Below are 57,671 nucleotides of genomic sequence, written 5' to 3' on the forward strand. Positions count from 1 at the left end.
CAGCCGGTCACGACCGGCCGGGTGATCGCGGTGACGTCGATCCGCGGCGGAGTGGGCAAGTCCACCATCGCCGCGCTGCTCGGCCGTACGTTCAACCACTACCGGCACGATCCGGTGCTCACCCTGGAGGCGGACGCCGCGCTGGGCACGCTGCCGGTGCGGATGGGCGCCGAGTCGGTGCGCTGGTCGTGCGCCGATCTCGCCCGGATCCTCACTCCCGCCATGCAACTGACGGACGTCACCGGCTACTTGGTGCCCGTGACCGATGGCGGCTGGCTGCTGCCGGCGAGCCAGGGACGGGTCGGCGCTCCCCTGGACGTACGGACGTACCGCACCGTGACGCTGGCGCTGCGGCGATACTTCGCGGTGACGGTAGTGGACTGCGAGACCCTGCCGGGCGATGTGGCCCGTACGGCCATGGACACCGCCCACGCCCGGGTCGTGGTCGCGCCAATGACCGCCGAGGGCGTCGACGGTACCCGCCAAGTCCTCGACTGGCTCGCCCAGTTGCCGCATGGCGCGCTGGCCACCACCGTGGTCGCGCTCAGTGCCGCCTCCCCCGACGCCACGCTGGATGCGAAGGCTGCCACCGCGCATCTTCGCGAACCCGGCGTGCCCGTCGTCCTGCTTCCCTACGACCGTCATCTCGCCCAAGGAGGCCCCATCCACACCGCCATGCTGGGCCAGGACACCCGGGCTGCGGCCGTCCGCCTGGCCGCCGAGGTGATGCACCGGGCGGTGAGGGTGCGATGACCCAACAGCTCGTGCACCGCCCGGCCCGCAGCACCCCGCCTCTCGACCCCGCCGAGCCGCGCACCGTCGAGGCCCCGCCGAACCTTCCCGAGGGCAGGGTCGGCAATGCCGCCACCGCGTTGCTGCCGATGGCCGGAGTGATCAGCTCGGTCGTGATGATGACGATCATCCGCAACAGCCAGTTCGCCGCGCTCGGCGCGATCGTGCTGGTCGTTGCGCTGGCCGGTGCTGTGGTGCTGTTCCTCTCTCAGCGCGGCAAGGCCCAGCGCACCAGGCGCACCCAGCGCGAGCGGTATCTCGAGTATCTGGAGGAACTGCGCGAGGAGTTGGGAGAAGCCGAACGGGAACGTCGGCAGCGCTCCCACCTGCTGAATCCGCCGCCCCAGGCGCTCTACGACGTCGTACGCGATCCGGCGCGGCTGTGGGAACGCCGCCGCCAGAGCGCCGACTTCCTGCGGGTGCGGGCGGGCACCGGCGATGTACCGGTCCAGGAACTGGTGATCGCGCAGAACAGCACTGGTGGGGTGCTGACACCGCCCGATCCGTTCATGCTCAACGAGATCCGCGCTCTGCAGAGCCGGTTCAGCACGGCCTCGGACTTCCCGCTCACCGTCCCCCTGGACCGGGCCGGGAACGTCAGCATCGTCGGCGCCCGCGAGGGCGTTCTGCGCGTCGCCCGCGCCCTACTGGTCCAGGCGGCCGTCGCCCATGCGCCGGACGACGCCGCTCTCGCCCTCGGTATCGGCGACGAAGCCGACTGGCAGTGGGCCAAGTGGCTGCCTCACATACTCGACCCGCAGACGTACGACGGCCCGGTCGCGGCCCGCCGGATCGCACCGGACCTGGCACAGCTGGCCCAGCACTGCGCACCTGACCTGCGGCGGCGCGCCGCATACGCGGCCGAAGTGCGCCGCGGCCTGTCCGGCCGGGACGCCCTGCAACTGGCCGACCGCCTGCTGGTGGTCAGCGACGTCTACGGCAACACCGCGACGGAACTCCCGCGCCCCGACTCGGCGATCGACCTGACGGAGATGGGGGTGACCGTGCTGCACCTGCTGGAGGAGCAGGTGCACGAGCCGGATCAGGTGAGCGTGCGCATCACCGTCGACGGCGACCGCATCACCGTAGAGGACTTGCGCGACGGCTCTGTCGCCCGTGGCTCCTGCGACAACGTGACCGCCGCGGGCGCCGAGGGCATCGCCCGCATGCTGGCCCCACTACGCCTGTCCGCGGAATCGGCCGCCGAGGGCACCCCGGTCGCAGGCCCGGTCGACTTCCCGGGCCTGCTCGGCATCGACGACCCGGCCGGCCTCGACCTGGCCCGGCTGTGGGCGCCCCGCACCGAACGGGACTTCCTGCGCGTCCCCATCGGGCTGACGGACCGTCACGAACCGGTCCTGCTCGACCTGAAGGAGTCCTCGCAACTCGGCATGGGCCCGCACGGACTGTGCGTGGGCGCCACCGGCTCCGGCAAGAGCGAACTGCTGCGCACCCTCGTCCTGGCCCTGACCGCCACCCACTCTCCGGAGGACCTCGCCCTGGTCCTCGTCGACTACAAGGGCGGCGCCACCTTCGCTCCCTTCGCCGAACTCCCGCACGTCGCCGGGGTGATCACCAACCTGGAGAACCAGGCCGGGCTCGTCGAACGCGTCCACACCAGCCTGGCCGGGGAGGTCAAGCGCCGCCAGCAGGTCCTCAAGGACGCCGGGAATGTCGCCGACATCGGGCACTACGCCGCCCTGCGCGCCACGACCCGCCCCGACCTGGAGCCCCTCCCCCACCTGTTCGTGGTCATCGACGAGTTCGGCGAACTCATCACCGCCAAGCCGGACTTCATCGACCTGTTCCTGTCCATCGGCCGCATCGGCCGCTCCATCGGCGTCCACCTGCTGCTTTCCAGCCAGCGCATCGAGGGCAGCAAGCTCAAGGGCCTGGACACCTATCTGTCGTACCGGCTGGGCCTGCGCACCTTCTCCGCCGACGAGTCCCGCACGGTCCTGGACACCACCGACGCCTTCCACCTGCCGCCGCTGCCGGGCTTCGGCTATCTGAAGGTCGACACCTCCACCTACGAGCGCTTCAAGGCCGGGTACGTCTCCGGCGCCTACCACGGCCCGACCCTGCGCAAGGAGCAGGACGACGAGCTGCTCGTCCTGCCCTATCCGACGTACAACACTCCGCAGGAAGCCGAGCAGTCGACGAAGGAGCCCGCCGCCACCAAGCGCGAGACCGGGCCCACCGTCCTGTCCGCCATGGTTGGCCAACTCGCCACCGCCGCCCCGCCGGTACGGCGCATCTGGCTGCCGCCACTGCCTGAGGCCACCACGCTGGACATCGCCGCGGGCCCCCTCCAGGCCGCCACCGACGGCCTCCGCCTCGCCCACGGCGACGGCCCGATGCGCATCCCGCTCGGCATCCTCGACGACCCCGCCCGCCAGCGCCAGCAGCCCTGGCTGCTGGACCTGACCGTGGCCGGCGGGCACGCGGTCGTCATCGGCGGACCGCAGTCCGGCAAGACGACGCTCCTGCGTACCCTCGCCCTCTCTCTGGCCCTCACCCACACCCCGGACGAGGTCGCCGTCTACGGTCTCGACCTGGCCGGCGGCGGCCTCGCCGCGCTGGCCGGGCTGCCGCACGTCGGCGGCATTGCAGGCCGCGCCGACCACGAGCGCGCCGCCCGCACGGTGGCCGAGGTGCGCGCCATGCTCACCCAGCGCGAGGAGCTGTTCCGCGAGCACGGCATCGACTCCGTCGACCAGCTGCGCCACCTGCGCGCCCAGGGCCGACTCGCCGAGCTGGGCGCCACCGACGTCGTCCTGCTCATCGACGGATTCGGCGCCCTGCGCGACGAGTTCGCCGACCTCGACGACCCGGTCGCCGACCTCCTCAAACGCGGCAGCGGCTACGGCATCCACGTCGTCGCCGGCATGCTGCGCTGGAACGATGTCCGCATCGCCACCCAGTCCATGTTCGGTACCCGTGTCGAACTCCGGCTCAACGACCCGGCGGACTCGTCCATCGACCGCAAGCTGTCCGAGACACTCGCGCCGGACACTCCGGGCCGGGTGCTGACCGACGCCAAACTCTTCGCCCAGGTGGCGCTCCCCCGTATCGACAACCGTCCCAGCGCGGGCGACCTGGTCCCCACCCTGAAGCGGACCGCCCGCACCATCCGGGCCTCCTGGCACGGCGAACTCGCCCCGCCGGTGCGGGTGCTGCCGACACTGCTGCCCGCCGCCAGACTCCCCACCCCGGCCGCCGAACCGACGAAGGTTCCCCTCGGCGTCGACCAGGACACCCTCACCCCGGTCCTCCTCGACCTCTTCGACACCGACCAGCACCTGCTGATCCTCGGTGACAACGAATGCGGCAAGACGAACCTGCTCAAACTCATCGCCACCAGCCTGGTCGACCGCTACACGGACAAGGAACTCGTCTTCGGCGTCTACGACCCCCGCCGCGGTCTGCGCGGCGTGATCCCCGAGCCCTACCGCGGCGGCTACGCCCACAACGCCAAACTCGCCGCCGCCCTGTCCACCGGAATCGCCGCCGAACTGGAAAAGCGCCTGCCGGAAACGGCCGACCCGGACACCATCGGCGACGAGCCCGCCTTCACCGGCCCACGGATCGTCATCCTCATCGACGACTACGACATCCTCACCACTGCCGGCCAGCAGCCGCTGTCCCCCTTCCTGCCCTACCTCTCCTCCGCCCAGGACATCGGCCTGCACTTCGTCCTGGCCCGCCGCACCGCCGGCGCCTCCCGCGCCCTGTACGAACCCCTGCTGACCACCCTGCGGGAGACCGGCACCACCGCTCTGGTCATGACCGGTGACCGCACCGAGGGCCAGCTCTTCCCCGGCCTGTACGCCTCCCAGCAGCCGCCCGGCCGCGGGACGCTGGTCCGCCGCGGCCGACCCCACCTCCTGATCCAGACCGCCCTCACCACCGAAGCCGACGAAAGCGCCGAAGAAGCCCTGTGACCAAGGACGTCATCGCCCTCACCCCCAAGATGCCCGAGCTGCGCACCCTGCTGGCGGGCCTCTACTCAGGTGGCCCCGACCTCGCTGTGGGCACCCGGGCCGACGGTGCCGTCGTACAGCTCTGCGCCCCCGACGGCCGCCCGCTCGTCTCCGTCGAGGCGCCCATCCTCATCCAGGTGCCCGGAGAGACCACACGCCTACTGGACCACGCGGTCGACGACGAACCGGTGTGGTGGACCGAGGCCCGCGCCTCCACCGCCATCGCCGAGGCGGCCCGGCTCGCGGGATCCTTCGCCGGGCGGCTGGCCACCGTGCTGGGTGGCACGGTCTGGCCGCCCGAGGCCGCCACCACAGACGTCATACCCCTCACAACCGACGTCTCGGCGATCTCGGTCCCGGCCACCTCCACCCCCGCCGTGGACGTCCTCACCAACTCGACGGCCGTGGTCATCCAGGACCGCCCCCTGGTCGCCATGACCAGCTGGCTCTCCGACGCCCTGAGCGACGCGGTCGCCGCCGACCGCGCCCTGCAGATCGTCACCCCACCCACCGCCCGCCTCACCCTGCCAACCCGCACGGCCCTGCGCGGCCTGCCCAACCGCTGGGTCGTCCAACACCCCGAGCACGGCTACTACGACGGCCTGTCCGGCGCCGTACTCCACTGGAAGAACGGCACCTTCACCCCCGTACGCGACGAGAACGGCGCCGCCCAAGTCGCCGACGCCTTCACTCTCAACACCACCGACAGCAATGACCGCCAACTGCTGCTCACCCTGCGCACCCGGCACCCCGCATCCGAGGACCTCGTACTCGGCGGCGCCCTGGAAGCTGCCTTCCGCCACCTGACCGGTGCTCCACCCGCCGGATGGAGCACCGCCGAACCGATCAACCTGCCATGGAACACACGCGAGTTGACTGAGCTGGCCCGCGCACGCGCGCCCCGCCCCACCTGGCTGACCGCCGTCGGAAACCCCGAACGTCCCGCCCTCGCGACCGTCCGCGTGCTGCGCACGCCGGGAGGCGTCGAGGAAGACATCACCCTGGCCCTCGGATACGGCGACGACGAGACACTCCCTCTGCACGCCTTGGAGGATCTCGCCGCCGAACTCGCCGCCGAACACGGGCTCGTCACCCTGCTCACCGCACTCCGGGCCGCACGCCGTGACCTCACCGTGTCGGCGCACCTCGAACACCCCCCGATACCCGTCGCCTTCACACTCGGCAACACCGAGGCGCGACACATCGGCCCTGCACTTGCCGAAAACCCACCCCAGGGTCCCCTGCCAGTGCGGCTCGGGCCGACAGCGGAACCCGCCCTTCACTACCGCCTGGGCGACGGAACCGACCCTCACGCCTGGGCAGCGTTCCAGCGCCTCGCCCAGCATCTGAGGCAGGCATAACCGCCCGACGCGCAGGAACAACCCCCGAACACCCGTGCAGAGCACGGCACTTGAACCCGACACCGACCGCCCGGCGTCCGCAAACCTACGTAGCGCCCAGTGCTGCTCCAGACCGGGAGAAACCCATGGACACTACCCACGGAGGTGACTCGCAGGTACGACGCGGGCAGCAGGCGCATCACCGCGAAGAGAGCTCTTCCCGGTACGCACCGGCCAGTCGACCGACACGTCACCCCAGGCCAGAAGCGTCTGACGGGCGCGAGATCAAGTCCTCGGCCCGCCTTGCGTCATGGCGGTGCGAGGCTATCCACGGCCCGCGGCGTGCACGTACCGTAGCCATGCGTTGGCAGGCGCGCAGGGGGTGGGGGCATGGATCCGGCGGGCTTGGCGAGCACGGCGGCGGTGACGCTCGTGTCGACGCTCACCACGGAGGGCTGGGAACGTGCCAAGGCAGCGGTGGAGCGCTGGTGGGGGCAACGGCATCCGCAGGAACCGGACAGCGTCGGCAACCAGTTGGAGCTGGTACGCCGGGCCGTCCTGAGGGCGCGGCTGGAGAACGACGACGAGGCTCAAGTCACCCTGGCCGTCCAGTGGCAGCGCGAACTGGGGCGGTTACTGCGGGGCCGGTCGGAACTGGTCGACGAGTTCCGGCAGTTGGTCGAGCACGAGCTGCGTCCGGTCCTCAGCGCAGAGGAACAGCGGTACGTGAACGAGCTGACCGAGCTGCTCCTCAAGCCGCCCGCGGTCTCCCACTGGGCCTCGCGTCACTACCTGGGCCCCACCGCGGTGACGATCACGAACACCCTGCCCCGCCGCAACCCGTTCTTCACCGGCCGCGAGGAGGAACTGCACGGCCTCGCGGAGTCGATCGGCCGGACCATCGAGCAGGGATCCTCCGCCGTCCACACGATCGACGGCATGGCTGGTGTCGGCAAGACCAGCCTCGCGGTACGCCTCGCCCATGACCTCGCGCACCGTTTCCCCGACGGGCAGCTACTGGTGTCGCTGCACGGGCACACGCCCGGCCGGCTCCCCGCCCGGCCCTTCGCCGTCCTGGGTGACCAGTTGAGCCGTCTCGGCGTGCCCACCCAGCAATTGCCTCCGGACCAGGACGGCCGGTCGGAGCTGTGGCGTCATCTGCTGCGCAGCAAGCGCATGTTGATCATCCTCGACGACGCCACCGGGCACGGCCAGGTACGGCCCCTGCTGCCGGGAGACGGCCGGTGCCTGGTCCTGGTCACCAGTCGACGTCGCCTAACTGCACTCGCGGAGACGGAGTGCCTGTCGCTCGAGACGCTGCCGCACGAAGAGGCGTGCCAGTTGTTCGTCCGGCTCATGTCGCGTCCGCTGCGGCCGGAGGAAGAGGGCGCCGTCGGTGAACTGGCTCGACTGTGCGGCTGTCTGCCGCTGGCCATCGGCCTGCTCGCCGGAAAGCTCCGGCACCATCCGGCCTGGGACATCACGGACCTGGTCAGCAGCCTGGCCTCGGCGCAGCACCGGCTCGCCGAGTTCCAGGCGGAGGACGTACGGATCGGGGCGGCGTTCGACCTGTCGTACCGCAATCTTCCGCCCGGCCGGCAGCGCCTGTTCCTCCGGCTGGGGCTGCACATCGGCAATGACATGGACGTGCACGCGGCGGCGGCCCTGGGAGACATTTCCTTAGCCGAGGCCCGTGAGCACCTGGAAGCCCTGTACACGGACCACCTCCTGGACGAGCCGGTCCGCGGCCGCTACCGCATGCACGACCTGCTGAAGGACCACGCACGCAATCACGCGGCCCAGGACCCGCCCACGGAGACCAGGCAGGCCATCGAACGCCTGCTGGACTACTACGAGACAACCGCCGAAGCGGCCGACCGTCACCTGTCCCCGCAGTCCTGGCCGCCGGATCCGGCGGCACCTCCGCCACCAACTCCCATGCCCCGCCTGCCCGGCAGAAGGGCCGCACTGGAGTGGATGCGCAGCGAACACGCCAATCTGCTCGCCTGTGCGGCCCGGGCCTCCGCCCAGGCCCAGCACCCCCGCGTCATCCGCCTGGCCTTCGCCATGCACGCCTTCCTCCACCAGGCGGGCCCCTGGGAGCAGGCCCTGGCCCTGCACCGGGCGGCGGTGGCCGCGGCCCAGCTCATGGGGGCAAGGCCGGAGGAGGCCCACGCCCTGCGGAACCTCGGCGTCATGCTGTACCTGACCGACAACTACGCCCAGGCCGACGAGGTGTTGAGTCGAGCGCTCATCCTCTACGAGCGCCTCGACGATCCGCACGGCCAGGCGGGCGCCCTCACGGATCTGGGCGGAGTACACGCCCTCACCGACCGCTACGGCCGCGCGCTCGAGCTGCTGGGGCAGGCCTGTACGACGTATCGGCATCTCGGTGATCCACTGGGCGAGGCACGGGCGTTGGGCCAACTCGCGCGCGTGCAACGCCTCACCGACGACTACTCCCGGGCCCTAGGGACGCTTGAGCAAGCCCTCGCCGTGCACCGCGCATTCGGCAACAGGTTCGGCGAGGCCGGAGCGCTCGCCCAGATCGGAGGAGTCCTGCGGCTGCGCGGCCTGCACGAGCGGGCCACCGCCGTACTGGAACCGGCCCGTGACCTGTGCCAAGAGGTGGGTGACCGGTTCGGCGAGGCGGCGGCCCTCAAGGAGCTGGGGGTGGTGCACCGGCTCACCGACAACCTCACCGCGTCGGTGCACCTGCTCAGGCAGGCACTGGCCGTCTACCGCGGCCTCGGCGACCGCTTCGGCGAGGCCGGCACGCTCGTCCATCTCGGCGCCGGTCAAGGGCTGATGGGCAAGCGCGAAGAGGCGATCGGCCTGCTGCGCGAGGCCCTGGCCATTCACATGGAACTCGGCAGCCGCCACGGCGAAGCCGTCACACGGAACAAGTGGGGGGTCGTACTGCGGAACTTCGGTGACCCGTCCGGGGCAAGCCGCCAGCACGCACGAGCCCTGCGACTCGCCCGCGCGGTCCCGAGCCCGCTGGAGGAGGCACGCGCGCTCGAAGGCATCGGCCGCTGCGACCTGCGCCCACGCGGACAGAGCCAGGCCGAGGCACACCTGCGCGAGGCCCTGGCCATCTACCGGCGCATCGGGGCGGGCGAGGCACTCGTGTTTGCCGACGGACCGTGCTGAGCAGCGACGTCACTGATGCGGCCGACGAACGGGGCGACTGCCCCTCGTCTCTGGAGGCGTACGACGCAGCGTAAGGGACTCACACCACACCCAAGCCCTGCTCCGCCTCGCCAGACGCAGGGCCGACGTCCTTTTCGCGATGCTCCGCGACGGAACCTTCTACGGACCGCAGCCGTCGGCCTCAGTTACCTGACCTGCGGGTCTGCGAGGAGAACGACTCGATCAGCCTCGGCGTCGAAGCCGAGCACCGGATGGCCGTAGTCGCCCTCCGGGTCCATCAGCACCGGCTTGCCCAACCGCCGCCCGATCTCCCGAAGGAAACCGCAGAGCACATCAAGTCGCTCCTGGCCCTGCAACTCCCGCAGGTCGACGTCGAAGTCGACCTCATCGTCGGCATGGAAACGGAAGATCGCCAACACATCGGCAGACGGCCAGACCCGCAGCTCCGGACACTCGGCATCCGCCGGGCGGGACAGCACGCCCTCCGCCCGCGGCACCGGAAGCACCGTCTCTCCCTCGGAGTACTGGCACTTCCAACCCTTCTCCGCGACAAGATCGAGAACCGCCTGCCAGTCCTCCACCGAGGCATCTGGGACACGCACGTCCGGCAGCGACCCCATCGAGTCCGGATCGAAGAAAGAGCTCACGTCATCCCACAGCAGATCAGCCATACCGACATGCTGTCCGGCTCCCAAACCCAACGCACCCCGTTTCCCTTGACCAAGGACATAAGGGCACCCCCCGGAACCATCCCCCTTGGCACGGACGGCCGTCCGAAACTGTCCCCACTTCGACCAGCCCGTCACGAACGTCGCCCTGCTCGCCACCCAGGAAGCCGCCCGCCCCATGATCACCGACCGCGTCACCGACGTCTCCCCGCTCAGACGCCTCCAGTGAGCTTCAACTGACCGTCACCGATCGCCGGTTCCGCCGAAACCTGCCGGTCGGCGGGCCCACAACGCGGCTTCGTTCACGAGTTCGACCGCGTTGGGTTCCGTCTAGCAGTGCCTGTCACGTTGGGGCTCTGCGGTCGTCGAGCAGGAGCTCAAGCGGACGGCGTGACCGGGGACCGCAAGCCGAGCCACTGCTCGGCGTCCCACGCTTGGAACCGCTCTACCTCGGTGAACCCCAGCTTTGCCGCGAGGCGCATCGAGCCGACGTTGGCGGTCTGGGTGGTGAGCACCACCGGCTCGCCGGGAAGGACGCCGTCGAACCAATCGAGTGCTGCCGCGCACGCCTCGGCGGCATACCCGAATCCCCACGCCTGCGGCAGGAACAGGTAGCCGAGATCGACCTTCCCGGCCGCAGCTGGACGATGGTGCTCCGGTTCCCTCCTGAGCAGGATCTGGCCGATCATCGCCCCGTCGAGCTCGACGACGAAACTCCCGGGCCGCCGCCCGGGGACCTCAGGCATCTCGCGCTCAAGCTCGTCACGCGGCCGGGGGCCGCCGAGGTAGGTGTGCACCCCCGGCGAGGCGTGCAACTCGATGAACGCCGCACGGTCCCGGGCCTCGGCCTCTCGGAGCACGAGCCGCTCGGTCTTGATCGGGGCAGGCGGCCAGGAGACGGGGCCGAGTTCAGTCATGCCGACCAACTAATCAGCAGGCTCAGCAAACGATCAAGGCTGGCGGACCGATCAAGCCAACGGCCCGGGTCCCACAGTCACCACCGGGGCCGTGCAGACCCGATCCCGATCCACCCAGCAGTCACCAGGCATGGTCGCTTCTCCTTCAGCCACAACCCGATCGCTGCCCCAAGCTCGGACCAGCTGGCACCACGACGACGACGCATCCGACACGCAGTCAGTAGCTCGTTCCGGGCAGGGCCATGGCCCCCTCGTCCGATCGGCTGTCAGCTCGTATGCACTTTGAGCCAACTTGACGGAATCTGAGATTCGGTCGCCAGCAGAAGGGTTGTTGTGTTCACGACGAACTCGTTTACTGCGGGCAGCAGCTGAGACTCACGGAGGTACACCAGCCTCATGATCAAGCAAATGGCCGCGCTGGCGGCACTTGTCCCGGTCATGCTGAGCACTACGGCCGGCGTCGCATCGGCGCACTCCGCGCCGCACGCGCCCCCGGCTGTGGTCACCCTGACCTACGACGCCAGCGATGCCGGTCAGTGGGCGGGCCCGATCAAGCAGGCCGTACAGAACTGGAACGACGCGTTGCACAACGTGCGCCTGGAGCCGGCGAGCACCCCCGGCTCGGCCGACTACGTCTACCAGGCGACCAGTGGCTGGCCGCAGACCACGAAGGGGCCGATCTTCCCCGGCGGCAACGGTGACGTGCAGTTGGGCCAGCAGGCGGTGGACGAGGGCTTCGATGCGACCCGGATCGCGGCGCACGAAACCGGGCACATCCTCGGGCTGCCGGACGACTACAGCGGCCCGTGCTCGGAGATCATGTCCGGCCACGGCCCCGGCACGTCCTGCACAAACGCCAAGCCGGATGCGGCCGAGGCGGCGCAGGTCGACAAGAACTACGCCGCCGACAGGGCGGCGGTGCGCTCGCATCACCGCCAGGTGGTGATCGACGTCTGGTCCGGCCGGGTTCTTGCCAGCGCACGCTGACCGGCGAGCAGCACGCCTGCCGCAGGGACCAGCGGCTGCGGTCGGCGGCAGCGGCAGGCGACACCTTGACGGCGGCTGCAACAGCTGGACCAAAATCCTCGCGTGCCTGCGTTCGTCCCGAAGGCTTGAGGCAAGGCGGCGGAAGCACTCGCCAAGGGCCGGCGAGCGCCGCCACCGCTTCAGCGGCCGTCACCTTTCCGGCACCCCGGCCGCGCCCGCTACGGGTGACCGCCGCATCCGCACCCCGTCACGGCCGCGGCTCCCTCCTGCGGCGGCTCGGCTTCCGAAGCCGCCTTCTGGACGGCGGCCAGCAACGCTTCCCGCTCCGTGGCGTCGATCCAGCGGCCGTTCACCACGACGCCGTGGATCCTGCGGGTGTTGCGGATGTCGCGCAGCGGGTCGGCGTCGAGTACCAGGAGGTCGGCGGCCTTGCCCTTGGCCACGGTGCCGACCGCATCCAGGCCGAGCAGGCGGGCCGCCTCCTGCGTGGCCGACCTCAACACCTGCATGGGGGTGAGGCCTGCCTCGACGAGCAACGCCAGTTCGTCGTGCAGGGCGAACCCCGGCACCTTGTAACCGGTCCCGGTGTCCGTGCCCGCGGGAAGCCGCACACCCGCCTCGTGCAACTCCCTGACCAGCCGCTCCCGGTGGGCGTAGATCTCCCGGATCCGGCGGGCCTGTTCGGGGGTTCGCCCGCCGGTCAGGGCCTGCAACTGGTCGGGCCAGGACTCCACCTGCCAGGCCGGCAGGTACTTCCAGTCCTCGGCCCGGTCCGGCACCTCGTCGGGCAGTTCCAGCGTGTGGTGCACGCTCAGCGTGGGGACGACCGCCGTCCCGCCCGCCGCCAGCCGCTTAAACACGGAGTCCGCCTTGCGCGGGTCGTAGCCGCGAACGGCCTGCCACTCGAGCGGATGCACCTGCTGGAACCAGCTGTGGTAGCGGGACAGGCTGCTGGGATCGTCCGGATCAATGCGTACGGCGGCCAGACCGCGCCTAACCTCCGCCTCGTGCGCCGAGGTGGACAGCAGCAGGGCGTGCAGGTGCTCGATGCTGCGCTGGCCGGCGTCAGCGGCCTCGGTGATGCGGACGAGGTCGGGGCAGTGACCGAGGTGGGGGATGTTCTGGCGCCGGGCCTCCTGCGCGATGGCCCAGTACGCCTCCCGGGACAGCCGCGAGTAGACCTTGACGAAGTCGGCCCCTTCCTGCTTGACCCGGCGTACGACGCGCCGTGCCTCGGCCGCGTCCCGCACGGAGATGTGGTTGGGGACGTCCTGCGCCCACAGCGACGGCGCTCCGTCGATGATCGGGCTGCCGATGAGCCAGCGCGGCCCCAGCAACGTCCCGCTTCGGATCTGCCGCCGCCATCGGTGATGGACGGGGGCGCCCTGCATCTCGCGCACGGTGGTCACCCCGGCCAGCGGGTACAGCGGCGGGACCACCGCGTCCGGGCCGTCGCTGTGGGTGTGCGCCTCGATCAGGCCCGGAATCAGGTACTTGCCGGTCAGGTCGACGGTCCGGACACCCGGCCGGAGCCGCGTGCGCGCGCTGGGCGCGAGTGCGGTGATCTGGCCGGCCTCGACGACGACCGTCATGTCGTGCGCCGGAGCGGCCCCTGATCCCTCGATGACGGTGACGTGGGTGAAGGCGAGGGCGGTGTCGGTGTCGGTGTCGCCGGCTTTGCTAGCGCCTTGGGCCACCGCGCGGGCGCCGGGTGTGGCGCTTGCCGTGCCGGTCAACGCCGCCCCGGCCACCACGGCCGCTCCGGCGATGAAACCCCGCCGCCCCAGGCCCGGTTCGTCCTGCTTGCCAGTCTGCTCGGACATGTCCTGTACCCCCTGGTGGTCGTGTGTGCTTCGCCCTTTCGGCGTGCGTCCACAACTCTGTAGCGGGCGGGGCGGTGGCACAGTGGGCCGAGGTGGTGGACCGGGGGGTGGTGCTGACACCACCCCCGGGCGGGCAGAGCTCTGCGTGAAGCTCAGGCCACGGTTGCCGCCGCGAGGTGTCCGTCGGGGAGAATGCCCAACGATGACGTCGACGCCTTCCGGACCGGCACGGGCCGGGTATGCGCCCTTCGCTCACCTCACCGTGCCCAACGCAGTCCTGTATCGCCGGGTGATGGGCGCGTTCCTGGCCGCCAAGGAGCGCTTCGCGGTTCATCTGCGGCCCGAGGACGTGTTCGCGGCGCTGGCGCCGGAGCATCGGCCCGCCGAGCTGGATGCGGTGGTCAAGGCGCTGGACAGCCTGGTCGAGTGGGGCAATCTGCGGGCGGATCCGGACACTTCGCGGGTCACCGCGGTCGAGGACTTCTACCGCAAGCGCTTCATCTACCAGCTCACGCAGGCCGGCGAGGCTGCCGAGCTGGCGTTGGCGGCGTATGACGAGGCGCTGGGGCGGCGTGGTGCGCTGCAGGCGGTGGCCCTGCACGACATCGTCACCCAGCTGCGGGCCCTGCTGGTGATCGCCGCCGGGCAGGAGGAGGGCGAGCCGGACGCGGCCAAGGCGCATCTGGCGCTGTCCGCGCTGACGAGCCGGTTCGAGGCGCTGGCGGAGAACGCGCGGGCGTTCATGGGCTCCCTGCAACGCACCATCGACCTGCACGATGTGGAGGTCGAGGTGTTCCTCGCCTACAAGGACCGCCTGATCCAGTATCTGGAGCGGTTCATCCAGGACTTGATCACCCTGGGTGGGCGGATCGCCCTGCTCATCGGGGAGTTGGAGGAGCAGGGGCGGGTCGGGGTGCTGCTGCGGTTGGCGGCGGCCCGGGAGGCGGCCGACGCCGCGCCGGATGAGGCCGAGAGCGCCGAGGTGCGGGCGTATGAGCGGTGGGCGGGCAGGTGGTCGGGGCTGGCCGCCTGGTTCGTGTCGGCGGACGGACGTGAGTCGCAGGCCCGGCTGCTGCGCGGGCGCGCTCTCGGGGCGATTCCGCAACTGCTGGCGGTCGTACGGCAGTTGAACGAGCGGCGGGCTGGGCGCTCGGACCGCTCGGCGGACTTTCGCACCCTGGCCCGCTGGTTCGCCGAGGCCCCCGACGACGCGGCGCGGCACCGGCTGTGGCGTGCCGCGTTCGGGCTGTATCCGGCACGTCACCTCACCGTCGATGCCGACACCCTCGAGCGGCGCGCCGCCCACCCGGTGGCCGCTGCCACCCCGTGGGCCGAGGCCGAGCCGCTGCGCATCAGCCCGCAGCTGCGCCGCACCGGCAGCTACGAGCGGCGCGGCAGGACCCGCCGGGTGCAGGACCGCTCCGAGCAGCGCAGGCGCCTGGCCGAGATCGCCGCCCAGCAGGCGCAGGAGATCGCGGCCGCCCGCGCGCGCCTGGCGACGGACGGCACCACGCGGCTGTCCGCGCTCGGCGAGCTCGACCCGCTCGCCTTCGGCCTGTTCCTGCAGCTGCTCGGCGACGCCCTGGCCACCTGGCGGCCCGGCATGACGACGACCGTGGCGACCAGCAACGACGGCACGATGGAGGTCCGGCTGACCGCCCTGGCGGACGGGACGACGGCCGCGATCCGCACCCCCGGCGGCACCTTCCGCGGCCCCGAGCACCTGGTCGAGATCACCGATCTCACCCGAACCGGCCAGGTGCACGCCGACGGCACTCCCGAGGGAGGGGAGCGATGACCACGCCCCTGAGCGAGGTGCTGGACAGCCGGCGCGCCGCCGAGTTCCACAAGGCCGCCCGCGCCTTGCTGAAGGAGCCTCTGCTGCTTGCGCACGGCCCGCACGCCGACGAGTTCCGCCTGGTGCGCCAGCACGCCGGCGAGCTGCGCGACTGGTTCGACCGCAACACCGGCTGGCCGCTGCGGGTGGACGCGGAGGCGGCTCGGCTGGGCCGGACGCCCGGCACCCTGGCCGATGCCACCCATCCGGCCCGCGAGGCCTCCCGCGCCCGGGCGCCGTTCACCCGCCGCCGCTACGTGCTGCTGTGCCTGGCGCTGGCCGCGCTGGAGCGCGGCGAGGCGCAGATCGCACTCGGCCGGCTCGCCGAGCAGGTGGTCCTGGACGCCGCCGATCCCCATCTGGCCGCCGCCGGGATCGAGTTCACGCTGGAGCGGCGCGAGGAGCGGCTGGATCTGGCGGCGGTGGTACGCCTGCTCATGCGCTACGGAGTGCTGCGCCGGGTGGCCGGGGACGAGGAGGCCTACGTCAGCGGGGCGGGCGATGTGCTCTACGACGTCCAGCGCCGCGTCCTGGCCGGACTGCTCGCCGCCCGCCGCGGCCCGTCGATGATCACCGCCGGCGGATTCGAGGACCGGCTGGCCGAGCTGACCGCCGAAACCGCCCTGGACAGCGACGAACTGCGCTTCCGCGCCATCCGACAGCGGCTGACCCGGCGCCTGCTGGACGATCCGGTGCTGTACTACGCCGAACTGAGCGACGAGGAGCTCGCCTACCTCACCCGCCAGCGCGCCTTCATCACCGCACGAATCACCGAACTGACCGGCCTGGTCACGGAGGTGCGGGCCGAGGGCATCGCCATGGTCGACCCCCTGGACGATCTGACCGATGTACGGATGCCCGAGCAGGGCACCCACGGACACGTCACCCTGCTGCTCGCCGAACACCTCGCCGACGCGGGCGGCGCGGTCGGCCGCGACGAGTTGGAGCGCAAGGTGCGCGAACTGGCCGTCGAGCACGGCGGTTTCTGGTCCAAGAGCGCCAAACAGCCAGGCGCGGAGGGCGAGTTGGTCGATCAGGCGCTGGTCAAGCTGACCGCGCTGGGCCTGGTCACCGCCGTACCCGGCGGCGTCGCCCCGCTGCCGGCACTGGCCCGGTACGCCGTCGGCGAGATGGTCGTACGGGAACCGGGCGTCCCCCACCCCCGCAGCTCTCAGCGAAAGGCGTGATGGCCGTGACCGCCCTGCCCACCCCCGCGCCCGGCCGGTGGCGGCCGCTGCGCGTCGGCCTGGTGGACCTCTTCTACTACGACGCCGAGGAGTTCTGGTTCCGGGACGGACGGCTGCTGCTGCGCGGCAACAACGGCACCGGCAAGTCCAAGGTCCTCGCCCTGACCCTGCCCTTCCTCCTGGACGGCGACCTGTCCGCGCGGCGCGTGGAGCCCGACGCCGACCCGGGCAAGCGCATGGAGTGGAACCTGCTGCTGGGCGGGCAGCACCCGCACCCCGAGCGGCTGGGCTACACCTGGATCGAGTTCGGCCGCCATGACGAGGCCACCGGAATGGACCGCTTCCTCACCCTGGTCTGCGGGCTGAAGGCGGTGGCGGGCCGCGGCATCGCCCGTCACTGGTACGCCGTCACCGACCAGCGCATCGGAGCCGAGCTCAGCCTGCTGGATGCCACCGGCACCGCCCTGTCGCGGGACCGGCTCGCGGAGGCCCTGGCCGGGCGGGGCATGGTGTACGACACCGCTACCGCCTATCGCAGGGCGGTGGATGAGGCGCTGTTCGGGCTGGGTGAGCGGCGGTATGCGGCCCTGGTGGACCTGCTCATCCAGCTGCGCCAGCCGCAGCTGTCGAAGCGGCCCAACGAGGCGGCGCTGTCGCGGGCGCTGACCGAGGCGCTGCCGCCCATGGACCAGGCCGTGATCGCCGATGTGGCCGAGGCGTTCCGGTCGTTGGACGAGGAGAAGGAGGAGTTGCGGGCGGCCACCGAGGCCGAGCGGGCCGCCTCCGCCTTCTTGGACCACTACCGCCGTTACACCCGTGTCGCCACCCGCCGCCGCGCCCGGCTGCCCCGCCACGAGCACGCCCGCTACGAGCAGTTGGGCCGCGACCTCGCGCAGGCCCAGAGCGAACGCTCGCAGGCCGAGGAGGAGCGGGAGCGGATCGCCGAACGGCTCGCGGAGCTGGAGGAGAGTGCCGCACGGCTGAAGGCACAGGAGGCCGCGCTGCGCGAGGGCCCGGAGATGCGCAGCGCACGGGAGTTGGAGCAGGCGGCGGCCGACGCCCGCCGTACGGCATCGGAGGTGGCCCGCGCCGAGGCGGACCGGGACCAGGCCACCCAGGCGCACACCCGTGCCCTGGGCCGCCTGGAGAGTGCGGGCCGGCGGCTTGCGGCGGCCCAGGAGCAGGTCGCGGACACGCTCACGCGTGAGCGGGAGGCGGCGAAGGCCGCCCGCCTCGACGGCGAGATGCGCACCGAGGGCGCGCCGGAGGCCGAACTGCGCCGCGCGGCCGAGGAGTCGGTGGCCCGCAGGCGACGCACCCTCGACCACGTGGAGGAGCTGGCGGTGCGCGCCGAGGAGGCCGCCGCCGAACGGCGCGCCGCCGCCCGCCGCCTGGACGAGGCCCAGACCGAGGCCGGGCACACCGCCGAACGGCAGGCCCGGGCGGAGGCCGCCGCCACCGGGGCGGGAGCGGAACTGGTCGCCGCCGTACGCGAACACCTCGCCATGTGTGAGGAGTTGCGGCCCCAGGACCCGGTGGGCCTGCTGGACGGCTTGCAGGACTGGGTCACGCACCTGCAGGGCCCCTCTCCCGCGCGCGTGCACACGGCCGACGCCCACCGCGCCCGCGCCGCGCAGCTGGCCGACCAGACGGCTGCCCTCGGTCAGCGGCTGGGCGACCTGACCGCCCGGCGCGCCGAGACCGAGCGGGAGTTGACCGATCTGGAGGCGGGCGGCCAGCGCGGCCCCACGGCACCCCACACGCGGACTCCCGGCGTGCGCGAGCAGGCGCCCGGAGCGCCGCTGTGGCGTCTGGTCGACTTCCACGACCATGTCGGCGCCGGTGAACGCGCGGGCCTGGAGGCGGCGTTGGAGGCCTCCGGTCTGCTGGACGCCTGGGTGTATCCGGACGGCAGCGCCGTGGCCGCCGACGGACACGACGTCCTGCTGTCGCCGGGCGCCCCGCTCACCGGGCCGGTGCTCGCCGAGGTGCTGCGCCCGGCCGTGGACCACGGTGACACGCGGGCCGTGGCGGTGGGCGAGCGGACGGTGGCCCGCCTGCTGGCGGCGGTGGGACTGGGTTCCGGCGAGTCCGGCGACTGCGGCGGCACGTGGGTGGCGGCGGACGGCCGCTTTCGTGTGGGGGCGCTGACCGGCAGCTGGTCGAAGGAAGCCGCCGCGTACGTGGGTGAGGGCGCCCGCGAGGAGGCGCGCCGGGCCCGGATCGCCGTCCTGCACGACGAACTCGACAGTTTGGCAGGCGAGGTGGCGCAGCTGGAGGTCGAGCGGGCCACGGTGGCCCGGCGCCGCCGCACCCTGGACGCCGAACTGGCCGCCGTCCCCGACGACGCCGCCCTGCGCCACGCGCACGCGCTGGCCGCGGCCGCCGCGGACGCCGCCCACCGGGCCCGCGCCCGCCAGGACGAACGCTCCGCCGAACTGGCCGCGGCGGCCCGGCAGGAGGCCGAGGCCGCCACCGAACTCACCGACACGGCCGCCGCCGTGCACCTGCCCGCCGACCGGGCGGGCCTCACGTCCGTCCGCCAGGCGCTGGGCGACTACACCGCCGTCCTGGCCGCCCTGTGGCCCGCACTGCGCGAGCGCACCGACGCCATGCGGACGGTGGCCGACGAGCGCGCGGAAGCCGAGCAGGCCGGCACCCGGGTGGCCGAACTGGCCCTGCGCGCCGAGGAGTCGGCCCGCCTGGCGGCCGCAACCGACGCACGCCACACCACCCTGCGCTCCACCGTCGGCGCCGCCGTCGCGGAACTGGAGCGGCGCCTGGCCGCCACCGCCGAGGCCCTGGCGGCCTGCGACCGCGACCAGCGCCGCTTGCGTGAGGAGCAGGCGGCCGCCGGCCGGCGCGTCGGCCATGCGGAGGGCCGCATCGAGCAGTTGGAAAAGGACGTACGAGAGGCGGCGGCCTCCCGCGCCGAGGCGATCGCCGCGCTCCAGCGGTTCGCGGCCACCGGCCTGCTGAGTGTCGCCCTGCCCGAGGTGGCCGTACCCCCGCTGGACGAGGGACCGTGGGCGGCCACCCCGGCCGTCGCGCTCGCCCGCACCATCGAAGCTCAGCTCTCGGGCCCGTCCGGCACCGACGACTCCGACGGCGCCTGGGAACGCGTACAGAAACGGCTCAGCGAGGAGTACAAGAAACTCCAGGACGCCCTCTCCCGCGGCGGCCACACCGCCACCGCCCGCATGGTCGAGGACGGCATGGTCGTCGACATCGTCTACCAGGGCCGCCGGCGGACCGTACCCGAACTGGCCGCGGCCCTCACCACCGAGACGGCCGAGCTGGCGCGCATCCTGTCCGCGCACGAACGCGAGATCCTCGAAACCCACCTGCTCACCGAGGTCGCCGGCACCCTGCAGGAACTGATCGCCGCCGCCGAACGACAAGTGCGGGCGATGAACGCCGAACTCCAGGAGCGCCCCACCTCCACCGGCATGAAACTGCGCTTGGTCTGGCGCCCCTCACGCAAGGCGCCGACCGGACTGGCCCAGGCCCGCGAACGCCTGCGCCAGTCCGCCGATGCCTGGGCACCCGAGGACCGGACGGCGGTCGGCGAGTTCCTGCAGGCCGAGATCGCCCGCCGGCAGTCCGACGACGCGGCGGGCAGCTGGCTGGAGGTGCTCACCGCGGCACTGGACTACCGCTCCTGGCACGAGTTCGGCATCGAACGCCACCAGCACGGCACCTGGGTCCCGGCCACCGGCCCCGCCTCCGGCGGCGAACGCGTCCTGGCCGTGTCCGTGCCTCTGTTCGCCGCCGCCTCCTCGCACTACGCCACGGCCGCCCCCGACGCCCCGCGCCTGGTCACCCTGGACGAGGCGTTCGCGGGCGTGGACGACGACTCGCGCGCCAAGTGCCTGGGCCTGCTGCACGCCTTCGACCTGGACGTGGTGATGACCAGCGAACGCGAATGGGCCTGCTACCCGCAGGTTCCGGGCATCGCCATCGCTCAGCTCTCGCGCGTCGACGAGATCGCGGCGGTGCTGGTGACGCGGTGGGAATGGGACGGGAGCGAGCGTGCACGGGGCACGGAACCCGACCACGGTCTGGCGGTGCTTTCCGCGCAGGCGACGTCCTCGGCTGCCGGGGTCGGCGCGGCGGCACCCGGGCCCGCCGAGGACACCGATGCGGGACAGGACGGGCTGTGGTCATGAGTTGCCCGCTGCCCCTTAAGACCCCGGCATGCGCGGACAGCGCAGCTTGCCTGGACAGCTCGCTATGCTTGGCCGACCCACGATGACCGGGCAGCCACGCACCCCCGCGGAAGCCGGGCCGCCGCGCATCGACCTCGACCGCCTCGGCCGCCTGCTGGGCGACCCCGGTCTCGCCTGGCTGGTCGAGCGCGTCCGGCGCCGCATGGAACGCGACGAGCCCCTCACCGGCCCGGTCACGCTGGCCGACCCGACCCCCGCCGAACGCGCCGCCGCCGAACGCCTGCTGGGCCGCGCCCCACGCGCCGGACGCTCCCTCAGCGTGCGCCTGGACGTGGTGGACGCCGTACTGCGCCGCTCCGGCATCAGCACCGAGGGCCTCGCCCCGGCCATCACGGCCCTGACCGGCCCCGTCGCCCGCCTCGCCGACGTCCGCGAACAAGAGGCGAACGCCTGGCAGGACGCCTACCTCCCCCTCACCGCACTCGCCGCGCTACGGCCCGAACTGTCCGCGTGGGCCGACCAACTGCGCCACGACGGTCTCGTACGCCGTCTCGCCCGCACCCCGCACGTGGCGAAGATCCTGCTCACCGACGCCGCATCGGCCCTGCGCACGCTTCCCGCCGACCCGGCTGTATCCCTGCCCACCTTCGCGAACCGGACGCTCGGCGACGCCCACGCCCTCGACGACGGCACCGCGCTCGCCACCCTCGTCCTGTCCGGCGTGCGCGCCCTGACCGGCTTCCCGGACGGCAACGGAGCCGAATGGCGCCGCGAGGCCTGGGCCTCGGCCGGCCTGCTCAGGGATGCCCTGTCCTCCACCGTCCTGACCTTGGGCCTGCGCGGCACCCCCGCACTGGACTGGCTGACAGACGAGGGCGAACCAGCTGTCCTGACGCTGCGCCAGCTCACCCGCAACTTGCCGGGTCGGGCACCCACGGTCGTGTACGTGTGCGAGAACCCGACCGTCCTGGCCACCGCGGCCGACACCCACGGCCCCGCCTGCCCGCCTCTGGTCTGCCTCCAGGGCCAGCCCTCGGCCGCCGCCCTCACTCTACTGCGCCACCTGCACGTCCATGGCTGCACGCTCCGCTACCACGGGGACTTCGACTGGGGTGGTCTGCGCATCGCCGACGCCCTGCTGCGCCGCGTGCCCTGGCGGCCCTGGCGCTACACGGCCGCCGACTACCGCACCGCGGCCGCTACTACGCCCCTGGCGCCGCCTTTGACCGGCACACCCGCCACCGCCGCGTGGGACCCCGACCTGGCCGCTGCCCTGGCTGAACTCGGCGTGCGCATAGAGGAAGAGACCGTCCTGGACACTCTTCTCGCCGACCTCGCGCACTGAGGCCGTGGCGCAGGCAGATGTGGACGGCGACCGGGGCTGCTTCAAACAGCACGCGGCAGGCGCAGGGCGCCATGACTCTGTTCGCGGTTGCCTCGTACGCCAACAGCAGCGCACAACTCCGACCTGCCGAGATCGCCCACGCGCCGTAAGGTCAGCCGCTGAGCCGGGGGGATACGGCCTGAAAGGCGGAAGGTGGCCGGTTCGGAATCCAAACACCTCATCAAGTACTCAGCCTTCTATGGGCTGTTGGGTGGCGTTGCGCGCACCGGCTGGACGACTGGCCAGAGGACTGCGCGGTCAGAGTTGCGGACGGTGTCGGCGTACCTTCGCGCGGATCAACGCAATTGGACTGCGCAGACTCGCAAGGCATGCTGCGCAGGGTCCAATGCCTGGATTCACCGCTGCACAGACGAACCTCTCGTCTTGCTCAGGAAACCCGCCGAGAGCTGGCAGGCCACTCGGATGCGCTGACATGATCTCGTCAGCTGCGGATGAGCAGCTGATCCGACTGCGCCACCCTCCCCTGACCAAGGAGAACTTTTCATGCGCATGCCCAGGCGGGCCTTGCTCGCCCCTACCGTCGCCCTGGCCGTTCTGGCCGGCGCCGGCCCTGCTCTGGCGGACGACCCGACTCCGTCGCCGACCGAGACCATCGCGACGGCCCCGCCTGACCAGCCGGAGGAAACGGACCTCACCGAGGGCGCCTCCGAGACCGAAGCCTCCGCGCCATCCGACGCAGTCAACCACACGGGCAACTCGCCCGACGCCCGCGGCTGCGAACAGGGCTGGTACTACCACGCCACGAAAAAGGCCAAGGATTACCACAAGGGCGTAGGCGCCGAGCAGGCCAACTGGAACGGCACCTCGCGCACCGCCAAGTCCACGTTCACCTCGGAGGTGACGGGCACCGTTGGCATCGCCTTTACGGGCGAGCTGCAGGTGAAGGGCAGCGCGGCTGTCGTTGAGATCCAGGGCAAGTTCGGCGTGTCCGTGTCCGCATCGCTCACTGCGAAGATGGGCAACAGCTTCACCGTGGACACGCCGCCACACAAGACAACGTACGCCCGCTATGGCGTCTACCGCCTGAAGAGCTACGGTTACAGTCAGTACACGTACGTCAACTGCGGCAAGGGCAGCAAGCACGACGTCACTATCTACACGCCGCACCGCATCGGCTGGGCGATCTGGGAGAAGTGACATGTCGCGCCGCACCCTCGCTGGGCTGAGCATCGCGTGTACCGCTGTGCTCTTCCCGGTCGCTGCCTGCACGTCGGACCCCTCCGACGCCCAGCAGCCCACATCAGCCACCAGCTCCGCCGAGTCAGGCCCGGCGACTGTCACCGCCACTCCCAGCAGCACGCAGCCCCCGGTCCAGGAGCCGCCCGAGTTGGACCCCGACGAGACACTGGCCGGCCGCCAGAAGGCCACCACGGGGAACGCCAGCATCGAGTTCGGCCAGGCCAAGAAGGGCGACGCGCTCATCGTCGCGGTGCGCTGTCAGGGGAAGGGCACTATCAAGGTGGCGGTGCAGTCCGTGCACGTCTCCTTCCCGCTGAAATGCCTGGCCAACGAGGTCAGCACCACCTACAACCAGGTGGCCGTGTCGGGCGTGGATCGGAGCGGAGTCGTCTCAGTCGCGGCGCCGTCCGTGGTGCGCTGGTCGCTGACAGTCGGGCGCGGCGCACCGGCACAGGAGGAATCACCCGGAGTCGGCTGAAGGTCCACAGACTGCCCGAAGCGCCGGAAGCTTAAGGGGCCATGATCACTCACGCCAAAGCAGCTTCCGGCCAAAGTCGCTACGCCGACCTCGTGAATCAAGCCTCCCGCCACGGCGGAGGTCACCGCCAACCTTCACTGCGCTCTTGTCAGAGCTCCCATACTTGATCCGGGTCGTCCAGTGCCGCCCGGACCTGAGAGAGGTCTCCGATATCTGCGAGCGGCGAGCTCTTGGCGATGTCGACGATCCCCCGCACGACGGTGTGCAGCACTTCGCCGTTGCCCTCGTCGAGTGCCCTGTCCAACCGGGCGAACATCTCCTCGTAGATGTTGCGTCGTTCCGCGAATGCCTGTGCGAAGTAGTCTTTGAGGACGGCTTCAGCGGCCCGGATCCGAGCGACCTCCGTGGCCTCGTAGGTCTCCATCCGGGCTCTCTTGGTGCTCTCCACCTCGTGGATGTGGATGCATTCACGGGCGGCTTCGACAATCTGGTTCAGCGCAGCGAAGCCGTCCATCGCCCAAACGGGGCCCTTGGCCGCGTTGACGACCTTGCCTACATGCACCTTGGGTTGGTCAGGCATCGTGAGTCTCCTCGATCAAGGGTCTGTACCGGATGGTGAGGTTTGCGCTGTGCTCGTCCAACGTGCCTTCGGTGTCGACAATCGGAGTCGCCGCCACGTCGCGGACCGCCATGACCAGTGCCATGGCCCGCTGGAAGCGCGCGGCGTGCCTCGGCGGATCGAACGGCTCGGACTCCAGGAGCTCCAGCGCCTCAAGCGCTCGGAAGGTGAGGTCCCGGAGAAGCTCGCGCAACTCAGCGGCACGGGCGTCGACGCCCTTCAACCGGGCGTCCGTCTCGTCAAGCTCAGCGATCGCCACGGCGACCTTCGCCTCGAACTCCCTCGCCCGGGTCATCGCCTTCGCGCCCTGGCCCTTGATGACCAGGCCACCGACGAGCAGCGCGGGACCGACGGTGAAGAAGTTGAGGGCCGTAGCTCCCAGGGCCATCCCGCCGCCACCCGATGCAAGCGACCCACCGCCCAGGAAGGCGAGGGTCGCGCTCTCGGCCGCGGCGCCCGTCAAGCCGGAGATCGCCGCTCCGGTGCTCGCGACTCCGAAGCTGCTCACTGCCGCCGTGATCCCAGCCCCTGCGCCCGCTCCGGCCGCCGCGGATCCGAGAGCCCCGCCGATCCATGTCGCCGCGTCGACGTCGAGGCCGCGAAGCCCGGGGATCTGGGTCATGGTGGCGTCGATGCCCTCCACCAGCAGCCGCTCGCTCTCGCGCACCTGTCGCTCGTGGCGACGCAGGAAGGCGCCCATGCGTGCGACGACATCGACGAGCGCCTGCCTCTGCTGCTCCCCCAGTGCCTCGAGGGCGGTGTTCGTCGCTGCCAGTGCGTCCTCGGCCTGGGCCATGCGTCGTTCGTAGCCCTGGCCCGCCTCCTTGACCCGATCCTTCGATTGCTTGAGGTCGTGGGCGCCTTTGCCGCCGAGGGCAACGCCGCTACCGCCGGTTGCCGCACCAACACCGATGAGAATGACTGGTATGAAGAACGGCACGAGTTCCCCCTTGGTGCCCCATGACCCTGCGCGAACCAGCAGGCCCAACCGTTCACATTGTGCCCTTGGTCAACGATCGACAGAAAGATCGCGAACAACACCCAGGCGGCTTTGAGGGTCTCATTCACCCGCTTGAATTCGGCGGGGTGGCGGGGTGCACGGGGGGTACCAGCTGCCGATGTCCGTGAGAACCTCGCCTCAGCCCCTTGCCGCGCCACAAGTCGTCCCGTGCGTGGTCTCTGCAAAGGCTCATCGAGAGCCGCGGGTGGCGGGTCGCTCGGTGGTGGCCTAGTGGCGGGCACAGCCGTCCTGGTCGAGGTGAACGAATCCACTGCCCGTGCCCCTGGTGACGTTTGCTGCCGTGCGCTCTTCTCGCGGAGCACGAGCGCGGAGGCAGCCACCGACGCACAAACATGGGCAACGGCAGCCCCGATCCCCCTACGGCACGCGCCGTCCGCTTCGCCCGCTGTCCCCTTCACCTTCCTCCTTCTCAGAGGCAAGCGCAGGGGGGAACAGAGGGGGACGTCGGGCCGGCGACCAAGCCGAGGAGCCCGTGGTGACCTGCGGCGCGCAGACAGCTGTCGGCAGGGACGTCGGCCTGGTCGGGCGGTGTTGTCGCAGTGTTGTCGCATCGTGACCGTGGTCGGGCCCGCGTGGTCGTACGCGTGGTCGGGGGTGGCTGCTGCTGTGACCGGTATGCGCGGTCGCGGCTCCCGACTCGGCAACCGACCGGCCGTTGTTCGGGTCGGCCGGTCGGGTCGACGAATGATTGCGGGCCGATCGCGCCTTGTCGAGGTCGACCACCTCGCCGCCGGAGTTGGCCACCAAGTCGACTTCGAGGCGGCGGAAGAGTTCATTCTCGTCGCCGGGGTGCTTCACTGAAGGTTCCTTCCAATGGGAGGCAGAGCGGAGTCCGGCCGTCGCTGTAGGAGATGAGCGGACGGACCCCGCACGGCGGTGCTACGGGGGTGGCATGGGGAAAACTGAGGTCAAGACGCGGCAGTGCGAGTGGTGCGGTGAGCCGGTGCAGCAGCCAGAAAGCCGCTGGCGAAGGCGGCGTTACTGCAGCAAGGCACACCGCCGCAGGAACCGAATCATGGAGACTGTCTGGGAATTCCTGGACATCTGGTAGGTCACGCAGCGCGCTGTTCCTCGGGATACGTTCAGTGCGCGCACGTGCCGAGTGAGGTGCTGGTGGCTCGCTCACTTGTGCGTCTGTGGTCACCTGCCGACAGCGGCACACGTGTCGGCGGGGCATGCCGGCACAGCGGCCGTGCCTGCGGGGCAGGTTGGAATAGGCTCAATCTCGAACGTGCCGGGGCCCGTTCGTCGCGAGGGTGAGAAACCCGGCAGTGGGCCGCTCGGTGTGCAACTCTTCGGCCATCGGCTGGCCAGAGCGCTCTCCGACACGCGAAACCCCTGATCGAATGTCCGAACATTGCCTTCAGCAGGAGGTAGTTGTGTCCCTGCCCCGGCACACATATCAGGTCCTGCCCACCAGACGGATGCAGGGGACCGATGTGCCCTGGCCGCATGACGTGCACATCGCGCTCCCCCCGTCGTACGAGCACGGTGACCGCAGCTACCCCGTCCTCTGGGTGACAGACGCGTCCCTCAGCTTCCCCCTCGCCGTCGGTCTGACGAACTGGCTCCACACCGTGCAGGAGATCGCCGAGCTCATCGTGATCGGTGTCGGCGCTTCCGACGAGAGCGATCTCGCCGAGTTCGGCGCGCGTCGAACACACGACTTCTATCCGATGCCGAGATGGGTCAATGCAGGGCCCGGCGGCGCGCGCATGGAAGAACTGTCCAGCGAAATGCCGACGGGCGGCGGCGCCGATGCACTGTTGTCGTTCCTGGTCGACGAGTTGCGCCCGCGGTTGGCGGCCGAGTTCCGGTTCAACGACGACCACGGTCTCGTGGGGTTCTCCGGCGGCGGGCACTTCGTCGGCTTCGCCCTGTTCTCCCGGCCGGCGGCCTTCGGCCGCTATTTGGCCAGTAGCCCTGCCCTCAGCGGGTGTGAGGATCTGCTGTTCACGCTGGAGGCCGACTACGCCACGACCCACGACGACCTTGCGGCGAAGGTGTTCCTCGGCGCGGGCGAGGCGGAGCTCGCCGATCCCTACCTGGCTGCCGCCGACATCGTCGGATCGATGACCCGCATGTCGCAACTGCTGCGGCTGCGCAACTACCCGTCCCTGGAGCTCACCTCTCGCCTGTACCCCAGGCAGACCCACGGGTCGGCGTTGTCGTACGCGTTGAACGAGGGCCTGCGCACGCTGTACCCCTTCACCACCCCCAGCGTCGGATGAGCAGATCCACAGCAGCAGCGCGAGACGAGTCGTCCGCAGCTGCTTTTCACACCTTCCGTGCGCATACAAAGCCGAGCGGGCATGGACCGCGTGCGGGAGGTGCGGCGCACGCTGGCACCGCACCAGCACGAGCGGTGCGAACGGGAACTCGACGACCGGTTGTATGCCTGGTCGACGACGGTCAGCGCGCTGAGCCGTTGAAGTCCGTGATCAGCCCGGACAGTTCCTGGAGGCTCTCGATGCGGAAGGTCGGGAGCTTCTCCGCCTGCTCGGTGCGCCACTGGATCGTCGCCCACGGGCCGCGGTGCACCAGGGCGGTGTGCATGCCCGCGCCGACGGCCGGCCGCAGGTCGTTGTCGATGCGGTCGCCGACGTAAAGGATCTCGTGGTTGGCAAACGGAACGGCCTCGGCCACACGCCGGAAGAACGCGGAATCAGGCTTGCTGGCGCCCCAGTCGTCCGACGTTCCGATCAGGTCGACATCGTCCGAGAACAACTCCCGAAGTAGCTTGCCGGCCCTGATCGTCTGGTTGCCCGCGATACCGAGCCACAGCCCCTCCGCCCGCAGCCGCGCCAGCATCGGGCGAACGTCCGCATACAGGTCTTCTTCGCTGAACGTCTCCGGTTGCCCGGCGGCCGCCCGCTCCTCGCGCTCCTCATACAAGTCGAAGCCAGGCCGGAACTCCTGGAACACCTCCCGGTAGTCGCGGCGCTGCGCGATCACGGCGCCGAACATCGCATGAAACGTGTGCCGCGGTACGCCAAGCCAGTCGGCCCAGGTGCCGTACTCCCGGGTCTCGTCCACCAAGCACTCACCGACGTCGAACACCACTGCACGAATCATGGCGGCAGCGTATCCGGCACGCCTAGAGCGCCCTTCCCTCCGGGGCGGGGCCTGGGGCACTGCACGCACCGCTCTGTTCGGGCTGCCCAACACCCTCTTCCTGAGCGGCCAGGAAGAGCAGGACGTCGCGGATTCTCCCGATGAAGGTCCCGACGGCGTGGGCGGCGTGTCCGAGCGGGACGCCGGTGATGCTGATGAGGGACCGGCCTGATGTGGTGTTCGAGGACGAGGCGTTCGCTGACCTGTATCCGGCCGATGGCCGACCGGCCTTCTCGCCGCCTACCTCGGCCACGGACATGAGCTGCTTCGACGGTACCGTCGCACCTGCGCGGAGTTCGTCCGCCGCCCGAACCCCTGAGTGCTTGTCGCTCAGCCTCGTACGAAGGTGGTTGAGGAAGGCGCCTCGGCGTTTCGCGGTGAAGAGCAGTCCGTGGCCGTCACGCCCGATCTCCGTCAGCCCGCTCAGGCCGAACTCGGTGGCGTTGTGCAAATATGCCACTCCGGCCAGCCGGTTCACGTGTTCGTGAGGCAGTGCCTGACTCCACGGCTTCAGTTCCACCGCGACGTAAGGCGGTTCGCCTGTGACCGGGTGCACTCCAACAAAGCACCAAGTGTAATCTGCCTACTTCAAAAACCTTCTAACGCACGGGAGTTTGGCGACTGGGCGTGAACGCCAAGAGTGGCTCAGAGGTCGGTGGATCAGTCATCCGTCCGCGCCCAGTCGCCGACGGAGGCGCTCTGGAAGCGGATATGAGCGCTCAGTGGGCAGCCGGCGCAGCGCCTCATCAATCCTGCCGTCGAGTACAGCGGCATGGACCGACCATGCCAGATCGGTGACATCCGCCATGTCCACGATCCAATCGTCCACATAACGGTCCACGGCTTCGCCGGACAGACCGACCTGAATGGCTCGCCATGGTTGCGGTTCCAGATGGATCGACCGGTCCGGGTCCCACTGCACACGCACCGGGCACTCGGCGACCTCCGCTCGCCACTGAGCCCGGTCCTCGTGCACACCGGGCTGGAAGTGGCTGAGGGCCGCGTGTGCCAACGCCCATTCGAACCCGGCCCGGTCCATGTCGATCCGCAGAATTCTTTCCTGGTTCGGCTTCCGGGCCCAGCCGGAGCGATACATCATCCACAGGAACGATGGTTTGATCCACGTCATGCGTTCGCGCTTGAATGGCGCTACGAACGTCCGGGCGCGCAAGGCCGGTTCCGCGATCTCCTGCGGGTATGCCTGATAGACCGCGATGGTGGAGTCGGTGTATTCCGCCCGCACGATCCGCCCCTGCTCTGCCTCCGTCACCGGCCGCGCACCTCGGACGCCCACGTGCCCGCCTTGTGGACTTCCGGTCCCTCGACATGTGTGGCACCGGCCGTGTACAGCAGCCACAGCAGCTCGAGGGAGCCGAAGAAGGATTCCCCCCAGCTGTCGACCCAGACGCGGAGCCGCGACGGTCCCACCTGGACGATGTCCCAGAACTCCCAGCCACGAGAATCCTCGTCCGGGTCGAACCGGTAGATCCAGTTCTGCAAGGACCAAGGGCCTCCACCGCTACGGTCTGCGTACGCGGTGCGGCCGTGTCGGACGAATTCCTGTGGCGGCACCTCGCCGTCCCGGACGGAGGCCGTCGTGAACCAGTCAGGGAACTCGTCCGTCGGCAGGTCTTCATCGTCGAACTCCGCCGTGGAGGCCAGGTGGAGGGCGGCCGACAGGACGCGACGTACGCGTAGCGCGTACGCCTCGGAGGTCCCCTCGAATACATCGACGGCGAACGCGGCCAGAACCGGCGGAGCCGACTCGATCGCGGGACGCTGCCGAACACGGTCCAGTTCGGCAGCGACACTCTCCTCGCTGTGGATCATCGCACGATCCTATCCTTCCTGTTCGACACGTCCGGAGCCCTTGATGATGTTGTCGCGGAGTTCGTTGAGGAGCTTGGCCGGGATTCCGTAGAGGTCCTTCCCCTTGGTCGGATCGGAGATTTCCGGGTACTCCTGGAGCAGGCCTTTCCATTCCGTGCGGGTGAAGGCGTCACCGTCAGGGTGATCATCCTTGTTCTGCGGCAGGGCGGATTCACGGACCTTGATCAGGTAGTCTTCGGGGATCTTGAAGGAGACGATCTGGCCGCCGTCGCCCCGGTATTCCAACGTGTGCTTGATATTGCCGCTCATGTTCAGATAGAGCTTGCCTTTACCGGTGATCGTCACCTCGCCGTTCTCACCGATGTGAATCCGCTGACTCAGTGGGTGGTCGGTCTGTTTGCGGTAGACCGAGATCAGGTCCTCGCCGCACTCTTCCAGACCGAGTGGATCGGTCCTGGTGTACGGGTTGTGGACATAGGTGTTGGGGTTGGGGGCGGGGGTGAGACCGAGGGGGTCAGGGGTGAGGTAGCGGGCCGTTTCGGGGTCGTAGTGGCGGAAGTAGTTGTAGTGGAGGCCGGTTTCGGGATCGTTGTACTGCCCGGGGAAGCGGAGGGGAGTGTAGGTGGTGGCATCGCTGGTCCAGGTGGTGGCGCCCCAGAGGGTGCTGCGGGCGCGCCAGGCGATGTCCCCTTGTTCGTCGACGAGTTCGCGGGGAGAGCCCACGAGGTCCGTGACGATCGCGAAGAAGCGGGAGTCGATCTCCTGTTGAGGTGCATCGGCCGCGCTGATGCGCTCGGTCTGGGCGATGGGTTTGAGGCCCTGGTGATCCCAGGTGAGGGTGACGGGGTTCGGGAGGTCGGCGGATTGCGCGGTCTGTTCGCAGAGTGTTGCGCCGTCCCACGTGAAGTCGACGCGCTCCGCGACGGTTTCGCCGTCCGCCCCGAGGCGGAGTTTGGCGATGCGGCGGCCCAGGGGGTCGTAGGTGTAGCGCCATTGGGTGCCGTCTGGGGTGGTGACCTGGGTGAGGCGGTCTTCCGCGTCCCATTGGTAGTGCCAGGTGTCGGGTTTGCGGGACAGGCGGGTCTTCTGGCGCAGGGTGATGCGGCCGAGGGCGTCGTGTTCGTAGCGGACGTTGCCCGCGCGGGTGATCCGGGTGCCGGTGTAGGTGCGGTCGCCCGTGGCCTCGTGGCCGGGGTGTCGGTCGGGCCAGGTGGCGTGTGTTTGGTTGCCGGCGTTGTCGTAGGCGTAGGTCTCGGTCCAGTTGTGGGCGTGGACTGCGGTGACGCGGCCGGTCGGGTCGACGTCGAAGTGGCGGGTGCCGTTGAGCAGATCGTCGATGCCGGTCAGATAGCCGTCGGCGCGGTAGGTGTAGGCCCGGTGTTGCAGCGTGCGGCCGTCCGCTCGGGTTACCGACTGGGTGGTCAGGCGGCCCAGTGCGTCGAAGCCGTGTTCAAGGGTGACCGTCCCACCGATGTGACGCGTCAGTTCCCGGCCTGCTTCGTCATAGGTGAAGTCGATGCTGCGGCCGGAGACCTGAATCCCGGTGGGGCGGCCCGTGGCGTCGTAGGACCAGGTGGTGGTGGCGCCGGCGGGGGTGGTGCGGCTGGTCCGGCGGCCCAGGATGTCGTAGGTGTAGCTCTGAGTGCGACCGTTGACCGTCTCCGAACTCAGGCGTCCATCAAGGTCGTTGAGCAGCGTAAGGGTCGTGCCGTCCGGACCGGTGGCCCGGGCAAGCTGATCGGTCAGGTCGTAGGCGTAGGTGGTCTCCTGACCCGCCACGTCCTTGAGGGTTGTCCGGCCCAGTTCGTCACGTTCGAAGCGGATCGTTTCACCGAGCACGTTGGTGCGGCTGGTGAGCTGGCCCGCGGCATCGTAGGTGTAGGTCAGCGTGCGGCCGTCGAAATCTGTCTCCGTGACCAGCCGTCCGGCGGCGTCGTATGCGTACTTCCAGGCCAGACCCTGAGGGTTGGTGACCTCGGTCAGGCGCAACTCGGTGTCGTAGGCAAAGGTGTACCGAACGCCGTCCGGGCCGGTACGCGCCGACAACCGGTCGAAGTAGGTGTACTCGAAGCGGGAGACGGCACCCGTGGCGTCGGTGTGGCCGGTGCGGTTTCCCTCGGCGTCGTACGTCCACGACTCGGTAGTGCCGTCCGCGGCGGTGCTGCGAACCGGCTTCCCGTCGACGGTCCACTCCAGGCGAGTCACGTTGCCGAGCGGGTCGGTGAGTGTGACGGGGCGGCCGAACGCGTCCAGGGTGTATCGGGTCGAGGCTCCGCACGGGTCGGTGATGTGTTCGGGAACCCCGGCGGCGTTGGACTGGATGCGGGTGGTGTCGCCGAGTGCGTCGGTGACGCTGGTCAGGCGGCCGGCTCGGTCGTAGGCGGACTTCTTCACAGCTCCCGACGGGGCTGTGGCAGACGTCAGATTTCCGCGCTCGTCGTACGCACAATCCCACTGCCTGCCGTCCGCGGTGATGACGGTCACCGGCAACCCGAGCGCGCCGTAGCCGACTTGAGTCGTCCGACCGTCCGGCCGACTGGCTGAAACGATCCGTCCGTTCTCGTCGCGTTCGTAGCGGATGGTGCGGCCGAGCGGGTCCGTCACCGATACGAGTTGGAGGTCTTCGTCCCACTCCTGGCAGGTGGAGTTGCCGAGCGGGTCCGTCTCACGGATCAGGCGCAGCGCCTCGTTGTGCTCATAGGTACGGACGTGGCCGAGGGAGTCGCTGACGCGGGTCGTGCGTGATTCCTCGTCATACGCGAGGGTGGAGGCGAGGACACCTCCGGTGCCGCCGGTGGCCGTGACTCGGCCTTGGTCGTCGTACCGGTACCAGTAGGTCGTGTTGTTGCGATCGGTCCAGGAGGTGATGCGGCCTTCGGGGTCGTAGGTGTAACGCAGCGGCAGGCCGGAGGAGTTGGTCTCCTCGACGAGGTGGCCGTGTTCCTCGTAGCCGAAGGTGACCAGGGTGGTGCCGGGCCGGTCCGGGTGGGCGGGGTCGGTCAGGCGCAGGCCGGTGATACGGGACCGGGCGGGGTTGTGGTCGAGAGCGATGCGGTAGCCGCCGGAGTGAACGACGGCTTCGGGGATGTCGCCCGTCTTGTACTCGATGGTGATGCGGTTGCCGTTGCGGTCCTGGATGTACTGCAACGGCAGGTCGACGGCCGTGTCGTCGGCCGCAGGCACAGGGCTGTGGAAGACGTGGTCCAGGCCCGTGTCGGGGTCGTGGACGCGGATACCGCCGTCGATCTCGGTGTCCCAGGACAGCAGCAGGCGTGAGCCGGGGGTGTCCGGTCGGACGGGTTCGCCGGTGTCGGGGGCGGGAACCGGGAAGCAGAGACGTGCGCCGTCCGCGGTCGCGTAGACGAAGCCCTCATCGTCGGCCTGGACACGCTGGTCGAGGGTGGAGGCCCAGGTGGGACCGAACCAGCCACCATGGCGGTAGGACGATATGTGCGTGCGCTCCAGGACCAACGGCAACACACCGGGGAGGATCACGTCGGTGCGGGGCAGGGCCATGTCGCCGGTGGCCACGTCGATCGGGTCCCGCACGAACTTCTTGACCATGTTGCGGACCGAGGCGGGCAGCTTGTTGAAGCCGGGGTTCAGCTTCAGCCGCTCGAACGCGGCGCAGTCCAGCCCCATCGACTTGCTGAGCTTGGCCAGAGCCGCCGGCCCCAGCGCCTTCAGTCCCTTGCCGAGCGCCTTGCCCAGCATCCCGAACCCGACGCCCATCACCGCGCCCTCGGCGAGGATCCCGGCCAGTTTCTCCGGGTCCTTGAACGCGCCCGGGTCCTTCAGCAGGGTCTCGAAGGCGGAGAACTCCATGCCGCCCTTGGCCATCTTGGCCACCTCGGCGACCCCGCGGATCTCCTTGAGCGCCTTCAGCGCCCGCTCCACCCCGCGGATGACCTCCATCACCCCGCGGACCACGGAGCCCAGCGCCGTGCCCTCCTCCTCGATCCGGCCGATCAGCGCCACCACCTTCAGCGCGCGTTCGCCGGCCATGAGGGTGGAAGCGACCTCGGAGGCGCCGGCGGTGAGGATCGACAGGGCCAGGCCGGCGATCTCGAATTCTGCGATCTCCGCCAGCATCACGCCGATCTCTGACAGCAGCTCATGCGCCTTGTCCGCGAAGTCGTCCAGCGCCTTCGCACCCTCCCGCAGCGAGTGGGCCATCTCCGTGGCCTGCTTACGGGCCGCCTTCGAGCGCTTGGTAAACGCCTTGGCGGCCTTGCCCTCCCACTCGACGCCGTGCAGCGCACGCTCCGCCGCGGTGGCGGCGTCGTCCAGCCCGGTGGCCAGGTGCCGCCACTTCTTCGCGATCTCCCGCACCCCGTCCGGATCCACGGCCGGATCCGAGATGCCCAGGAACTCCAGACCGCTGGCGAGACTGTCGCCGAACATGTGGTTGAACTTGTTGATGTAGTGGAGCGGGTTGAGGTCGACCATGGGAGTGCCGCTCAGCCCTTCTCCGCCTGGGCCGCTGCCGCGATCAGTACGTCCAGCAGGTCGAAGGCGTCGGAGACGTCACCCATCAGCTTGGCCTCCGCCTCCCACTCCTCGTCCAACTGCTTCGTCAGCTTGACCAGGGTGGTCATGCCCTTCTCGATCTCGCTCTTGGCGCCCAGCAGCGAACCCAACGCACCAAGCGCGCCCAGGTCATGGGACTGCGCCTCGAACTGCTGCAACGGCTTCGCCGTGTGATGCCCCACCCCACGCAGACCCGACGCCGCCTTGTGCAGCGACGTCGCCTCCTTCTTCAGGTCCGACACACGAACCAGCCCCCGTACGTCAATTGCTTCACTCTGTGCACATGCCAACCCCAAGACACTATGGAGAACGGTTATGCCGGAGGTATGACAGACATCAAGGGACGGCAAAGATCAGCAAGCACGCCCGGGCTGCAGTCGCAGCACGTCGTGGCTCTGCGACCGCGACCGCGGAGGACGGTCTCCCACAGCGGGCGCGTGGACGCGCATCTCGGCCTGTGGGGTAGCGCGAACCTACCTCGCACCGGGCGGCACTAGGCTGCCGATCGGATCGTCCGGGCCAGCTTTCGAAGTTCACCGACACCCGTTCAAGCAACGGGTCTGGCGAATCGCTTTCACCCCTGCTCCCCCGCTGGTGGCTAACTGGCGAAGGATCTTCTGGGTAATCGACGACGCGACTCGGCGCCGCCCTGGCCGAGGCTGTCAACGGCATCCGTCGCCCCAGACGCTGATGATGCTGCTGCTTGTGTGCGTCGCTTCTTGCGGCGCGTGAGCGCGGAGGCGGCCGCCGACGCGCAACATGAGCAATGGCCGCCCCGATCCCCCGTCGGCACGCGCCCGCCCCGTTCGCCCGCCGTCCCCTGCCTTTCTTCTGTCTTTGGGGCGAGCGTGGGGGTGTGCAGAGGGGGATGTCGGGCTGGCGACCAAGCCGAAGTGTCCGTGGTGACCTGCGAATACGCCGCGTGGGGCGCGGCAGCGCACGGCCAGTTGTCGGTGGGGATATCGGCCCGGTCGGGGGCGGTGTTGTCGCATCGTGACCGTGGTCGGGCCTTCTTGGTCGCGGGAGTGGTCGGGGTCGGTTGCTGCTGTAGCCGGTATGCGCGGCGCCGGACGGAACGGCGCCGCCCGTACAGGAAAGGCGGACCGACGATGACCGACGTGGATACGGGCAGTGGTGATCGGTTGGCGCTGGCGGTGCTGACGCAGTACCGGATGGCCACCACCGAACAGATGCACCGGGTGATCGCCCCCGGAGTGCGCAGGGAGCAGACGCGGCGGCGGCTGGCCAAATTGCGTGATGAGGGGCTCATCGACCGCATCACCCTGCCCCGGGCCGGACGCCTGCGGGTGTGGTTTCCCACTGCCTACGGCGTGCAAATCGCCTCGGAGTGGCCGGAGTTGCGGGGACGACGACCGCCGAAGACGGTCTCCGATCCCACGGCCGCGCGCCTGCGCATAGGGCACACGCTGACCGTGACGGAGACCGCGCTCGTCTTCCTCGACGAAGCACGCCGCCGCGGCGACCTGTGCCGGCCGCTGGACTGGATACCCGAGGTCTATCACTCCCTCGGCAGCGGGGAGGCCGTCATCCCCGACGCTCTCCTGTACTACGTGCGCGGCGGCAAGAACGGGCCGCTGCTGCGGGCGTTCGTGGAAGTCGACCGGGCCACCATGGGCCCAGAACGCTTGGCCTCGAAAATCACCACCTACGCCCGCCTCCACAAGCACGTGCCAACCTCTCCGGGTCAGCGACGCCCGGCCTTCGGACAGGAGCCGGCGCGGGAGGCATGGCGGCGGCACTACCCGATCTTCCCGCGCCTGTTGTTCGTCCTGGACGGCACCGGTCCCGCTGGCGTCGCCAACCGCATCGACTCCCTGTACGCGACCGCCAGGGATCCGTCGCTGGCCCCGTTCCTGCGCACGGTGCCGGTCCTGGCCGCGGCGCTGGCAGACCTGCGCACCCACGGCCCTTCTCAGCGCGTGTGGCATCGCGTCCAGGACCCCAACCACACAGTCGCCTGGAGCTGGTCGCCATAGGGATAGACGGCCTGCGCAGCCGCTACGCACCACTCGCCACCGCCGCGCGGCGGCTGCGCAGAGCCCGACCACGGGGCCGACCAGAGCCGCGACACCTCGACCACGCCCCTGACCACGGCGATGCGCAGCCGAATGCACGGTGACCGTGCAGCGCGATACACAACTCGCAGGAACGGCTGCGCAGTCAGTACACGCGCACGTATCGGAGCCCGCGCAGACACCCACCCACCTGCCGTGGTCGGCTTCATGGTCGCCCCGACCAAGGGGCGCACCATGGCTCTGCACAGCAGCGTTTCACCAAGTACGCAGCCGGGTGCGCATCGTTGGCCCACGATGTACAACCGGCTACCCGACCACCAGGGCTCTGCGCGGTCGGCCTCGCGGACGCTGTTTGCGCACCATCGCGCATACCTGCGCAGTTGGATTGCGCATGGATGGCGAAGCCACGCGCACCGCGCTGCGCTGCGCAATCACCCGAGCCCGGATGCGCGTGGGCTAGGAATCCTCTTCGGCGGGAAGCAGGGCTCAACGTTCGAATCAGTCTCGTGATCTCCTACGACCGCTGCGCTCTGCCTCGGGAGGCTGTGTCCGTCGAAGCGGTACTGCTCGGCCGCCCTGGCGGCCGGAAGGTCGACCAACCGGCGGACGGTCGTGTCGCCCGACTCAGCAACCGACCGACCGTTGTTCGGGTCGGCTGACGGGTCGAAGTCGGTTCGGCCGGTCGGGTCGGCCGACTGGTCGCGGGCTGGCCGCGCCACGCCCGGGTCGACTACCTCGCCGCCGGAGTCGTTCATTCTCGTCGTCGGGGTGCTTCACTGAAGGTTCCTTCCAATGGGAGGCAGGGCGGGATCCGGCCGTCGCTGTAGGAGGTGAGCGGTCGGACCTCGCACGGCGGTGCTACGGGGGGTGGCATGGGGAAATCCAAGTCCAGGACACGGCCGTGCGAGTGGTGCGGCAAACCGGTGCAGCAGCCAGAAAGCCGCTGGCGACGGCTGCGTTATTGCAGCAAGGAACATCGCCGCAAGAACCGAATCATGGAAGCTGTCTGGGAATTCCTGGACATCTGGTAGGTCACGCAGCGCGCTGTTGCTCGGGATAGGTGCAGGGCGTGCACGTGCCGAGTGATGTGCTTGGTAGACCCGGACAGCCAACACCGGAGGCGCCAACGCCATGGTCGCCGTCGGGAAACTCCTGAACGACCGCGACACCCACGGCGCCCACGCTTGGTGGCAACGCGCAGCATGCCGGAAACCTCGTGCCGATCCACCCGCTGCTTGTCACACCCTCCGCGCGCATACAAAGCCGAGCGAAACCAGCCCCTCGTCACGGCACAGGCGGTCGGAGGCGCCGCCGACCGCCGTTTGAAGGAGTTGGTAGTCGGCGCCGTGGGACTGGCCCCAGTGCATGGCCGCTCGCCACAGCAGACGGCCCAGGCCCTTGCCGCGAGCCTCGGGCAGGACTGCGAAGTACTGCGGCATGAGCTGGCGTTGGCCGATGGCGTCGCGGCGGATCTCCATGGGACCGATGGCGCCGACGACGCGGCCATCGAGGGCTGCGGTGAGGACGGGGCCGCAGCCTGCCGACTGCATCTGGGTGTGCAGGAAGGACAGGCCGTCAGCGGCCATGGTCTGGGCATACGGCGCGAATGTGTCCCTCACCGTGGCTGGCCATTCGGTGTACGGGCGCACCGGTCCGCCGGGGTCGTGGCAGGGGCGGGCGGCGAAGTCCTGGAGTTGAATCCGGACCCCGTCGGCGGGTGTGGCTTCGGGACCGAGCGGGCGCACGACGCGAGCGCCCGCCACGCCGTGCTCGGCGGTGAGTTTCGCCGCGAGTCCGGCGGCCTGGCTGAGGATGTCGGACAGGTGGCTGTAAACGAAGACCTTGATCGTGCCTCGGCCGCGGCTGGACAGGGTGGGGATCAGGGTGCGGTCAGGTTGATGAACGATGCCGTCGGCGAGCACGGTCTCGTCCTTCTCGCTGCTCCAGCGCCGGTCCTTGTCGTAGTGGAGGAAGTACCGGTCCGTGGCGGCCGCGGTGCGGATGTCCTCGAAGAGGTCGACCGTCAGGGCGTGCGGGTGGACGGGGCCGAGGGTGGGCACGATCGGCGCGGTAAGCACAGGTCGTAGCCAGTCCCAGCGGAAGAACATCGGGCGTTACCTGCGCCCAGAAGTCAGCCACATCGCCCGCACGTTAGCAGCCCCAGCTTTCCGGCTGAGCGGCGGCGCGTCGGCCGCCTGTGGCGTTCCCACCTAGCGCGAAAGCGGGTGATCGGCGGCCGAGCGAGGCATGCCCCCCACAAAACAACACGCGGAGAAGGAGCGGCACTTACCCACTCACCGCCTACGCCCGCCTCCACAACCGCTGCTGTTGCAGGCTCTCGATGAGCTCGGGGAGCTGCTGGCGAGGAAGGTGCAGCAGTGCCGCTTCATCGAGGCCGTCGGGTACGAGGGGGACGTTCATGCGCCAGGAGCCGGGGCGCCAGCGGTGGCGGACTCGGGCGGCGAAGACGGGTTCCTGGGACAGCAGGGCGACGAGACGCATGGCGTCGGTGATGGGGAGTTTGAGCAGGGCCCAGCCGCAGTGGTACGCGATGAAGCCATCGGCACCGTAGCCGAGCGACTTGTCGCTCTGCGCTCGAACGCCGGCGGTCGCCTCGCCGACGTCTTGGCAGCAAGCGATCGTGGTGAAGCCGAGGCGCCACAGTCCACGGATGACGGGGACCATCTCCGTGTCGATCTCGACTTGCTCGCCGTCGCGGGTGGTGAGTGTCTCGTACGCGTGAATGGGTGGGTCCGCCATGGACGCTCCCGTCGTCACGTCCGGCGGAAGGCGGCCCACTGGCCGGCTGCGGCGGCGACAGATTGGATCCACGCGACATCGGGCGCGTCCGTGGCGATGTCGGCCCAGAGCCGCTGTTGGGCGGTCGCGAAGACGTCGAGGGCACGCCGGGGCGCGGTCAACCACGCGGGGATCTTCGCCGCCCACTGCTCCGCCGCTGCGGGGCTGTGGCCGGCCGCGATGAGCCAGACGACCCAGCAGGCGGCATCGATCCACGCGGCGCCGCGCGTGGGCCATGCCCAGTCGACGACGCGGGCGGTGTTGTCCACGATCAGGACGTTGTCGGGGTGCCAGTCGGTGTGCAGCAGGCTCTCGCCACACAGCAGTTCGGCGTCCTCTGGGCTGTCGAGGTAGTCGGCGAGGCGCTGCTCGATGCGTTTGAGCTCCAAATCGACGGGGGCCCGGACGCCGGAGAGCGTGATGATCGCCTCGGCGACGAGTGGCAGGTCGTCGGACTCCGGGCGGTAGTCCGCGGGTCGGCCATCCAGGTGCTCGAAGCCGAGCAGGTCCCACGTGCCGTCGTTCATCCGCCAGAGCAGGCGGGGGGCGAGGGGGGCCACGTGGGGGTTGATGGTGGCCTCGCGACTCTGTGTCCAGGCGCGAGGGTGATCGGCGTTCAGTCCCTTGACGAAGACGCGGCCGGTGCGGGTCTCGAGCGTGGCAGCGATCTCGCTGTTGAGTCCCTTGTCGGCGGTCGTTACCGCGTAGACAGGGCCGGTGAGGGCCTCGACGGCCCCACGGGTGGCGGTGGGCAGGTCTTCCCAATTCAGTCTCATGGTCACCACGGCGGGAGTGTAGGGGCTGGGGCGGGCGGGGCCGTCCATGCGGAGCGGGCGGCCCCGGTTTCGGAGGGGCTCAGTTGTACGGGTTGTCGTCTCCGCAGCCCCGCATGACGTCACCGCCGGCGACGTCGTCGAGGTCCTCGACGAACTCGATCTCGTCCTCGGCGAGCAGACCTACGGTGATCTCCACAGCGGTGGCGGTCATGGGCGTATTTCCTTTCTCAGGCGTGCTGGCAGTAGCGGTCGAGAGGCGATTCGGCCCGGCGGTACAGCTTCACGAGCGGCATGCACGTAGTGCACTTCTTCTGAAGGGCGCAGCTCGCGCATGCGTTCTGCCGTTGAAGTGCTCGGTCGGCGAGGGCGCCGAGGCGCGCCAATCCCGCGAGCCCCTCCTTGAGGAGCGGTATCGGGTGGTCGCGGGAGACTTTGCAGACGCTCGCCATGCCGAAGGGGTTCACGTTCAAGGACGTGTGGCCGGCGTCGCATCCGGTGAAGGGAGTTCGGTTCTGCAGGTACTCGGGGGCCTGCTGCGCGAGGGGTTCGGCGCCGCCGGCGAAGGTCGGGGACATGTGGGCGTATTCACGCACGCGTGAGGCGTATCGATGGGCGAGCGCCCGCATGGCGTCGGTCTCGTGGGCGTTCTCGCGCGTGATGATCACGCTGAGGGACAGGGGCAGGCCGGCCTCATGGGCGGCGACCAGGCCGCGCATGAACTTGTCGAAGGCACCGCGGCGTTGGGTGAATCCGTCGAAGGTCTCCGCTGTGGCGCCGTAGACGCTGAGCGTCACTCGGTACGGACGGCGGCTGGTGAGCAGGTCGAGCATGGCCGGGCGATGCAGGGTGGACCCGTTCGTCTGGATCTCCACCATCATGCCGAGGTCGTACGCGAGCGCGTACGTCTCGGGAAAGTGCGTGTCGATCGTGCACTCGCCCCCGCCGAGCTCGATCCACACGATTCCGGCGTCGCGCAGGAGATGCAGTAGGCGCTCACGGGGTTCCCACGCGAGGCCCTCGTGCACTTTGTCGCCATAGACACAGTGCGGACAGGCCCAGTTGCACCCGTTGTTGACCTCGTACGAGGCGCGGCCGTGGCCGTAAGGCGAGGGGCCGCGGACGAGCAGGATGTCGCGCGGTCGGCGGTCGCCCACGTCGATTCCCCAGCGTCGCCGAACCACGTCGGGCAGCCATGCGGGCATCGTGTCGTGCGCTGCCGCGTCGCGCAGTTCCAGGTAGCGGTGCGCCGGAATCTTCAGCCCGGCTGAGCTTCCTGGACGCAGAATCCAGTGGTCCTGGAGGAAAGGGGCGATGATCAGTTCATGGCGCATGGGGCCTCTCAGCGACGAAGAACGGCGTCTGCCGGCCGGCCCACTGCACGCGCAGGCGGTTCGCGGGCAAGTCTGTGGCGTCGCACCGCCAGCATGTCCCGGCGCTCGATTCCCGTTGCATGAAACCGCTCTCCTCTGGTGAGGGATGAGGAATGCCCGGCCGATGGACAGGGAGCAGGCGGCCGCCCCTGACGGGGGATGCAGGGACGGCCGCCTCATCCCGCTGCCGGCGCGGGCCTGGGCACTGGCGGCGGGAGTTCTTCGAGCCACGCGCCATGTTGCGGGTGGGCGGTGACGACGGCGCCGGACGGCCGGTGCTGCGCGCGCTCGTGATAAGCCTCATCGGCGCGAATCGCGCTGGCAGCGACAGCGGATCGGCACGACCCATCACCGCCGCCCCTCTCGCATGAGCCGCCGTAGAGCGACGCCGATCTCGCAGTGGTCCACGTCGTCGACGCATTGCTCGCAGCTCGGTGCGTGGTCGAAGAGCGCCTCATACGCTTGCTCGGCTATGCACGAACGGCAGCTGCGAGGTGACCAGTTCGCCTGGGTGCCGTGAGTGTCGAAGGTGCGCGTGCCGAGGTCTACGGCTGTCTCGGCGGTGAGGGCGACTCCACACCACACACAATCGCGGCCGCTAATCCGGGGCTCGGGCAAGTCGACGGGAGCAGGCAGGGACAGAGCGATCGTCGCCCCCGCGACGGCCTCTTGGAGCCGGCTCATGCCGGCTGCTCCGATCCCGCCCTGAGGCGGAGGCAGTCTTCAAGAGCCGCTTGGAGTGCACGTGCATCGCTCAGCCAGCTGCTATCTCCAGGGCACTTCCGCCAATGGGGGCCTGGTCCATGCGTCCAGGACGCCGGCGGAATCGCGATGGTACCGCCCTGACCGATCGCGCGGGTTTGCCGGACGCGCCACCCCGCGGCGGTGCCGCGGGGAACGAAGTAGTAGACGACCATCGAGTACGGGTCCTCAGCGACCGCACCGCACCCACCGCCCAGGATGACCATCGCGGCGAGCCCAATGTGCTGCGGTACGCGGATGGCGTCCCAGTCCAAGCCCGCGTCATGCAGGACACAACCTGCCGCGGTCGGTAGCGGTCTGCTGGGCATCGTGGCTCCTCGAAAGCACCGGCAATCGGATGTCCTCCACAGTGGCCCTCTCACATCCCACAAACGAGGACTTCAAGAGGTCTTTCAACCGCCGCTAATGGGACTTTCGTTGAGCCGGTGCGGTGACGGGTAGCCAGAGAGAGGACTCGTGGCGACACTGTCCACAGTGCTCGACATGGAGGTGCAGCAGTGCCACGGCCCGCAGGCAACACCCGACTGAAAGCAGCCCGGTTGGCGGCCGGCTTCAGATCGCAACAAGCCCTGGCCGAGGCCCTCGGCGTCGGTGTCCGCCAGGTACGGCGTTGGGAGTCGGACAACCCGCCATGGCCGCACCCCGACCAGGCCCAGGCCCTTGCTCGCGAACTCGGCCAGGACCTCGAGTCATTGGGCTTCACCCCGCCGCACAGCACCCAACCCGACCGCGGGCGCCGCACCGTGCTGGCCGCCACGGCCGCCGCTGTGGGCCTCGCGGCCGTCCCCACGCAGGCGGTGGCCCTGCAACCCGCCACCGTCGCCGGCGACTTCGCCTCGGTCACCCGATCTCACCGACGCCTGTACTGGTCGGTGGCCCCGGCCACGCTGCACCCGGCCGCGCTGGCCCACGCCACGCTGGGCTGCGCGCTACTGTCCGAAACCGCCGGCCAGACCCGACGGACCGTCGCCGAGGCCCTCGCCGAGACCTACCTGCTCGCAGGACGCATCGAGTTCTTCGACATGCGCGAGCCCGACCGCGCCGGGCAGACCCTGCTCCGCGCCCTGCAGTCCGCGGGCGAGGCCGACGCCCCGTTGCTGGGCGCGGCGATCCTCGCCCACACCGCCTTCATCCCCGCCTGGGACGGACGCCGTGACGACGCGGTCGAGCGGATGGTGGCCGCACGCACCTACGCACGCCGCGGTCCCGCCTCCGCCGAACTGCTGGCCTGGCTGGACGCGGTCGAGGCAGAGTGCGAGACCCGATGCGGCAACACCCGCACCGCGCTTCATCTGATCGGGCACGCCGAGGACACGCTCGCCGAGGGCTCCGAGCACAAGAGCCCCGAGTGGCTGGACTGGTTCAGCCCGGTTCGGCTGGCGGCCTTCAAGGGCAACACGCAGCTGAAGGCCGGGCACTTGCCTCAGGCGCGCGCGACCCTGCTCGGCGTCCTCGATGCCCTCGATCCGAGTGAGGAGAAGCAGACGACGGTCGTCCTCGGCGACCTCGCCGCGGTCGAGGCCGCCGCCGGTCGGCTCGATGAAGCATGCGCGTACGCGCTGCGGGCGCTCGACCAGCTCGAGCGGACCTGGTACGCGATGGGCATGGACCGGGTGCGGGAGGTCCGGCGGACGCTGGCTCCGCACCAGCAGGAGCGGTGCGTACGGGAACTCGACGACCGGCTGTATGCCTGGTCGACGACGGTCAGCGCGCTGAGCCGTTGAAGTCCGTGATCAGCCCGGACAGTTCCTGGAGGCTCTCGATACGGAAGGTCGGGAGCTTCTCCGCCTCCTCGGTGCACCACTGGATCGTCGCCCATGGACCACGCTGCACCAGGGCCGTGTGCATGCCCGCGGCGACGGCCGGCCGCAGGTCGTTGTCGACGCGGTCGCCAACGTAGAGAATCTCGTCGTCAGCAAATGGAACGACCTCGGCCACCCGCCGGAAGAACTCGGGGTCCGGCTTGCTGGCACCCCAGTCGTCCGACGTGCCGATCAGATCGACGTCATTGGAGAACAACTCCCGAAGGAGCTTGCCGGCCCGGATCGTCTGATTGCCCGCGATACCGAGCCACAGCCCCTCCGCCCGCAGCCGCGCCAGCGCCGGGCGAACGTCCGCATACAGGTCTTCTTCGCCAAACCGCTCCGGCCGCCCAGCGGCCGCCCGCTTCTCGCGCTCCTCGTACAGGTCGAAGCCCGGCCGAAACTCCTGGAACACCTCCCGATAGTCACGGCCCTGCGCGATCACCGCGCCGAACATCGCATGAAACGTGTGCCGCGGCACGCCAAGCCAGTCGGCCCACGTGCCGTACTCCCGGGTCTCGTCCACCAGGCACTCACCGACGTCGAACACAACTGCACGAATCATGGCGGCAGCGTATCCGGCATGCCAAAGGCGTTCTTCCCACTAGGCCGGACCGAATACACCATCGAACGCCCGCAGTTCCTGTGACTGGCCACGATGTGTCCCGCCAGGTGGTGCAGGCACAAGAGCTCAAGACCGTAGGCAACCGTGGGAGCACAGCTCGACCCTAGTGCGAAGCAGGATCACAGCGCGGTGATCATCGCATGTCAACCCTCTCGGGAGGCAGGGCAGCGATCGTGTCTGGCGGCCTCAAGGGTGTAGGTCACTCGTCGTCGTCAAAGTCGAAGGCCATCTGGCCCGATGGAAAATCGGCGGACGCAGCTACGACCAGGGGCTTCGTCGGGTCCAGGGCCTCCTCGATCTCGTGAGGCAGAGCGTAATCGTCCGCGAGTCGCGCGAGATGGAGGATCAAGGGCAGAGCCAACCCCTCGCGACCAGCACGGTAGTCCTCGCTGAAACGCTGCTGGTGGACGAATGCGGCCCATGCCTCCGCATCGTCACCGGGCTGAAGGCACGCAACGGTCAGTTCGAGGAGGTCCGGATTCCAGGCGTTCGCCGTCGGCCGGTAGGCGTTGTTGCCCGAGGCGTTGGTGTGCGGAGTGAGTTTGGCGTCGTCATTGGTGAGGTTCGGCTGCGAGCCGGACTTGCCGGTCGTGCTGTAGAAGACGCGGTCCGAGTCACCCCGCACTCCGGGCCGCCACAGCCCCATCGCGATGCCCCCACGCTGCTGGCCCTCCAGCTCGGGAGAGAGTTCCTCCGCCTCGGCCCAGCACTGTGCCGTTTCGTCACGGCTGCCGTCGGCGATCCGGATGACACGCAGCTGCTTGCCGTAGAGACCGATCCGCTGGGCGGGGCTTCCGTCGAGGCCGAGCCTGTCGCGTTCCAGACCGTCGTTCCTCAGCCACGGCCAGCGCTTGCGGACGTCCTGGGCGTGGGCCAGGACGAGCGTCGGGGTGCTGCGCAGTTGTGCGAGGGTCTTCTTGACGAAGGCCGCCATGAGGGCCGACTGCTCCGCGCTGTTCTTCCTGCCTTCGACCCTTCCCGTCAATGACTTGAGGAGTTCGGGGTACGGCACCCATGCGTGCATGTCTGCCGACTTGCCCAGCACGCATTTCGCGCCCGGTCGGATGAGCACCGCGATCGGCGTGAACTGCTGCTTGCCTGTGGGCCCGTCAAGGCGGCGTTCCACGAGGTGGAAGGCCACCTGGTTCAGGTTCGCGGGGATGAGCGTGTCACCGAGCGTGTGCTGGGGCACCAGCCGCATACCGGTCTGGCGCAGGCCGTCCGACCAGGCCGCGGCGGCACGCAGACCAGCATCGGCGAGAGCCTCCTCCGTCTCCGCATCCGGGTCTGGTGGACGGATGAACTGGGTCACCAGGCCTGCGTCCGCGCAGCCGAGGCGGATCGCGTGCTTGGGGTCGGTCCGTCGCTTGGCGTGGCGGAAGGCATCCTGCCCGTCGAGCTCCACGAAGGCCAGCCGCACCCCGGGTACGGCTTCCCGCAAGGCGGCCATGGCCCGCGCGACACCGATACGGCGCTCCTCGATGGCCTTGTCGTGCTCCTGCCCCCGGCGCGGCACGCTGTCGCCTCCCAGCGGTGCGCCGAGAGCGCCCAGGGGCCGCGCGTGCAGCCGGACGGTCAGCTCCTCCGCCTCCCACACCCAGGTATCGGGGCCTTGCGCGTGCCGGTGCCCGGCCAGCCCCAGCCCCATTTCCGCCGCTGCGATCATCTGATCGCGGATGGCATCGTTCTGGTGGAGCACGACCGCGGTGAGGTCTTCCCCTTCGAGGGCTTCGGCCAGGCGTGCCCGCAGAACCTGAGCGTTGTGGGCCGCGTTCAGCTCACGCTGGTCCAGGATGACCGCGCGCTCTTCGGGATCCTTCTCTTCCATGTTCTTGGGAATGGACGTCAGCTTCTTGAGCTGCTTCTTGGGCGGCCGCGCGTACGCACTGCGCTCGAGCTTCGGAACGGAGACGAACTCGGGAGCGATCGCCTGCTCCGCCCACTCGATCAGCCGTCGGCGTTCACTGGGCATCAGTCCGGTGCCGATCGTGTGCCTGCCCATGGCCGCCTGGTGCCCGATCGCGATCCGGATGCCGTCCCGGCCGTGGATCCAGTGGTCGGCCTCCTTCACCAGCCGGTCCGGGGACGGCAGTGCGTCGAGTGCGCTGATCCCGGCGAGCATTCCTTCTGCTCCGCCCTGACGCCAGTCCGTGGTGCCGTTCTTCCACTCCAGCATGGCGACGGCGAAACGCTGCGACTGCGGGCCATCGTGGACGAGGGAGTCGTCCGGGAGCAGGTACGCGGACACGCCCTTGCCGTACGGCATGTAGACCTTGCCGGTGGCGAACCGACGTACGCCGGCGGCCACGTGGACGCGCGGGACGGGTGAGAAGGGAACGGTGCGCACGGTGATGCGGAGGGTCGCCGCGTAGTAGGCCGGCTTGCCGTCGCCGCCACCACGCCGCCCGGGTACGTACTCGATCACGTTCGACATCAGCTCGGCGCCCCCGCTTCCCTGCCCCCTGGCCCCCGTGCGACCGGCGACCTGTCGGAACGACAGCTGCTGCCCGTGGTGTTCGTACGGTCCCTGGCGCGCGATCCTTTCGGCGAGGACGTCGGGAAGCAACCAGTACACGTGGGGCGCGGGCAGAGCGGTTCCTCCGGGCGACACCTTCTGCTCGAGGAGGTCGACCCTGCCGGGCCGCCAGCTGAGAGCCGCGGTGTCGAGGTCACGAAAGCAGTTCATCAGCAGGGCCGCGGTCTCGGGATCGCCGGCATCGCGCGGGAGGCTCCTGAGCCAGGTGGCGATGTAGAGGTTCGTCACCGCCATCGGGTACGCGTCCTGGCAGTACAGCCAGGGGTTCTCCGAACCGAACCGTGCCGTGGAGTCGACCGTGACGATGTCCGGCGCGGTGGCGCGCATCAGCTGGTTGACAGCCGCTGTGGGTACGCGGCGCCGTCGCTCGGCCTGCCCCTCTGTCATTCCGCCGTGGTAAAGGCGCAGGAGTGGTTCCTCCCAGTGGGCGGGCAGGGAGAGCGTGTGCATCGGGAAGACGAAGGGTCCCCGTGCCGGGTCGGGCAGGTACGCCGCCGGACGGTTGTACTGGTAGGCCATGGTGTCGGTTCTCCTCGGAGCAAGGCGTTAAGTCTTCGGACGCGACGCGAACACGTCGGGGGTGCGGTGTGGTGACGGATGCCGTCAGCCCATGTCCACCAGGGCGCGGTAGAGCGGTTCGTACAGCTCACGGACCAGGGACTTGTCGATCGGGGCAAGGTGCCGCTCCGCCGTGTTCCCGTCCTCGAAGAAGGGGGCGAGCACCTCACGCATGCTCGCCAGTAGGCTGGTGTCTGGGGTGTCCGTGTCCTGGAATCCGGCTTCTCTGGGAGAGAAAGCCGCGTCGACGAAGACCACCCGGGCCGGCACGCCGCCGCGCACCAGACGACCGATGACCTGCCACATGACGACGAGCTGGTCCCAGGTGAACGCCGTCTTCTCCTCGTCCCGCAGGCTGGACCAGGCCAGCCGCCGGGTGAGGAAGCGGTTCCACTGACGGCGTGCGCGGCTGCGGAACGCCACAGCCGCCTGGTCGGGGGTGGCGGCGGCGAGCGCGTTCTGCCGGAAGGATCCGTCAGCATCCCGGAGTTGGCGTACGGCCCAGTCGTTGATGGACTGGATGGCGAGCGCGATGTCGTCGGGCCGAGGGTGTGGGCGTGCCAGGAAGTAGACCGTGCCGATGGCCGCCTTGCCATCGCGCAGGACGATGTTGTGTCCCCGCTCCACAGCGAGCAGCGGCGCGACGAGAATGTCGCCGCCGACCGAAGGGAAAGCCTTCACATCACCGCGGGGCAGCGTCCGTGCGGCGGCGTCCTCCGGCAGCCGGGTCCAGGCGGTGTCGGAGTCCGCGTCGTCGGACACCAGTCGGGTGACGCGGCCGTTCCACTCGGGGATCTGGTTGAGGTACTCGGCGGCCCGACGTGCCTCGTCGTAGCTGCCGACGAGCAACAGGATGCGGCGGCGGTCCGGATCGTCGATCTCCTTCAGCTCGGCGTCCAGCATGCTCTCGGCGTCGGGCAGACTCCGGTCGGGCACGGCGAGCTGGTGCAGCATGTGCAGAAGGGCCTGTGGCCGTTCTTCGGGGTCGCAGCCGGACAGGCGCAGCGGCTTGGGCCGGTCGTTCCCGGGCCAGTACAAGAACTCCTTGCGGAACTCGCTGCCCAGGACGGCTTCGACTTCCTCGTCGTGAGGACGCAGAACGGCACCGACGTCGGCGTGCACGTGGTACCTGCTCGACGTGCCCGCCCAGCTCGTTGCGGACATGAGCAGGACGTGCGGGCCCGGGCGGCCGTCCACGGCGCACAGGTCGCCGAGCCGCATGAGCAGTTCGCGGCCCACGCCGTTGCAGTGGAAGAAGCGGAGTTCACCGCTGCGGTCGCCATCGCGTTCACGGTCGTCGTGGCGGAACTGGAAGCCGAGGACGTTACCCATGGGCGATTCGGGGATGACCGCCTCGTAGTCCTTGGGGGGCCTGCGGGAGAGCACGTTCGAGGCGCTCTCGAGATTGAGGGCGGCCTCGACGCGCGGCCACAGCGTGGTCATGAAGTCGAGACGGCTGTGCAGAGCGGAAAGGAGCAGGGTGAACTCGAAGCGCCGGGCCTGGAGGTCGGCGTCCGCGAGCACCGTGCTGTCGTCTCCGACGATGTCGGTGAGGGTGTCGCGCAGCCTCTCACGCGTCCGTGCTCCCTGAGGCGCGTGCAGGAGTTCCAGGGCGAGGTGGACGAAGGTGTTCACCAAGGGTGTCACTCCATCGTCGTCTCCCGTGCTCTGTTGCTCGTGCAGCGGGTCATCGCGGAACCGGCCGAGCGCACTGTCCAGCGTCCGGGCCGCCGCAGACGGGCGTTCGCCCTCCTTCCGCCCCGGGAACCAGCTGTCCAGCAGCAGGTTGTGGAGGGTGAAGGCACTGAAGTAGTCGACGCTGATCCACCGCCTGAGCTTGTCGTCCTTGACGAGCAGGGCGAAGAGGCGGTCGGTGGCGGCGCTGACCGTGTTGACGGCGTTGGTCCAGTCGTCGACGTCACGGGCGGACAGCTGGAGCCGGCCGTCCCGGGCCATCTGCTGGAACTTGTGGACGGCGACCTCGTCGAACCAGGAGTTCGGGGCCTTGCCCACCAGAGTGCTGGCCGGCGCGAAGGCCGTGTCGAGCTGCATCTGCACCCGGTCGGCCTCGTCGACGATGATCAGGTCGCTGAGTCGGCACGCGAGTTCGAGGTACCGGAGCTGTTCCTGGTGCTGGTGCAGTGGGACGGAGCTGTGCACGAGACCGGCCGGGGTGGCGACCCACACCTGTGCGTCGACCAGATCACGAGCCCCGCGGTGGCGCGGACAGCGGTTCCACAACGGGCACAGTCTCCGCTGCGGCTTCGGGCCTTGTGCGTCACGCTGCGTGCTGTACTCCTCGTCGAGGAGGGGATCGCCGTCCGTGGCCTCCTGCTCGGGGACGGTGTACAGCGTGATGCACGGTGCTTCACGGACGCCGAGCGGGCGGCGGGCTTCCAGGCCGCGCAGCACGTCGACGGGGCAGGCGCTGCTGAGGTAGGCGAAGCCCGCGTGGTCGTGCCCGAGCATGGTGGCGGCGCCGGCCGTGGCAGTGCGGCGGTGCAGCCGGTTGATGTTGCGCTCCCTGGTGGAGTGCCCGAGGATCGGCGCCGCCCGCACACCGAGCCGGTCGAACTGCTCCACCACGGCGAGCGTCTCGGCCACATCGCCGACGACGATGGTGACCCGGCGGGGTGTCCGGGTCACGAGGTGGTAGGTCAGGATGTCCCGGAGGGTGGACTTGCCGGCTCCCACCATCCCCACGAGATGCAGCAGCCGGTCGATCCTCAGCCGTCCCTGTTCTGTGAAGCGGCCGAGTTCCGCGTCGCGCACGAGCAGTTTCACCCGCCGGAGCCGCCCGGCCCAGCCGTTGCGCGGCCCCTGTGCCGTCGCCTCGACGGCGTCCATCTCGTCGGCGGCCTTCTCGAGCTCTTCCCAGGTGACGTCGACGGGCTCTCCACGCCCGGCCGGTGGTGCGTCAAGCGCGTGGGCGCGCGGCAGGGTGTCCGTCAGCAGTTCCTCGTCGAACACCACGGAGTGGGTACGGTCCTGCACCCGGAAGGTGTGCTCTCCCTCCTCGGCGAACGGAATGGACCGCGTCGCGAACCGCGGAGCGGTGCTGAGCAGTTCTTCGAAGATCTCGAAACGGCGTGCGGCGCGCGACGGCTCGCGACGGCGTGGTACGGAGCCGGGTCCGTCGATGTCGTATCCGCGCAGGTGCTGGGGGACCTTCAGGTAGTCGATCAGCGCCTCCGACCAGGCGTGCCGTCGCCGCATGTCCCACAGATAGTGGCGGGCGCGCAGAACACGAAGCCGCTGTTCGTCGCTGCGAACGTCTCCGAACACCTCGCTGTACGGGTAACCGCCCAACAGCGGCCAGACATCGGCGGCCGTGCGGGTGGGCGTCACGTCCTGCAAGAGATACAGGCCCAGTTCGACGTCGAGAAGGTCGCCGGGGCGGAAGCTGCCGAGGTTCGCCGGCCACACCTCGGTGAGCTGCTGCGGCGAGCAGCGCCGGTGCCATCCCCTACGGTCACGCACGGCGTCCTCCTTCGGTACGCGGGTCCCCCGCCTTGTCACGCGGGGTGGAGATCTCATCGGCGACCAGCCGCAGGAAGGCCTGGTCGTCCAGCAGGGTGACCCGATCGGCCAGGTCCTCCGGCAGGTTTCGGCGGAACTGCCGCCCATACGCCTCGTTGTCGCGGAAGCGGTAGCGGGGCACGACGAGGAATGCACGGTCGTACGGCGGCTCGTTCCTGAACGGCGTGAGGGAGCGCGCCAGGAGAACGGGGTTCACCCGGTCCTTGACGTCCACCGCCCAGTGCCGTCGCTCAGACAGGGGGACGCGCAGGTCGTACGCGTCGTAGTTGGGCCACATCTCGGCGGTGATTCCGAACTTCTTCTCCAGGGCGGCTTGTAGATCGGTCTCCGCGAGCCCGGGGCTGGTGATGAACATCCGCAGGGGGCGGCTGAGCTGGAAGACCCCGCCTTTGTCGGCACGAAGCGGCGTGCCTTCGTCCGATGTGCCGTCGCGGCGGCACCGGTCCAGTTCGCAGCGGTGGCTGCCGTGCAGCAGCGGCACCATGAGGCAGCGGCAGCGAGCGCACTGCCGGTACGTGCCGCGCCTCAGATAGGAGGCGGGCACAGGCTCGTAGCAGCGCTTGATCACGTCGTGCAGCAGCATTCCGCAGTCGGGATCGCCGCCGAGCAGTGCCAGCTCGGCGCCGGTCAGCACGGGCCTGGAGGTGAGCAGGGCCCGGAACGCGGTGTAGGCCTGCGGGGCCTTGGCCGCACGGCACACGGCGAGTGCTTCCCGGATGCGTTCGTTCTCGAAGAGCTCGGCCGCCGGGTCGGCCGCGCTCACCTCCCACTCCAGACACAGCTGGTGCGGCAGCCGGGTCTCCGGATCGACGAGCAGGGCCGCTCCGGGAAAGTTGTCGGGCGGCAGCTCCAACGGCCACTCGATCAGCGGCCGTTCACCAGCCCAGCGGACCATCTGCGGCACGCTGCCCGGCGGTTCCTCGCCCCGGCGCAGGCAGTGCAGGACGAGGCGGTTGTACGCGTTCTGCACCTTCGCCGGGTAGACCGGGTTGGGTACGGTCCGCTGCCGGGACAGGCACGCCAGGGCGCTGGCGATCTGTCGGAGCAACCCCTCGTCCGTGCCGACGGCGTCCTCGGACCGTGCCTCCCTCATGTCGGTCGTGGTCACGACTCCCCCTCTCCCGCGACGGCGCCGTCGGGCGCGGCGCTCGGACACCACCGGGAGACCGGGCAGGACAGGCAATGCGGTCCGGGGCGGGCGTCCCATGTCTCGTCCTCCCGCCACGGGCCGGCGTACCGCCGCAGCACCGACAGCGCCTTCCGCTGTCGGCCGGGGTCCGTCGGGTCGATCACGTGGGGATCGGAACCGTCCGGCCGGAGGATCTCCACCTCGACGCGCGAGCCGTCCGGATCGCCGCCCAGCGCACCCTGAGCCAGGAGCGCGACCGCCAAGGCGAGTTGGGGGTAGGTGTCGAGAAGGTCCTCGTGGTGGCGGCGCCGCTTCCGTGTCGTCTTGAGCTCCCGCCACACCCACGAGCCGTCCTCCTGGTAGAGCAGGTCGGGTTTGGCGATGACGACGGCCTGCGCCGCGGTGTCGTGGACGACTCGGAGGGCTTCGGGCTCGACCCGCTGGATGAGTGCGGCGTCCTGGAAGGGACAGGCGTCGACGTGGTGGAGCAGCATGTCCCGACCGGTCGCGGCGTCCTCGTCGGAGACCCGCCAGCGTCCCTCTGTCCAGTTCTCGCCCTCCGGGGGCATGTCTCTGGCCGCACACGGCGGCCGTCCCGGGCGCCGGTGCAGCTTCTCGATCCAGCCGTGCACCGCCTGGCCGAGCCTGGCCGCGCTGCCGTACTCGTCGGACTTGGGCAGGTGCAGGGCGCGGAGGAACCCCTGTGCGGGGCAGGCCGCGTGATAGCGCAGATCGCTGACCGACACCTTCCTCAGCGGTGCCACCCGCGAGGGAAGGCCGAGGACGCCCGGCCTGCGCGGCACGGCCTCGCAGCCCGTGAACTGCTTGCAGTCGACGCAGGATGAGCCGGGTGCCGGCCTGCCGCCCGCCACGACACGGGCCACGTGCGCGTGCCCGTGCTCGGCGTAGTAGGCCTCGGCTTCCTCGGCCGTCCCGTCGAACTGCACGCGCGGCCGTCCGTCGGAGAGCCCGACTTCGACGACACGCACCCGCTCGGGCCGGGCGGTGGGTCCGTACGGCTGGAACGCGCGCGCCCACTTCCGCGGCCAGGCCGCCTGGCGCCCGTGAACGGCCACGTACACGGCGATGGCGATCTCGCCGGGCTCGGAGTCCTTGGCCTCGCCGTGCCGCAGCCGTCGGTACTCGCGCAGTCGTCCGTCGGCCGACTCGTACCTGCGCCACCAGGCATACATCTCCCAGAACTTGCCGTTCTCCCGCTGGGCCACCCAGTACGGACGGACCGGCTGCAGCCGCTGCTCACCGTCGCCGGTGCACGCTTCTATGTACGTACGGAGGGCGTGCTCGGCATACGTCAGGTGACCGGGGTGGAGCGCGGGGGTGCGGGAGCGCAGCCCCGCCAGGGCCTGGTCGGGTGTCTCACCGTGGAACTCGACCCGGTCGACGGCGTCCATCACCGGCCCGAGGGTGAACGTCTCGAGCTCCGGCTTCGGAAGACGGAGACGCCGGGCCGGCCAGAGACCGGGCCGGGCCTTGGCAGCGGCGTGCGAGGGGCAGGTGTGCTCCTCGCTCCCGCCCGTACCGGGCCCCACGCGAACGAGGTCGTCATTCCCGGTCAGCCAGTGCGGCTTGTGCCATGCCGTCGTGTCGTGACTCATTGCCTCCCCCTTGTCTCGGAACAGACGGCACCCTTCGGACCGGCCGGGTGCGCCGCCGCATTCGACCGTAGCAGGTAATCTTGGAACTCATTGGAAGTTCTTGGCATAGGTTGGTTGCTGCGCTAAGCTGCCCCACATGGCGGCATCACTGGAGGAACTCGAGCAGCGCCTGTCCCACCTGCGCACCGAGCTGCGCGGTGCCGTGCGCGCACAGGACAAGGCCGAAACCGCGCGCATCCGTCGCGCGCTGCGCGAAGCCGAGGCCGCCTGGGAGCACGCCCTCGAGACCGAGGCGGAACCGGACGGCGAGGCACTCCCGGCCGAGCCCCCGGCCCCGCAGGCGTCGCCAACCACAGCCGCCTCACGCCGTGCGGAGCGCCCGACGCACGGCTCCATCCCGATCCGCGAACAGGTCCACCAGGCACTCACCCTGCTGGGCGCCCCTGCCTCCCCGAAGCTCATCTCGTCCACGTACGAGGCGTTCTTCACCGAGTCACTGGTCGCCACCAAACTCGCGTCCCTCCGCCGCGACGAGGAGCGATCCTTCACGGCACAGGGCTATGCCCGCCCGTACTACATCTGCGCGGCACTGACCCACGACCGCCTGGTCCCCGCACGCGGACTCCTGGCCCTGTCCACCTGGCCCGTGGAACGGCGGATCATCGGCCCGCTCAGCCCGCGCGCCGACTTCCTCACCCACGCGGTGGGAACCGCCGAGCAGATCCGGCGACTCACCACCGCGGGGCATCCGGCCCCCGACGCAGCTTGGCGGCTGCTGCGCCGTTTCGCCCTCACGATCCCGGGCGCCTACGACGCCGCGGCCCCGGAACCCGACCCCGCCCGCGTGATCGCCGCCGCCCATGCCGAAGCGGCCGTCCACCAGCAGGAGGACGACCAGCAACGGCAAGCGGCCGCGCAGCGCGCCCGTACCCAACTCGCCGACGTACAGCAGCTGTTCGGTGCGGCACCGATGCGTGACGCCCTGCGCGACGCGAGTGGGACCCTGTCCTGACGACCCCTTCCCGACGGCGATGACGTCAGACGCCTCGCACGCCGGTGAGGTCCTGAAGACGTTCCCGAAGACGTTCCCGAAGTAGAGACGATGCCCTCGCAGCAGTCCGAACCTCCCGACAACCGACTGGCGCGGCTGCGTGGACCGCAGCCCCCTCAGCCGTACACCGCCCGCAAGATCACCGCCCTGACCGCCAATCCCGCCTGCGCCCGCCGCGCCGTCCTCGACGCCGCCGGGGTGGACAAGGCGCTGCTCGCCCAGCAGGTCGGATACGAGCCGCGCTTCGGCCAGTCACCCTTCTCCCTCGCCCGCGAACAGGCGTTCCACGGCCTCGTGAAGTGGGGCAGCTACGCCGAGCTCATCCGGCTGCTGCGCGAGCAGCTCTCGGTTCCCGTGGCGGAGGCCCATGTCACCGACCTCAACGAGGTAGGGGGCAACACGGCCCTGCACCTGCGCGAGCGGGAGACTCGCCGCCTCATCGCGCACGTGGCCTCCGGCCAGGACGTACGCCTCATCCTCGACCGTCCCGTGCTCACCCTCGAAGTCGCCGGTCAGACGGCGTACTTGGAGCCGGACGCGCTCACCCACCGCATCGGGGGGAAGTTCCACGTCGTCCTGATCCGCTCGTTCGCGGCGATCGACGGCCAGGCCAATCCGATCGCCGTCGCCGAGGCGGCCAAGCAGGCCGCGGTGTACGTCCTCGCCTTGCACCGCGCCTTCGAGAGCGCCGGTCTGTCCACCGAGCAGATCTCCCACGAGTTCCTGCTCGTCTGCCCCAAGGACTTCTCCAACCGCCCCTACGGTCGCCTGATCGACCTCCGGCAGGAACTCGACGCCCTCCAGTTCCAGCTCTCGCGGCTGCGGCGCGCCGAGGACCTCGCGGCCCGGCTCCCCGAGACGGCGACCCTGGACACGACCCGAAGCGCGGACGAACTCTCCTCCTCCATAGAGGCGTTGGACGCGTCGTACACGCCTTCCTGCCTGTCTTTCTGCGAAATGGCGCGCTACTGCCGCGACGAGGCCGACGGATGCGCCTCGCCGGCCCGGCTGGGCAGCGGCGTGCGCAACGACCTGCCGGGCATCGACTCCACCCGCACCGCGCTCGACTACCTGGACGGCGTCGCCGCCCCCGGAGAGGCCGAGGCGGAAGCCGCCGACCTGCTGCGCGCCGCCGCCCGGCTGCGCCGACTCCGCCGGGGGGCCGCATGAGCGTTCTGTCCACCGTCGCGACGCTCACGGCCTCCCGCACCGGCCGTGCCGAACCGCTGACGACCGTCCGCCACCAGTACCTGGACGAGAAGCCGTTGGTCCTGGTGCCGCTCACCCTCGCCGGCGAGGCGTGCGCGCCCCTGGCCGCGCTCGCGGGTACGGACCCCGAGCACCCGACCCTGCTGACCGTCCACCAGCCGCGCAACCGCGCCGAACGCTTCCGGTTCGCCGAGCGCCTTGCCGCCCTCCTCCTCGCGTACATCGACGGGTGCCGGACGGAGACGGAGCCCTACACCGTCGGCCGCGGCAAGGAGAAGGAGGAACGTCTGCGCTTCCAGCGGGCTCCGCAGCTCCTCGTGCCGAACGGCGAGGGCATCGCGTACGTGCGCCTGCTCGGCCGACTGACCAGACTGCGGGCCACCGACGGGCCATACGCCGTCGACCCGTCTGTGCCCATCCTCGGCAAGTGGCTGACCTGGTTCGCGGACCTGGCCGAGTTCCCGGACTCCGGTGTGATGCTCGCGATGACCCGGCTGCTCGCCGCCAACTGGGCCACGGGCCAGAGTTCTTCCGAGGACTCCCACCTCGCGTCCCTGCTCGCCTGGATCGATCCACCGGAGGGCAGCGACGGCGCGCGGGCGGCGCGTGAGGCGGAGGACCCCGCCGTGTGGCCACCGGCCGGTCCGTCCACCGACCCGGTCTTCGACCGGACCCTGCACGAGTTGATGACGCGCTACGACGAGGCGTCCGACGACCGCGGACGCGAGGCGGTCGGCCGCCAGATCGACCGTGAGCTGAGTGGCCAGATGCTGCCCACCTGGCGGCTGATGTGGCGCGGCGTGGAGCTGCTCCGCAAGCTGCCGGAGGGC

Annotated in this window: 38 protein-coding genes and 1 pseudogene (2 of these 39 only partly in view); 18 read left to right on the forward strand and 21 right to left on the reverse strand. The window is 69.9% G+C overall.

What is annotated here, in order from left to right; genetic code table 11:
- From ACFY1L_RS27500 to ACFY1L_RS27515, 4 genes are all read left to right on the forward strand, one after another.
- Nucleotides 1-753, forward strand: the 3' portion of a protein-coding gene (locus tag ACFY1L_RS27500; protein WP_388829705.1) for a hypothetical protein. 360 nt of this gene lie to the left of the window's left edge; the window shows 753 of its 1,113 coding nt (coding positions 361-1,113); its start codon lies off the left edge, out of view; it ends in the stop codon at nucleotides 751-753.
- A complete protein-coding gene (gene eccCa, locus ACFY1L_RS27505) occupies nucleotides 750-4,736 on the forward strand; it encodes a type VII secretion protein EccCa (RefSeq protein WP_388829708.1) in 3,987 nt (1,328 codons plus the stop codon). The genes ACFY1L_RS27500 and eccCa overlap by 4 nt, the downstream gene beginning before the upstream one ends.
- Nucleotides 4,733-6,136, forward strand: a complete 1,404-nt coding sequence (locus ACFY1L_RS27510) for a DUF6177 family protein (RefSeq protein ID WP_388829711.1) — start codon at nucleotides 4,733-4,735, stop codon at nucleotides 6,134-6,136. The genes eccCa and ACFY1L_RS27510 overlap by 4 nt, the downstream gene beginning before the upstream one ends.
- Nucleotides 6,137-6,505: 369 nt before the next feature.
- Nucleotides 6,506-9,268 carry an ATP-binding protein gene (locus ACFY1L_RS27515; protein WP_388829714.1) on the forward strand — a complete coding sequence of 921 codons (2,763 nt, stop codon included), beginning with the start codon at nucleotides 6,506-6,508 and terminating at the stop codon, nucleotides 9,266-9,268.
- A gap of 185 nt (nucleotides 9,269-9,453) precedes the next feature.
- Here the strand turns inward: ACFY1L_RS27515 and ACFY1L_RS27520 are convergent, their stop codons facing one another.
- Nucleotides 9,454-9,939 (reverse strand): hypothetical protein, encoded by a 486-nt coding sequence (locus tag ACFY1L_RS27520; protein WP_388829717.1) that lies wholly within the window; start codon nucleotides 9,937-9,939, stop codon nucleotides 9,454-9,456.
- Nucleotides 9,940-10,024: 85 nt separating this feature from the next.
- On the opposite strand from ACFY1L_RS27520, the gene ACFY1L_RS27525 reads away from it, so the two are divergent.
- The gene (locus tag ACFY1L_RS27525; protein WP_388829720.1) at nucleotides 10,025-10,165 is read left to right on the forward strand and encodes a hypothetical protein; all 141 of its coding nucleotides are present in this window, start codon (nucleotides 10,025-10,027) and stop codon (nucleotides 10,163-10,165) included.
- A gap of 148 nt (nucleotides 10,166-10,313) precedes the next feature.
- Here the strand turns inward: ACFY1L_RS27525 and ACFY1L_RS27530 are convergent, their stop codons facing one another.
- Nucleotides 10,314-10,853: a GNAT family N-acetyltransferase gene (locus ACFY1L_RS27530; protein ID WP_388829723.1), complete on the reverse strand. Its 540-nt coding sequence runs from the start codon at nucleotides 10,851-10,853 to the stop codon at nucleotides 10,314-10,316.
- Nucleotides 10,854-11,261: 408 nt separating this feature from the next.
- Here ACFY1L_RS27530 and ACFY1L_RS27535 point away from each other — a divergent pair, with 408 nt between their 5' ends.
- Nucleotides 11,262-11,840, forward strand: a complete 579-nt coding sequence (locus tag ACFY1L_RS27535; protein WP_388829726.1) for a snapalysin family zinc-dependent metalloprotease — start codon at nucleotides 11,262-11,264, stop codon at nucleotides 11,838-11,840.
- Nucleotides 11,841-12,058: 218 nt separating this feature from the next.
- Here ACFY1L_RS27535 and ACFY1L_RS27540 read toward each other — a convergent pair whose 3' ends face one another.
- Nucleotides 12,059-13,663, reverse strand: a complete 1,605-nt coding sequence (locus ACFY1L_RS27540; protein WP_388829729.1) for an amidohydrolase family protein — start codon at nucleotides 13,661-13,663, stop codon at nucleotides 12,059-12,061.
- Between the two features lie 202 nt (nucleotides 13,664-13,865).
- Here ACFY1L_RS27540 and ACFY1L_RS27545 point away from each other — a divergent pair, with 202 nt between their 5' ends.
- The 6 genes from ACFY1L_RS27545 (at nucleotide 13,866) to ACFY1L_RS27570 (ending at nucleotide 23,918) form a co-directional block, all read left to right on the forward strand.
- Complete coding sequence (locus tag ACFY1L_RS27545) at nucleotides 13,866-15,461, forward strand: TIGR02677 family protein (RefSeq protein ID WP_388829732.1); 1,596 nt, start codon at nucleotides 13,866-13,868, stop codon at nucleotides 15,459-15,461.
- Entirely contained in the window at nucleotides 15,458-16,687 is a 1,230-nt protein-coding gene (locus tag ACFY1L_RS27550; RefSeq protein WP_388829735.1) for a TIGR02678 family protein, read from the forward strand. The genes ACFY1L_RS27545 and ACFY1L_RS27550 overlap by 4 nt, the downstream gene beginning before the upstream one ends.
- A complete protein-coding gene (locus ACFY1L_RS27555) occupies nucleotides 16,687-20,856 on the forward strand; it encodes a TIGR02680 family protein (protein ID WP_388829738.1) in 4,170 nt (1,389 codons plus the stop codon). The genes ACFY1L_RS27550 and ACFY1L_RS27555 overlap by 1 nt, the downstream gene beginning before the upstream one ends.
- An 82-nt stretch (nucleotides 20,857-20,938) precedes the next feature.
- A complete protein-coding gene (locus tag ACFY1L_RS27560) occupies nucleotides 20,939-22,201 on the forward strand; it encodes a TIGR02679 family protein (protein ID WP_388829740.1) in 1,263 nt (420 codons plus the stop codon).
- Between the two features lie 543 nt (nucleotides 22,202-22,744).
- On the forward strand, nucleotides 22,745-23,398 hold the full coding sequence (locus ACFY1L_RS27565; RefSeq protein ID WP_388829743.1) for a hypothetical protein: 654 nt from the start codon (nucleotides 22,745-22,747) through the stop codon (nucleotides 23,396-23,398).
- A 1-nt stretch (nucleotide 23,399) separates the two neighbouring features.
- Nucleotides 23,400-23,918: a hypothetical protein gene (locus tag ACFY1L_RS27570; RefSeq protein WP_388829746.1), complete on the forward strand. Its 519-nt coding sequence runs from the start codon at nucleotides 23,400-23,402 to the stop codon at nucleotides 23,916-23,918.
- A 148-nt stretch (nucleotides 23,919-24,066) separates the two neighbouring features.
- Here ACFY1L_RS27570 and ACFY1L_RS27575 read toward each other — a convergent pair whose 3' ends face one another.
- Both ACFY1L_RS27575 and ACFY1L_RS27580 read right to left on the reverse strand, forming a co-directional pair.
- Nucleotides 24,067-24,498, reverse strand: coding sequence for a hypothetical protein (locus ACFY1L_RS27575; protein ID WP_388829749.1), 432 nt, complete (start codon nucleotides 24,496-24,498; stop codon nucleotides 24,067-24,069).
- Nucleotides 24,491-25,477 carry a hypothetical protein gene (locus ACFY1L_RS27580; protein ID WP_388829752.1) on the reverse strand — a complete coding sequence of 329 codons (987 nt, stop codon included), beginning with the start codon at nucleotides 25,475-25,477 and terminating at the stop codon, nucleotides 24,491-24,493. Before ACFY1L_RS27580 ends, ACFY1L_RS27575 begins: the two co-directional genes overlap by 8 nt.
- A gap of 1,520 nt (nucleotides 25,478-26,997) precedes the next feature.
- Here ACFY1L_RS27580 and ACFY1L_RS27585 point away from each other — a divergent pair.
- Nucleotides 26,998-27,789, forward strand: coding sequence for an alpha/beta hydrolase (locus tag ACFY1L_RS27585; RefSeq protein WP_388829755.1), 792 nt, complete (start codon nucleotides 26,998-27,000; stop codon nucleotides 27,787-27,789).
- 181 nt (nucleotides 27,790-27,970) lie between these two features.
- Here the strand turns inward: ACFY1L_RS27585 and ACFY1L_RS27590 are convergent, their stop codons facing one another.
- From ACFY1L_RS27590 to ACFY1L_RS27615, 6 genes and pseudogenes are all read right to left on the reverse strand, one after another.
- Nucleotides 27,971-28,633, reverse strand: coding sequence for an HAD family hydrolase (locus ACFY1L_RS27590; RefSeq protein WP_388829758.1), 663 nt, complete (start codon nucleotides 28,631-28,633; stop codon nucleotides 27,971-27,973).
- 286 nt (nucleotides 28,634-28,919) lie between these two features.
- Nucleotides 28,920-29,231, reverse strand: a pseudogene (locus ACFY1L_RS27595) (ATP-binding protein); the annotation flags it as partial.
- 105 nt (nucleotides 29,232-29,336) lie between these two features.
- Complete coding sequence (locus ACFY1L_RS27600) at nucleotides 29,337-29,942, reverse strand: DUF4291 domain-containing protein (protein WP_388829760.1); 606 nt, start codon at nucleotides 29,940-29,942, stop codon at nucleotides 29,337-29,339.
- On the reverse strand, nucleotides 29,939-30,502 hold the full coding sequence (locus ACFY1L_RS27605; RefSeq protein ID WP_388829763.1) for a hypothetical protein: 564 nt from the start codon (nucleotides 30,500-30,502) through the stop codon (nucleotides 29,939-29,941). The genes ACFY1L_RS27600 and ACFY1L_RS27605 overlap by 4 nt, the downstream gene beginning before the upstream one ends.
- A gap of 9 nt (nucleotides 30,503-30,511) precedes the next feature.
- Nucleotides 30,512-34,951, reverse strand: coding sequence for a DUF6531 domain-containing protein (locus tag ACFY1L_RS27610; RefSeq protein ID WP_388829766.1), 4,440 nt, complete (start codon nucleotides 34,949-34,951; stop codon nucleotides 30,512-30,514).
- An 11-nt stretch (nucleotides 34,952-34,962) separates the two neighbouring features.
- Nucleotides 34,963-35,274 (reverse strand): hypothetical protein, encoded by a 312-nt coding sequence (locus tag ACFY1L_RS27615; protein ID WP_388829769.1) that lies wholly within the window; start codon nucleotides 35,272-35,274, stop codon nucleotides 34,963-34,965.
- Nucleotides 35,275-36,141: 867 nt separating this feature from the next.
- On the opposite strand from ACFY1L_RS27615, the gene ACFY1L_RS27620 reads away from it, so the two are divergent.
- The gene (locus tag ACFY1L_RS27620; RefSeq protein WP_388829772.1) at nucleotides 36,142-37,029 is read left to right on the forward strand and encodes a replication-relaxation family protein; all 888 of its coding nucleotides are present in this window, start codon (nucleotides 36,142-36,144) and stop codon (nucleotides 37,027-37,029) included.
- Nucleotides 37,030-38,306: 1,277 nt separating this feature from the next.
- Here ACFY1L_RS27620 and ACFY1L_RS27625 read toward each other — a convergent pair.
- The 5 genes from ACFY1L_RS27625 to ACFY1L_RS27645 all read right to left on the reverse strand — a co-directional run bounded on the left by ACFY1L_RS27625 (nucleotide 38,307) and on the right by ACFY1L_RS27645 (nucleotide 41,974).
- The gene (locus ACFY1L_RS27625; protein WP_388829775.1) at nucleotides 38,307-39,176 is read right to left on the reverse strand and encodes a GNAT family N-acetyltransferase; all 870 of its coding nucleotides are present in this window, start codon (nucleotides 39,174-39,176) and stop codon (nucleotides 38,307-38,309) included.
- A 193-nt stretch (nucleotides 39,177-39,369) separates the two neighbouring features.
- Entirely contained in the window at nucleotides 39,370-39,828 is a 459-nt protein-coding gene (locus ACFY1L_RS27630; RefSeq protein ID WP_388829777.1) for a hypothetical protein, read from the reverse strand.
- 14 nt (nucleotides 39,829-39,842) lie between these two features.
- Nucleotides 39,843-40,643 (reverse strand): aminoglycoside phosphotransferase, encoded by an 801-nt coding sequence (locus tag ACFY1L_RS27635; protein WP_388829892.1) that lies wholly within the window; start codon nucleotides 40,641-40,643, stop codon nucleotides 39,843-39,845.
- Between the two features lie 79 nt (nucleotides 40,644-40,722).
- A complete protein-coding gene (locus ACFY1L_RS27640; RefSeq protein WP_388829780.1) occupies nucleotides 40,723-40,854 on the reverse strand; it encodes a hypothetical protein in 132 nt (43 codons plus the stop codon).
- 16 nt (nucleotides 40,855-40,870) lie between these two features.
- The gene (locus tag ACFY1L_RS27645) at nucleotides 40,871-41,974 is read right to left on the reverse strand and encodes a radical SAM protein (RefSeq protein WP_388829783.1); all 1,104 of its coding nucleotides are present in this window, start codon (nucleotides 41,972-41,974) and stop codon (nucleotides 40,871-40,873) included.
- Nucleotides 41,975-43,272: 1,298 nt separating this feature from the next.
- Between ACFY1L_RS27645 and ACFY1L_RS27650 the strand changes: the two genes are divergently transcribed.
- Nucleotides 43,273-44,499: a helix-turn-helix transcriptional regulator gene (locus ACFY1L_RS27650; RefSeq protein WP_388829786.1), complete on the forward strand. Its 1,227-nt coding sequence runs from the start codon at nucleotides 43,273-43,275 to the stop codon at nucleotides 44,497-44,499.
- Here the strand turns inward: ACFY1L_RS27650 and ACFY1L_RS27655 are convergent.
- The 5 genes from ACFY1L_RS27655 to ACFY1L_RS27675 all read right to left on the reverse strand — a co-directional run bounded on the left by ACFY1L_RS27655 (nucleotide 44,480) and on the right by ACFY1L_RS27675 (nucleotide 54,581).
- The gene (locus ACFY1L_RS27655) at nucleotides 44,480-45,142 is read right to left on the reverse strand and encodes an HAD family hydrolase (RefSeq protein WP_388829792.1); all 663 of its coding nucleotides are present in this window, start codon (nucleotides 45,140-45,142) and stop codon (nucleotides 44,480-44,482) included. The genes ACFY1L_RS27650 and ACFY1L_RS27655 overlap by 20 nt on opposite strands.
- Before the next feature lie 259 nt (nucleotides 45,143-45,401).
- Nucleotides 45,402-48,257 (reverse strand): pPIWI_RE module domain-containing protein, encoded by a 2,856-nt coding sequence (locus ACFY1L_RS27660; protein WP_388829797.1) that lies wholly within the window; start codon nucleotides 48,255-48,257, stop codon nucleotides 45,402-45,404.
- Between the two features lie 84 nt (nucleotides 48,258-48,341).
- Entirely contained in the window at nucleotides 48,342-51,776 is a 3,435-nt protein-coding gene (locus tag ACFY1L_RS27665; RefSeq protein WP_388829799.1) for a signal recognition particle, read from the reverse strand.
- Complete coding sequence (locus tag ACFY1L_RS27670; protein WP_318295290.1) at nucleotides 51,769-52,944, reverse strand: hypothetical protein; 1,176 nt, start codon at nucleotides 52,942-52,944, stop codon at nucleotides 51,769-51,771. Before ACFY1L_RS27670 ends, ACFY1L_RS27665 begins: the two co-directional genes overlap by 8 nt.
- Nucleotides 52,941-54,581, reverse strand: coding sequence for a PD-(D/E)XK nuclease family protein (locus ACFY1L_RS27675; RefSeq protein WP_388829802.1), 1,641 nt, complete (start codon nucleotides 54,579-54,581; stop codon nucleotides 52,941-52,943). Before ACFY1L_RS27675 ends, ACFY1L_RS27670 begins: the two co-directional genes overlap by 4 nt.
- 136 nt (nucleotides 54,582-54,717) lie before the next feature.
- On the opposite strand from ACFY1L_RS27675, the gene ACFY1L_RS27680 reads away from it, so the two are divergent.
- From ACFY1L_RS27680 to ACFY1L_RS27690, 3 genes are all read left to right on the forward strand, one after another.
- The gene (locus ACFY1L_RS27680) at nucleotides 54,718-55,593 is read left to right on the forward strand and encodes a hypothetical protein (protein WP_388829805.1); all 876 of its coding nucleotides are present in this window, start codon (nucleotides 54,718-54,720) and stop codon (nucleotides 55,591-55,593) included.
- Nucleotides 55,594-55,683: 90 nt separating this feature from the next.
- On the forward strand, nucleotides 55,684-56,802 hold the full coding sequence (locus tag ACFY1L_RS27685; RefSeq protein ID WP_388829808.1) for a hypothetical protein: 1,119 nt from the start codon (nucleotides 55,684-55,686) through the stop codon (nucleotides 56,800-56,802).
- A protein-coding gene (locus ACFY1L_RS27690) for a hypothetical protein (protein ID WP_388829810.1) crosses the window boundary here: on the forward strand, nucleotides 56,799-57,671 show its 5' portion. Its footprint extends 645 nt past the window's final position; 873 of the gene's 1,518 nt are visible here — the first part of the coding sequence; it begins with the start codon at nucleotides 56,799-56,801; its stop codon lies off the right edge, out of view. The genes ACFY1L_RS27685 and ACFY1L_RS27690 overlap by 4 nt, the downstream gene beginning before the upstream one ends.

Source organism: Streptomyces sp. NPDC001663 (assembly GCF_042893105.1).
In the GTDB taxonomy this organism is placed as follows: Bacteria; Actinomycetota; Actinomycetes; order Streptomycetales; family Streptomycetaceae; genus Streptomyces.

Bases quoted from the DNA above. Each gene is read 5' to 3' on its own strand.
- ACFY1L_RS27565 (WP_388829743.1), top strand. From the start codon at position 22,745: ATGCGCATGCCCAGGCGGGCCTTGCTCGCCCCTACCGTCGCCCTGGCC.
- ACFY1L_RS27560 (WP_388829740.1), top strand. From the start codon at position 20,939: ATGACCGGGCAGCCACGCACCCCCGCGGAAGCCGGGCCGCCGCGCATC.
- eccCa (WP_388829708.1), top strand. From the start codon at position 750: ATGACCCAACAGCTCGTGCACCGCCCGGCCCGCAGCACCCCGCCTCTC.
- ACFY1L_RS27685 (WP_388829808.1), top strand. From the start codon at position 55,684: ATGCCCTCGCAGCAGTCCGAACCTCCCGACAACCGACTGGCGCGGCTG.
- ACFY1L_RS27630 (WP_388829777.1), bottom strand. From the start codon at position 39,828: ATGGCGGACCCACCCATTCACGCGTACGAGACACTCACCACCCGCGAC.
- ACFY1L_RS27590 (WP_388829758.1), bottom strand. From the start codon at position 28,633: ATGATTCGTGCAGTGGTGTTCGACGTCGGTGAGTGCTTGGTGGACGAG.
- ACFY1L_RS27555 (WP_388829738.1), top strand. From the start codon at position 16,687: ATGGCCGTGACCGCCCTGCCCACCCCCGCGCCCGGCCGGTGGCGGCCG.
- ACFY1L_RS27675 (WP_388829802.1), bottom strand. From the start codon at position 54,581: ATGAGTCACGACACGACGGCATGGCACAAGCCGCACTGGCTGACCGGG.
- ACFY1L_RS27545 (WP_388829732.1), top strand. From the start codon at position 13,866: ATGACGTCGACGCCTTCCGGACCGGCACGGGCCGGGTATGCGCCCTTC.
- ACFY1L_RS27570 (WP_388829746.1), top strand. From the start codon at position 23,400: ATGTCGCGCCGCACCCTCGCTGGGCTGAGCATCGCGTGTACCGCTGTG.
- ACFY1L_RS27540 (WP_388829729.1), bottom strand. From the start codon at position 13,663: ATGTCCGAGCAGACTGGCAAGCAGGACGAACCGGGCCTGGGGCGGCGG.
- ACFY1L_RS27645 (WP_388829783.1), bottom strand. From the start codon at position 41,974: ATGCGCCATGAACTGATCATCGCCCCTTTCCTCCAGGACCACTGGATT.
- ACFY1L_RS27640 (WP_388829780.1), bottom strand. From the start codon at position 40,854: ATGACCGCCACCGCTGTGGAGATCACCGTAGGTCTGCTCGCCGAGGAC.
- ACFY1L_RS27625 (WP_388829775.1), bottom strand. From the start codon at position 39,176: ATGTTCTTCCGCTGGGACTGGCTACGACCTGTGCTTACCGCGCCGATC.
- ACFY1L_RS27605 (WP_388829763.1), bottom strand. From the start codon at position 30,502: ATGATCCACAGCGAGGAGAGTGTCGCTGCCGAACTGGACCGTGTTCGG.
- ACFY1L_RS27620 (WP_388829772.1), top strand. From the start codon at position 36,142: ATGACCGACGTGGATACGGGCAGTGGTGATCGGTTGGCGCTGGCGGTG.
- ACFY1L_RS27680 (WP_388829805.1), top strand. From the start codon at position 54,718: ATGGCGGCATCACTGGAGGAACTCGAGCAGCGCCTGTCCCACCTGCGC.
- ACFY1L_RS27515 (WP_388829714.1), top strand. From the start codon at position 6,506: ATGGATCCGGCGGGCTTGGCGAGCACGGCGGCGGTGACGCTCGTGTCG.
- ACFY1L_RS27530 (WP_388829723.1), bottom strand. From the start codon at position 10,853: ATGACTGAACTCGGCCCCGTCTCCTGGCCGCCTGCCCCGATCAAGACC.
- ACFY1L_RS27520 (WP_388829717.1), bottom strand. From the start codon at position 9,939: ATGGCTGATCTGCTGTGGGATGACGTGAGCTCTTTCTTCGATCCGGAC.
- ACFY1L_RS27550 (WP_388829735.1), top strand. From the start codon at position 15,458: ATGACCACGCCCCTGAGCGAGGTGCTGGACAGCCGGCGCGCCGCCGAG.
- ACFY1L_RS27610 (WP_388829766.1), bottom strand. From the start codon at position 34,951: ATGGTCGACCTCAACCCGCTCCACTACATCAACAAGTTCAACCACATG.
- ACFY1L_RS27655 (WP_388829792.1), bottom strand. From the start codon at position 45,142: ATGATTCGTGCAGTTGTGTTCGACGTCGGTGAGTGCCTGGTGGACGAG.
- ACFY1L_RS27575 (WP_388829749.1), bottom strand. From the start codon at position 24,498: ATGCCTGACCAACCCAAGGTGCATGTAGGCAAGGTCGTCAACGCGGCC.
- ACFY1L_RS27635 (WP_388829892.1), bottom strand. From the start codon at position 40,643: ATGAGACTGAATTGGGAAGACCTGCCCACCGCCACCCGTGGGGCCGTC.
- ACFY1L_RS27660 (WP_388829797.1), bottom strand. From the start codon at position 48,257: ATGGCCTACCAGTACAACCGTCCGGCGGCGTACCTGCCCGACCCGGCA.
- ACFY1L_RS27535 (WP_388829726.1), top strand. From the start codon at position 11,262: ATGGCCGCGCTGGCGGCACTTGTCCCGGTCATGCTGAGCACTACGGCC.